Annotated in this window: 50 protein-coding genes (1 of these 50 only partly in view); 27 read left to right on the top strand and 23 right to left on the bottom strand. The window is 74.0% G+C overall.

What is annotated here, in order from left to right:
• Window positions 1–105: 105 nt before the first annotated feature.
• The 3 genes from ACIRBY_RS33075 to ACIRBY_RS33085 form a co-directional block, all read right to left on the bottom strand.
• Window positions 106–330 carry an acyl-CoA carboxylase subunit epsilon gene (locus ACIRBY_RS33075; protein ID WP_403907672.1) on the bottom strand — a complete coding sequence of 75 codons (225 nt, stop codon included), beginning with the start codon at window positions 328–330 and terminating at the stop codon, window positions 106–108.
• A 199-nt stretch (window positions 331–529) separates the two neighbouring features.
• On the bottom strand, window positions 530–2,362 hold the full coding sequence (locus ACIRBY_RS33080; protein WP_403907674.1) for a galactose oxidase-like domain-containing protein: 1,833 nt from the start codon (window positions 2,360–2,362) through the stop codon (window positions 530–532).
• 132 nt (window positions 2,363–2,494) lie between these two features.
• Window positions 2,495–3,031, bottom strand: a complete 537-nt coding sequence (locus tag ACIRBY_RS33085; protein WP_403907676.1) for a hypothetical protein — start codon at window positions 3,029–3,031, stop codon at window positions 2,495–2,497.
• Between the two features lie 291 nt (window positions 3,032–3,322).
• Between ACIRBY_RS33085 and ACIRBY_RS33090 the strand changes: the two genes are divergently transcribed.
• From ACIRBY_RS33090 to ACIRBY_RS33115, 6 genes are all read left to right on the top strand, one after another.
• Window positions 3,323–5,602, top strand: a complete 2,280-nt coding sequence (locus ACIRBY_RS33090) for a HelD family protein (protein ID WP_403907678.1) — start codon at window positions 3,323–3,325, stop codon at window positions 5,600–5,602.
• Window positions 5,603–5,684: 82 nt separating this feature from the next.
• Complete coding sequence (locus ACIRBY_RS33095; RefSeq protein ID WP_403907680.1) at window positions 5,685–6,881, top strand: cytochrome P450; 1,197 nt, start codon at window positions 5,685–5,687, stop codon at window positions 6,879–6,881.
• 109 nt (window positions 6,882–6,990) lie between these two features.
• Window positions 6,991–8,256 (top strand): VWA domain-containing protein, encoded by a 1,266-nt coding sequence (locus tag ACIRBY_RS33100; protein ID WP_403907682.1) that lies wholly within the window; start codon window positions 6,991–6,993, stop codon window positions 8,254–8,256.
• Complete coding sequence (locus tag ACIRBY_RS33105) at window positions 8,256–9,056, top strand: hypothetical protein (RefSeq protein WP_403907684.1); 801 nt, start codon at window positions 8,256–8,258, stop codon at window positions 9,054–9,056. The genes ACIRBY_RS33100 and ACIRBY_RS33105 overlap by 1 nt, the downstream gene beginning before the upstream one ends.
• A 130-nt stretch (window positions 9,057–9,186) precedes the next feature.
• Window positions 9,187–10,110 carry a MurR/RpiR family transcriptional regulator gene (locus tag ACIRBY_RS33110; protein ID WP_403907686.1) on the top strand — a complete coding sequence of 308 codons (924 nt, stop codon included), beginning with the start codon at window positions 9,187–9,189 and terminating at the stop codon, window positions 10,108–10,110.
• 325 nt (window positions 10,111–10,435) lie between these two features.
• Window positions 10,436–10,828 carry a hypothetical protein gene (locus ACIRBY_RS33115; RefSeq protein ID WP_403907897.1) on the top strand — a complete coding sequence of 131 codons (393 nt, stop codon included), beginning with the start codon at window positions 10,436–10,438 and terminating at the stop codon, window positions 10,826–10,828.
• 24 nt (window positions 10,829–10,852) lie between these two features.
• Here ACIRBY_RS33115 and ACIRBY_RS33120 read toward each other — a convergent pair whose 3' ends face one another.
• The 5 genes from ACIRBY_RS33120 to ACIRBY_RS33140 all read right to left on the bottom strand — a co-directional run bounded on the left by ACIRBY_RS33120 (window position 10,853) and on the right by ACIRBY_RS33140 (window position 16,447).
• Window positions 10,853–12,439 carry a phospholipase gene (locus tag ACIRBY_RS33120; protein ID WP_403907688.1) on the bottom strand — a complete coding sequence of 529 codons (1,587 nt, stop codon included), beginning with the start codon at window positions 12,437–12,439 and terminating at the stop codon, window positions 10,853–10,855.
• Window positions 12,440–12,677: 238 nt separating this feature from the next.
• Window positions 12,678–13,787, bottom strand: coding sequence for an aryl-sulfate sulfotransferase (locus ACIRBY_RS33125; RefSeq protein ID WP_403907690.1), 1,110 nt, complete (start codon window positions 13,785–13,787; stop codon window positions 12,678–12,680).
• A gap of 31 nt (window positions 13,788–13,818) precedes the next feature.
• The gene (locus tag ACIRBY_RS33130) at window positions 13,819–14,820 is read right to left on the bottom strand and encodes an ABC transporter substrate-binding protein (RefSeq protein ID WP_403907692.1); all 1,002 of its coding nucleotides are present in this window, start codon (window positions 14,818–14,820) and stop codon (window positions 13,819–13,821) included.
• Between the two features lie 146 nt (window positions 14,821–14,966).
• The gene (locus ACIRBY_RS33135) at window positions 14,967–15,686 is read right to left on the bottom strand and encodes an ABC transporter ATP-binding protein (RefSeq protein ID WP_403907694.1); all 720 of its coding nucleotides are present in this window, start codon (window positions 15,684–15,686) and stop codon (window positions 14,967–14,969) included.
• Window positions 15,683–16,447 carry an ABC transporter permease gene (locus tag ACIRBY_RS33140; RefSeq protein ID WP_403907696.1) on the bottom strand — a complete coding sequence of 255 codons (765 nt, stop codon included), beginning with the start codon at window positions 16,445–16,447 and terminating at the stop codon, window positions 15,683–15,685. Before ACIRBY_RS33140 ends, ACIRBY_RS33135 begins: the two co-directional genes overlap by 4 nt.
• A gap of 130 nt (window positions 16,448–16,577) precedes the next feature.
• Between ACIRBY_RS33140 and ACIRBY_RS33145 the strand changes: the two genes are divergently transcribed.
• On the top strand, window positions 16,578–17,156 hold the full coding sequence (locus ACIRBY_RS33145; protein WP_403907698.1) for a helix-turn-helix domain-containing protein: 579 nt from the start codon (window positions 16,578–16,580) through the stop codon (window positions 17,154–17,156).
• Window positions 17,157–17,208: 52 nt separating this feature from the next.
• On the opposite strand, the gene ACIRBY_RS33150 is transcribed toward ACIRBY_RS33145, so the two are convergent.
• Both ACIRBY_RS33150 and ACIRBY_RS33155 read right to left on the bottom strand, forming a co-directional pair.
• A complete protein-coding gene (locus ACIRBY_RS33150) occupies window positions 17,209–17,754 on the bottom strand; it encodes a YcxB family protein (RefSeq protein ID WP_403907700.1) in 546 nt (181 codons plus the stop codon).
• A gap of 73 nt (window positions 17,755–17,827) precedes the next feature.
• Window positions 17,828–20,548 (bottom strand): serine hydrolase, encoded by a 2,721-nt coding sequence (locus ACIRBY_RS33155; protein ID WP_403907702.1) that lies wholly within the window; start codon window positions 20,546–20,548, stop codon window positions 17,828–17,830.
• A 249-nt stretch (window positions 20,549–20,797) separates the two neighbouring features.
• On the opposite strand from ACIRBY_RS33155, the gene ACIRBY_RS33160 reads away from it, so the two are divergent.
• From ACIRBY_RS33160 to ACIRBY_RS33180, 5 genes are all read left to right on the top strand, one after another.
• Window positions 20,798–21,217 carry a GntR family transcriptional regulator gene (locus ACIRBY_RS33160; RefSeq protein ID WP_403907704.1) on the top strand — a complete coding sequence of 140 codons (420 nt, stop codon included), beginning with the start codon at window positions 20,798–20,800 and terminating at the stop codon, window positions 21,215–21,217.
• Window positions 21,214–22,209 carry an ABC transporter ATP-binding protein gene (locus tag ACIRBY_RS33165; RefSeq protein ID WP_403907706.1) on the top strand — a complete coding sequence of 332 codons (996 nt, stop codon included), beginning with the start codon at window positions 21,214–21,216 and terminating at the stop codon, window positions 22,207–22,209. Before ACIRBY_RS33160 ends, ACIRBY_RS33165 begins: the two co-directional genes overlap by 4 nt.
• Window positions 22,206–23,159 (top strand): transporter, encoded by a 954-nt coding sequence (locus ACIRBY_RS33170; protein WP_403907708.1) that lies wholly within the window; start codon window positions 22,206–22,208, stop codon window positions 23,157–23,159. The genes ACIRBY_RS33165 and ACIRBY_RS33170 overlap by 4 nt, the downstream gene beginning before the upstream one ends.
• A gap of 76 nt (window positions 23,160–23,235) precedes the next feature.
• Entirely contained in the window at window positions 23,236–24,012 is a 777-nt protein-coding gene (locus ACIRBY_RS33175; protein ID WP_403907710.1) for a class I SAM-dependent DNA methyltransferase, read from the top strand.
• A 202-nt stretch (window positions 24,013–24,214) separates the two neighbouring features.
• On the top strand, window positions 24,215–27,103 hold the full coding sequence (locus ACIRBY_RS33180; protein ID WP_403907712.1) for a TIM-barrel domain-containing protein: 2,889 nt from the start codon (window positions 24,215–24,217) through the stop codon (window positions 27,101–27,103).
• A gap of 95 nt (window positions 27,104–27,198) precedes the next feature.
• On the opposite strand, the gene ACIRBY_RS33185 is transcribed toward ACIRBY_RS33180, so the two are convergent.
• Together ACIRBY_RS33185 and ACIRBY_RS33190 are read right to left on the bottom strand one after the other, a co-directional pair.
• A complete protein-coding gene (locus tag ACIRBY_RS33185) occupies window positions 27,199–28,515 on the bottom strand; it encodes an MFS transporter (RefSeq protein WP_403907714.1) in 1,317 nt (438 codons plus the stop codon).
• Complete coding sequence (locus ACIRBY_RS33190) at window positions 28,512–29,126, bottom strand: TetR/AcrR family transcriptional regulator (protein WP_403907716.1); 615 nt, start codon at window positions 29,124–29,126, stop codon at window positions 28,512–28,514. Before ACIRBY_RS33190 ends, ACIRBY_RS33185 begins: the two co-directional genes overlap by 4 nt.
• A 97-nt stretch (window positions 29,127–29,223) precedes the next feature.
• Between ACIRBY_RS33190 and ACIRBY_RS33195 the strand changes: the two genes are divergently transcribed.
• The 3 genes from ACIRBY_RS33195 to ACIRBY_RS33205 all read left to right on the top strand — a co-directional run bounded on the left by ACIRBY_RS33195 (window position 29,224) and on the right by ACIRBY_RS33205 (window position 33,557).
• Window positions 29,224–30,138, top strand: coding sequence for an aldo/keto reductase (locus ACIRBY_RS33195; protein WP_403907718.1), 915 nt, complete (start codon window positions 29,224–29,226; stop codon window positions 30,136–30,138).
• Window positions 30,139–30,201: 63 nt separating this feature from the next.
• The gene (locus ACIRBY_RS33200; RefSeq protein ID WP_403907720.1) at window positions 30,202–32,259 is read left to right on the top strand and encodes a prolyl oligopeptidase family protein; all 2,058 of its coding nucleotides are present in this window, start codon (window positions 30,202–30,204) and stop codon (window positions 32,257–32,259) included.
• A 98-nt stretch (window positions 32,260–32,357) separates the two neighbouring features.
• Window positions 32,358–33,557 carry a PP2C family protein-serine/threonine phosphatase gene (locus tag ACIRBY_RS33205; RefSeq protein WP_403907722.1) on the top strand — a complete coding sequence of 400 codons (1,200 nt, stop codon included), beginning with the start codon at window positions 32,358–32,360 and terminating at the stop codon, window positions 33,555–33,557.
• A gap of 6 nt (window positions 33,558–33,563) precedes the next feature.
• Here the strand turns inward: ACIRBY_RS33205 and ACIRBY_RS33210 are convergent, their stop codons facing one another.
• From ACIRBY_RS33210 to ACIRBY_RS33220, 3 genes are all read right to left on the bottom strand, one after another.
• Window positions 33,564–35,672, bottom strand: a complete 2,109-nt coding sequence (locus tag ACIRBY_RS33210; protein ID WP_403907724.1) for a SpoIIE family protein phosphatase — start codon at window positions 35,670–35,672, stop codon at window positions 33,564–33,566.
• 136 nt (window positions 35,673–35,808) lie between these two features.
• A complete protein-coding gene (locus tag ACIRBY_RS33215) occupies window positions 35,809–36,306 on the bottom strand; it encodes a hypothetical protein (protein ID WP_403907726.1) in 498 nt (165 codons plus the stop codon).
• Between the two features lie 168 nt (window positions 36,307–36,474).
• Window positions 36,475–36,726: a hypothetical protein gene (locus ACIRBY_RS33220; protein WP_403907728.1), complete on the bottom strand. Its 252-nt coding sequence runs from the start codon at window positions 36,724–36,726 to the stop codon at window positions 36,475–36,477.
• A gap of 199 nt (window positions 36,727–36,925) precedes the next feature.
• Here ACIRBY_RS33220 and ACIRBY_RS33225 point away from each other — a divergent pair, with 199 nt between their 5' ends.
• Window positions 36,926–37,558: a pyridoxamine 5'-phosphate oxidase family protein gene (locus ACIRBY_RS33225; RefSeq protein WP_403907730.1), complete on the top strand. Its 633-nt coding sequence runs from the start codon at window positions 36,926–36,928 to the stop codon at window positions 37,556–37,558.
• A gap of 51 nt (window positions 37,559–37,609) precedes the next feature.
• Complete coding sequence (locus ACIRBY_RS33230; protein WP_403907732.1) at window positions 37,610–38,356, top strand: SOS response-associated peptidase; 747 nt, start codon at window positions 37,610–37,612, stop codon at window positions 38,354–38,356.
• Window positions 38,357–38,399: 43 nt separating this feature from the next.
• Here ACIRBY_RS33230 and ACIRBY_RS33235 read toward each other — a convergent pair whose 3' ends face one another.
• Both ACIRBY_RS33235 and ACIRBY_RS33240 read right to left on the bottom strand, forming a co-directional pair.
• Window positions 38,400–39,017, bottom strand: a complete 618-nt coding sequence (locus ACIRBY_RS33235) for an HAD family hydrolase (RefSeq protein ID WP_403907734.1) — start codon at window positions 39,015–39,017, stop codon at window positions 38,400–38,402.
• A 4-nt stretch (window positions 39,018–39,021) separates the two neighbouring features.
• Window positions 39,022–39,777, bottom strand: a complete 756-nt coding sequence (locus ACIRBY_RS33240; protein WP_403907736.1) for a DeoR/GlpR family DNA-binding transcription regulator — start codon at window positions 39,775–39,777, stop codon at window positions 39,022–39,024.
• Between the two features lie 72 nt (window positions 39,778–39,849).
• Here ACIRBY_RS33240 and ACIRBY_RS33245 point away from each other — a divergent pair, with 72 nt between their 5' ends.
• Both ACIRBY_RS33245 and ACIRBY_RS33250 read left to right on the top strand, forming a co-directional pair.
• Complete coding sequence (locus ACIRBY_RS33245) at window positions 39,850–41,070, top strand: MFS transporter (RefSeq protein WP_403907738.1); 1,221 nt, start codon at window positions 39,850–39,852, stop codon at window positions 41,068–41,070.
• Between the two features lie 99 nt (window positions 41,071–41,169).
• On the top strand, window positions 41,170–41,547 hold the full coding sequence (locus ACIRBY_RS33250; protein WP_403907740.1) for a hypothetical protein: 378 nt from the start codon (window positions 41,170–41,172) through the stop codon (window positions 41,545–41,547).
• Here ACIRBY_RS33250 and ACIRBY_RS33255 read toward each other — a convergent pair.
• The 5 genes from ACIRBY_RS33255 to ACIRBY_RS33275 all read right to left on the bottom strand — a co-directional run bounded on the left by ACIRBY_RS33255 (window position 41,541) and on the right by ACIRBY_RS33275 (window position 47,360).
• On the bottom strand, window positions 41,541–41,960 hold the full coding sequence (locus ACIRBY_RS33255; protein WP_403907742.1) for a GntR family transcriptional regulator: 420 nt from the start codon (window positions 41,958–41,960) through the stop codon (window positions 41,541–41,543). The two genes, ACIRBY_RS33250 and ACIRBY_RS33255, sit on opposite strands and share 7 nt — an antisense overlap.
• A 77-nt stretch (window positions 41,961–42,037) precedes the next feature.
• Window positions 42,038–43,030 (bottom strand): ABC transporter permease, encoded by a 993-nt coding sequence (locus ACIRBY_RS33260; RefSeq protein ID WP_403907744.1) that lies wholly within the window; start codon window positions 43,028–43,030, stop codon window positions 42,038–42,040.
• A complete protein-coding gene (locus ACIRBY_RS33265) occupies window positions 43,027–43,971 on the bottom strand; it encodes an ABC transporter ATP-binding protein (protein WP_403907746.1) in 945 nt (314 codons plus the stop codon). The genes ACIRBY_RS33260 and ACIRBY_RS33265 overlap by 4 nt, the downstream gene beginning before the upstream one ends.
• Before the next feature lie 103 nt (window positions 43,972–44,074).
• A complete protein-coding gene (locus ACIRBY_RS33270) occupies window positions 44,075–45,979 on the bottom strand; it encodes a helix-turn-helix domain-containing protein (RefSeq protein WP_403907748.1) in 1,905 nt (634 codons plus the stop codon).
• Window positions 45,980–45,992: 13 nt separating this feature from the next.
• Complete coding sequence (locus ACIRBY_RS33275; protein WP_403907899.1) at window positions 45,993–47,360, bottom strand: MFS transporter; 1,368 nt, start codon at window positions 47,358–47,360, stop codon at window positions 45,993–45,995.
• 281 nt (window positions 47,361–47,641) lie between these two features.
• On the opposite strand from ACIRBY_RS33275, the gene ACIRBY_RS33280 reads away from it, so the two are divergent.
• The 7 genes from ACIRBY_RS33280 to ACIRBY_RS33310 all read left to right on the top strand — a co-directional run bounded on the left by ACIRBY_RS33280 (window position 47,642) and on the right by ACIRBY_RS33310 (window position 55,099).
• Window positions 47,642–48,852, top strand: a protein-coding gene (locus ACIRBY_RS33280) for an IS3 family transposase (protein ID WP_403907750.1) whose coding sequence is annotated in 2 segments (ribosomal slippage) — window positions 47,642–47,936 and window positions 47,936–48,852 — 1,212 coding nt in all. Because the reading frame shifts where the segments join, the coding sequence is not laid out codon by codon here.
• Window positions 48,853–49,253: 401 nt separating this feature from the next.
• Window positions 49,254–49,670, top strand: coding sequence for a hypothetical protein (locus ACIRBY_RS33285; RefSeq protein ID WP_403907752.1), 417 nt, complete (start codon window positions 49,254–49,256; stop codon window positions 49,668–49,670).
• Complete coding sequence (locus tag ACIRBY_RS33290; RefSeq protein ID WP_403907754.1) at window positions 49,658–50,104, top strand: hypothetical protein; 447 nt, start codon at window positions 49,658–49,660, stop codon at window positions 50,102–50,104. Before ACIRBY_RS33285 ends, ACIRBY_RS33290 begins: the two co-directional genes overlap by 13 nt.
• A 323-nt stretch (window positions 50,105–50,427) precedes the next feature.
• Window positions 50,428–51,480, top strand: a complete 1,053-nt coding sequence (locus ACIRBY_RS33295) for a hypothetical protein (RefSeq protein WP_403907756.1) — start codon at window positions 50,428–50,430, stop codon at window positions 51,478–51,480.
• Between the two features lie 1,387 nt (window positions 51,481–52,867).
• On the top strand, window positions 52,868–53,464 hold the full coding sequence (locus ACIRBY_RS33300) for a hypothetical protein (protein WP_403907758.1): 597 nt from the start codon (window positions 52,868–52,870) through the stop codon (window positions 53,462–53,464).
• Between the two features lie 43 nt (window positions 53,465–53,507).
• Window positions 53,508–54,182, top strand: coding sequence for a hypothetical protein (locus ACIRBY_RS33305; RefSeq protein WP_403907760.1), 675 nt, complete (start codon window positions 53,508–53,510; stop codon window positions 54,180–54,182).
• 440 nt (window positions 54,183–54,622) lie between these two features.
• Window positions 54,623–55,099, top strand: a complete 477-nt coding sequence (locus ACIRBY_RS33310; protein WP_403907762.1) for a cupin domain-containing protein — start codon at window positions 54,623–54,625, stop codon at window positions 55,097–55,099.
• A 185-nt stretch (window positions 55,100–55,284) separates the two neighbouring features.
• Here the strand turns inward: ACIRBY_RS33310 and ACIRBY_RS33315 are convergent, their stop codons facing one another.
• Window positions 55,285–55,509 (bottom strand): hypothetical protein, encoded by a 225-nt coding sequence (locus ACIRBY_RS33315; protein WP_403907764.1) that lies wholly within the window; start codon window positions 55,507–55,509, stop codon window positions 55,285–55,287.
• Between the two features lie 242 nt (window positions 55,510–55,751).
• Between ACIRBY_RS33315 and ACIRBY_RS33320 the strand changes: the two genes are divergently transcribed.
• Window positions 55,752–56,241, top strand: the 5' portion of a protein-coding gene (locus ACIRBY_RS33320; protein ID WP_403907766.1) for a DUF6215 domain-containing protein. Its footprint extends 203 nt past the window's final position; the window shows 490 of its 693 coding nt (coding positions 1–490); the start codon lies at window positions 55,752–55,754; its stop codon lies beyond the right edge, outside the window.

The raw sequence follows: 56,241 nt of genomic DNA on the forward strand, positions 1-56,241 counted from the left end.
AGCGCGAGCGCGTGACCTGCCGCAGGCAAACACCGCAATCTGAAACAGGCGACGCCTCACGTGGCGACCCACGGACTCAAAACCAGATCACTAGGGGGGTCCGGCTCAGCGGCAGGCCCAGCACCCCGCCCAGCATCCGTGGCCCCCGGGCCGCGGATGCGGGCGGCGGTGCGCCCGGGCATGACCCCGGGCGGGCCCGGGGGAGGCGGGCGGGCGGCCGGTGCGGCCCGCGAGGCAGGCCACCACCACCGTGATCGCGGCCAGTTCCTCGGGGCGGGCGGCGCCCCGATGGACCCGCAGCAGGCTGGATATCGCGTCTTCGCTTCGCATCGTCACGGCCTCTCAGCAGGAGGTCTCCCCCTCGCCCGACCGGGCCCGCCGGGCCGTCGGGCCCGACCGCCGGGCCGTCGGGCCCGACGCTGACGACGCTACGGGGCCGTCCGTGGGCGTGTCGCGCGGGGGAGCGGTCGTCCACGGCCGTCCGGGTGACGGCGCCGGCGAACTGCGGGCCGCCGGGGGCGGGGCGGGCCTACCGGTGGCCCAGCTTCACCCACTTGGCGGTGCTGGGCACTCCCCGCCCGTCCAGGAGGAACAGCATGTAGTAGCCGGGCGGGGCGTCCGCCGCGCCCGGCGGGGTGCGCAGGGTGAGCGCGTCGCCCCGTACGGCGGTGACGGCGAGCTCCAGGTGCCGCTGGCTGGTGTTGACCGCGTGGGTGACCGTCGTCGGCGCCAGCAGGACGGCCCGCCGGACGGCGGCGGCGGTGCGGCTGCGGACCTCGAAGAGGGCGTCGTGGGCGAGTTCGCCCGCCGGTACCCGGTCCAGGGCGGGCCGGGTGCCGCCCTGGTGGAGGTAGGCGGGTTCGTAGATCTCGATGCTGCCGTCCATCGCGTCCCGGATGTCGGGGTCGTTGGCGATCTGCTGGAGTTCGTCGCCGGTCACCATCACCCGGCCGTCCGGCATCACCAGGGCGTTGGAGTGGTAGCCGCGGGGCAGCCGCTGGGCCGGGCCGAGCCGCCAGTGGCCGCGGGCGTCGCGCAGCTCCGTCTGCCGGTACTTGAGGTCGGCCTGCGGGTTGAACGGGCCGTGGCCGTAGTCGCGGGTGCTCAGGGCGCCGTTGACGGTGAGCAGGGTGGCGTCCGGCAGGATCAGGGTGTCGTCCTGGGTGCGGCCGAAGGCCCGGGGCTCCTCGGTGGTCCACCGCCGGCCCGACAGCCGGTAGGTGTTCGGGTCGTGCGGGTCGCCGCCCAGGACCAGGACCGAGTCCGGTCCGCGCAGCCCCGCCGGGAGCGGTACGGCCGACCCGTAGCCCCGGAAGTCCGCCGGGCGCCGGGGCAGGACGGCCCGGGTCTCCTTCACGGGGTCGAACAGCCACTGCTGGTCGGCGTCGCGTCCCAGCCCGTAGATCATGCCGTCGCGCAGTGAGAAGAGGTGCGGGTAGTCGTTGCGGAACGGGGCGTCGGCCCGGAACCGCTCCACGGCCATGCCCGCGGGAATGTCGAACGTCCGCCACGGTACGGGCAGTCCCTTGGCGGGGAAGCGCTCCACCACGGGGGTGGGGGTGCCCGTGCCGCGCTCGGACTGGCCGGACATGATCGTCTGGCGGCCGTCGGCCCCGGTGACCACGGAGGGGTACCAGCGCCCCACGGACATGTCCCGGTTGCGGAACCAGGTCTCGGTCCACGGGTCGAACACGAAGGACAGCTTCGCCCCGCTGCCGCCCTTGCCGCCGGCGTTGCCGCCGAAGACCGCCAGCATCCCGTTGGGCAGGAAGGCGTGCCCGGCGCAGAAGAACGGCGCGGGGCGCGGGACGTACGTGCCGTCCGGCATCAGCACGGTCGGCGGCCGGACCTCCTTGAAGGCCCGCGCCCCCGTGCCCCGGGCGGGGTCCCAGAGGAAGGCCCGGCCCGCGTTGGTCGGGCCGATGCGGTCGGTGGGCCCGGTCTCCTTGGTGGGGTTGACCTCGACCCGTTCGAAGGAGAACAGCAGCACCTTGCCGGTGGGCAGCTGGGCGAGGTGGACCCCGAAGTCGGGGGAGGGGAAGTACTCCGCGAACCGGCCGTCGCGGGCCGCGCCGAACGCCTTGTTGGCCGCGGCCTGGGACTTCGTCAGCGCGGCCAGGCTCGCGGTGCGGGTGGACTGCGGGTACTCGGCGGCGCCCGCGGCGGCGCCGCGCCGCTCGGCGTGGGCCCGGGCGTGGTCGGCGCCGATGGCGGCCGCCTCGGCGTCGGCGTGCTCGTGCTCCCCGTCGGTCCCGTGGGCCCGGGCGGCCGGCGCGCAGAGGAGGGAGCTCGCGGCCAGGGCGGCGGCCAGCAGGGCCGTCAGGGCGGCGGACGCGGCGGACCGGTGGGCTGTTCGGGGCATGCGGCGCGCTCCTCGGTGGGCGACGGCCGGGGCGGGAGGGCCGGCCGGGCGGGAGGGGTCGGGAGGGGTCGGGAGGCTCGCCATGTTAGAAGATCAGGTGCATATCGCCTCATATGACGCGGACCCACTGCCTCATACGGGTGGCCCGGCCTGGCCCGCGGCGCGGTGGCGCCGGCGGTAGGAGAGGGCCGCGGCCCCCAGCAGCGGCCCCCAGGCGGTGAGCGGCAGGTAGAGGAAGCCGACGAGGAGGGCCCCGCGGGCCGTCATGTCCTCGTGGGGCAGCAGCCACCACAGGGTGAACGGCGTCCACAGCAGGGTCAGCGCCACGGCGCCGGCCCCGGCGGCGGCCGCCACCCGGCGAGGCGCCGGCCGGCGCCCGCCCACCAGCGGCACCCACCGCGGGAGCACCTCCCCCCAGGGGCGCACCAGTCCCAGGGTCAGCAACGCCAGCAGCTCGCTCGCCGCGCTCAGCAGCACCACGTACACCCGGCCCCAGCCGGGTATCCCGGCCGCCGCGTAGCCGGCTTCGGTGTACCCGGCCAGGAACCCGGCCGCGAGGAACAGCCGCCAGATCCCGGTCGGCAGGGTGAGCAGGGCGGTGGCGTGGGCGGCGCGTACGGCCCAGCGGGGCGCGGCCGGAACGCCCCGGCCGGGGTGGGATGCGGTCATGTGCACCAGCCTGCCGGGCGGCGTCCGCGCCGGCGTCGCCCCGCGGGACGGTCCGTGCGGCCCCCCGGGCAGGAGCCCGCGCGCCCTTCCTCCCCCGCGCGGGGGAGCGGCCGCCCTCCGCCCGGAAGCCCGCGCGGAGGACCCCCGGGCCGGCCTGCGGAGATACGGAAAACGCCCCGGACGAATTGACGTCCGGGGCGTGCGTCTGCGTATATTCGATGATTCACGCCTAGAATGAAAAGAAGGCGTGAGGAAGCTTTGCAGGGACATCGTATCGCGCAGGGAGCGAAATTGTCAAACAAGGAATTCCAGAGCGAGCAGCAATTCATCGACATGCTCTACGCGCGCCTCGAGGACCTGCGGGACAAGGCCGAACGCGCCGTCAAGGGCGCCCTCGCCGAGAACGGCAACGGATTCCAGGCGCGGCTGGAACGCGATGTCATGGTCGCCGAGCAGTCCGGACTGCTTTCCACCCTGAACGCCTCCGAACACGGCCTCTGTTTCGGCCGCCTGGAGTTCTCCGACGGCCGTGACCACCACATCGGCCGCATCGGAATCAGACGCGACGACGCCGAGCGCACCCCGCTCGTCCTCGACTGGCGCGCCGACGTGGCCCGGCCCTTCTACCTCGCGACCGGCCACGTCCCGATGGGCCTGCGCCGCCGGCGGCACATCACCACCCGGGGCCGCGAGGTCACCGCCCTGCACGACGAGATCCTCGACCTCACCGACCCCGAGCGCACCGGCCACGAGGGCGCCGACGCCGACGCCGTGCTGCTCGCCGCCCTCGACGCCGCCCGCACCGGCCGCATGCACGACATCGTGCGGACCATCCAGGCCGAGCAGGACCGCGTCATCCGCTCCCCCCACCAGGGGGTCCTGGTCGTCGAGGGCGGCCCCGGCACCGGGAAGACCGCCGTCGCCCTGCACCGCGCCGCCTACCTCCTCTACGCCCAGCGCGAGCTCCTCGGCAAACGCGGCGTGCTGATCGTCGGCCCCAACCCCGCGTTCCTCGGCTACATCGGGGAGGTGCTGCCCTCCCTCGGCGAGACCGGGGTGCTCCTGGCCGCGCCCGGCGACCTGTTCCCCGGGATCCGCGCCACCGCGACCGACCGCCCCGGGGCCGCCGAGGTCAAGGGCCGCGCCGCCATGGCCGAGGTGCTCGCCCGGGTGGTCGCCGACCGGCAGACCCTGCCCGAGGGCGTCCCCGCCGGCAGCGGCGAGGACAACGACCTGGTCCCCGAGCCCGCCCTGGAGATCGACCACGACGACTACGGGACCCTGCTGCTGGACCGCACCATGGCCCACGCCGCCCGCGACCGGGCCCGCACCACCGGCCTGCCCCACAACCTGGCCCGCCCCTACTTCGCCTTCTCCGTCATCGACGCCCTCACCGGGCAGCTCGCCGACCGGCTCGGCGCCGACCCCTACGGCGGCCCCAACCTGCTCGGCCCCGACGACATCGCCCAGCTCGGCAAGGAGATCGCCACCAGCGCCGACGTGCACGCCGCCATCGACACCCTCTGGCCGCACCTGACCCCCCGGCAGCTGGTCTCCGAGTTCCTCGCCGACCCCACCCACCTCTGCGACGAGGACGCCGCGCTGATCCGGCGCCCCGCCGACGGCGCGGACGGCTGGACCCCCGCCGACGTCCCGCTGCTCGACGAGGCCGCCGAGCTCCTCGGCGTCGACGACAGCGCCGAACGCGCCGCCGCCGAACGCGACCGGCTGGAGCGCGTCGCCTACGCCCAGGGCGTCCTGGACCTGTCCCTGGGTTCGGAGTCCTACGAGTTCGAGGACACGGAGAAGGAGTACCTCGCCGCCCACGACGTCATCGACGCCGAGCGGATGGCCGAGCGGCACGAGGAGGCCGACCACCGCACCACGGCCGAACGCGCCGCCGCCGACCGGACCTGGGCCTTCGGGCACGTCATCGTCGACGAGGCCCAGGAGCTGTCCGAGATGGCCTGGCGGCTGCTGATGCGCCGCTGCCCCACCCGCTCCATGACCCTCGTCGGCGACCCGGCGCAGACCGGCGACGAGGCGGGCTGCGGCTCCTGGAAGCGGATCCTCGACCCCTACGTGGGCGACCGCTTCGAGCGCGTCCGGCTCGGCGTCAACTACCGCACGCCCGCCGAGATCATGGAGGTGGCCGCCGCCGTGCTGCGCGCCCACCACCCCGGCTTCGAACCGCCCCGTTCCGTGCGCTCCACCGGCGCCCGGCCCTGGGTGCGCTCCACCGGCGACCTGGCGGCGGCCGTCGCCGAGGGCGTGCGCGAGGGCGCCCCCGCCGAGGGGCGGCTCGCCGTCATCGCCCCGCGCCGCCTGCACCCGGCGCTGGCCGCCGCCCTGCCCGGCGTACGGGCCGGGGAGCAGCCGGACCTCACCCGGCCCGTCGTCCTGCTGGACCCGCGCCAGGCCAAGGGGCTGGAGTTCGACACCGTGATCGTGGCCGAGCCCGCGGAGTTCGCGCCGAGCGACCTCTACGTCGCCCTCACCCGTGCCACCCAGCACCTGGGCGTCGTCCACACCGGCCGCCTCCCCGCCGGGCTCGCGAACCGGGAGGGCTGACCGCCGAGGACCGGCCACTCCCGCGGGTGAGTGGCCGGATTCGCGTGGGCGTGGCGAGAGTTGGCCGTCGTAGTGTGGCGAGATGCCCGTATCCGACATCGTTCCCCTCAGTCCGGACTTCGACGCGGACCCCCACTCCTTCTTCGCGAAGCTGCGCGCGGCGGGGCCGGTCCACCTGGTCAGCGACCCGAACACCCGCCTGTCCGCGCCGTACTGGCTCGTCGTCGGCTACGAGGAGGCCCGCGCCGCGCTGACGCACCCGGGCCTGCGCAAGGACTGGCACGCCACCGACATGTTCCCGGAGTTCGAGCCCACCGCCGCCAACGAGAACATGCTCGAATCCGACCCGCCCCACCACACCCGGCTGCGCCGGCTGGTGGCCCGGGAGTTCACCGCCCGCCGGGTGGAGGCGATGCGGCCGCGCGTGCAGCAGATCACCGACGAACTGCTGGACGCGATGGCCGCCCGCCCCGAACGGTCGGCCGACCTGATCCGGGACCTCGCCTTCCCGCTCCCGATGACGGTCATCTGCGAACTGCTCGGCGTCCCCGACCTCGACCGCGAGCGGTTCCGGGAGTGGTCCAACGAGGTCGTCGCCCCCAGGCCCGGATCCCTGGACAACACGGCCCAACGGCAGCTCAGCGCCTACCTCGTGGAACTGGTCGCGGCCAAGGCCCAGTCCCCGGGCGACGACCTGCTCAGCGCGCTCATCCGCACCCGTGACGAGGACGGCGACTCGCTCTCCCCCGACGAACTGATCGGCATGGCCTTCCTGCTGCTGATCGCCGGGCACGAGACCACCGTCAACCTCATCGCCAACGGCGTACGGGCCCTGCTCGCGCACCCCGACCAGCTGGCCGCCCTCCGCGCCGACTTCGACGGGCTGCTGGGCGGGGCCGTGGAGGAGATGCTCCGCTACGACGGCCCCGTGCAGAACTCCACCTTCCGCTACACCGGCGAGGAGGTGGAGATCGGCGGCACGGTCATCCCGGCCGGCCAGGTCGTCCTGGTGTCGCTCGCCGGGGCCGACCGCGACCCCGAACGCTTCGCCGAGCCCGACGTGTTCGACATCCGCCGCCCCTCCGGCGGCCACCTCGCCTTCGGGCACGGCCTGCACTTCTGCATCGGCGCCCCCCTCGCCCGCATGGAGGGCCGCATCGCCGTCCGCGGCCTGCTGGAACGCTTCCCGGACCTGGCGACGGACCCGGCCGGCGGCCCGCCGGAGTGGCTCCCGGGGGTCCTGATGCACGGGGTGAGCCGGCTCCCCGTCCGCTGGTAGCCGCTCCGACGCCGGCCCGCACCGGCCCGGCCCCGCGGCCCGGCCGGTGCGGACACCGGTCACCGGGAACGGTTTGGACTGCCCAGCCGATCCTCAATACGATCCGGCGATGATCACAAGAAATCGGCTGGCGGCCGGGGCCTGCGGCCTGTTCGTCGCCTTGACCGCGGGGCTCTTCCCGCAGACCGCCGCCGCTGCCGACGGCCCGGCGAAGGAACCGCCCAAGGTCGAGCTCGTGCTCGACGTCAGCGGCTCCATGCGCGCCAACGACATCGACGGCCAGTCCCGCATGGCCGCGGCCAAGCAGGCCTTCAACGAGGTCCTGGACGCGGTACCCGACGAAGTCCGCCTGGGCATAAGGACCCTGGGCGCCACCTACCCGGGCGAGGACCGGGCGCTGGGCTGCAAGGACACCAAGCAGCTCTACCCCGTCGGCACGGTCGACCGCACCGAGGCCAAGACCGCCGTCGCCACCCTCGCCCCGACCGGCTGGACGCCCATCGGCCCCGCCCTCCAGGCGGCCGCCCAGGACCTGGACGGGGGCAACGCCACCCGCCGGATCGTGCTCATCACCGACGGCGAGGACACCTGCGCCCCGCTCGACCCCTGCGAAGTGGCCCGCGACATCGCCGCCAAGGGCATCCACCTCGTCGTGGACACCCTCGGACTCGTCCCCGACGCCAAGACCCGGGCCCAGCTGACCTGCATCGCGGAGGCCACCGGAGGCACCTACACCTCCGTGGCGCACACCGCCGAACTCTCCGGCAGGGTCAGACAACTCGTCCACCGGGCCGCCGACCCCGTCGCCACCCCGGTGGCCGCCGAGGGCGCCAAGAGCTGCGAGGCCGCCCCGGCCCTCACGTCCGGCCTCTACAGCGACCGCGAGTCCTTCGGCGAGCACCGCTGGTACAAGGTCGACGTCCGCCCGGGCCAGGAGCTGCGCGCCTCGGTCAGCATCGGCGCCGACCGGGCCGTCAACAACGACTACGGGATCCTGCTGCGCGCGACCACCGCGCACGGGCGGGAGATCGTCCGCGGCTCCGAGGCCGGGGACGGCCGTACCGACGTGATCTCCACCGGCCTGCGCTACCCGAAGGCCGAGGCGGACGGGGACGAGGACGCGAAGCCGGAGACCGTCTGCCTCCAGGTCAGCAACTCCTTCTCCGCCGGACCGGCCGTCAAGACCGCCCCCGGTATGCCCGTCGAGCTCACCGTCGACCTGGTCGACGGCCCGGACGAGGGCTCCGACGTGGCCTCCTTCGGCCTCGGCCGCGGCTGGTGGCTGATCGGCCTGCTGGTCCTCACCGGCCTGCTGGCCGGCCTGGTCTGGGGCTGGATCTCGCGCTGGCGCATCTCCGTCTGGAGGACCAACTGATGCGTACCGTACGCACCCTCACCGCGGCCCTGCTCGCCGGCGCGGCCCTGCTCGCCCCGGCGGCCGCCGCCGTCGCGGCCCCGAGCCCGGTCCCCAGCGCGGGCGGGGGCACCGGCAAGGACGGCTCCGCGCCCACCGAGGCCGGCACGGGCTTCCGCACCGCGGCCCTGTTCCGGCCGGGCCAGAAGGCCACCGCCTCGGCGTCCACCGGCGACTACCTGTACTGGGCGGTGCCCGCCGACACCGGCCAGCGGCTCACCGTGCGCGCCGCGGTCACCCTCCCCGAGTCCGCCGCCCGGCACGGCGCGCAGACCTGGCAGCTCGACCTGTACGACGGCCTGCGCCGCAGGCAGCCCTGCACGTACGGCAACCAGCACGTGTCGGTCGCCAAGGAAGCTCCCACCGTGGAGCTCTCCTGCACGCTGCGGACGGTCCGCTCCGGGGCCGAGACGTGGTCGAACGACCCGTTGCCGGGCAGCTACTACGTCCGGCTGACCGTCGTCGGGGTCCCCGAGGACGACCACGGCCTGCCCTTCAAGGCGCAGGTCGAGGCCGACGTCAAGGAGGCGGGCGGGGCGCGGGCGGTGGACGCGGTCCTGGGCCAGCCGCTGGTCCCGGGCATCGAGAGCGCCTCCGAGCAGCAGCGCGAGGCGCGCGCGCCGGAGGGCGGCTGGTCCGGCGGCTGGTGGTCCGACCGCTGGCTGTGGACCGCCGCGGGCGGGGTGCTCGCGGCCCTGGCGGGCCTCTACGGGTACTCCCTGACCAGGGGTTCGGGCCGCCCGGCGCGACCGCGGGGCTGAGCGCGCGCCGCACCGGTACGGGGTACCGGTGCGGCGCACCCGCGCGGTGCCCCGTACCGTGCCGGACGATCATCCGGCCACGGAGCGTGGGCTATGTTGGGGGGAGAGTGACGTGAGAAGGAGGCCGCCGGTGTCATCGGGGCAGCAGGCACGCGCGCAGGCGGCCGCGATCACGCCCAGCCAGAGTCCGCCGCAGGAGCAGGAGAGGCCGCCGGCCGACCGGCTCCTGGCGCTCTTCGACGGCCGCCGGCTCTCCCCGGGCCAGCGGCGGATCGCCCAGTACCTGGTCGACCACCTCACCGAGGCCGCGTTCCTGTCCATCACCGAACTCGCGGAGCGGGTCGGGGTGAGCCAGCCCTCGGTGACCCGGTTCGCGGCCTCCCTCGGGTTCAGCGGCTATCCGGCCCTGCGCGAGGTGCTCCAGCCGATGGCGCTGAGCGCGGTGGCCGGCGGCACCCCCGACACGCGGGAGCAGATCCGTCACAACGAGCTCCAGGCCGCCGTCGACGCCGAGATCGAGAACCTGGAGAGCGTGCGGCGCCTGCTCGCCGACACCAACCAGGTGCTCGGCATCGGCCGCGAGCTGGCCCGCTCCGTCCCGCTGACCGTGCTGGGCCTGCGGATCTCCGTCTCCCTCGCCGAGTACTTCGCGTACGCGGCCCGCCGCATCCACCCCGACGTGCGCCTGGTGACCCGGGGCGGCAGCGTGGCCTACGACGCCCTGCTCCAGTCGCGGGCGGCGGGCGGCAGCTGGGTGCTGGCCTTCGCGATGCCCCGGCACGCCAACGAGACCCTGGCCGCGCTGCGGGCGGCCCGCAGCACCGGGCTGAGCGTGGTCCTGATCACGGACCCGACGGTGGGCCCGCTGGTGGAGGAGGCCGACGTGGTGCTCACGGCCGGCACCGGATCGCGGCTGGTCTTCGACTCCTACGCGGCCCCCGGCATGCTCTCCGCGGCCCTGCTCCAGGCGATGGCGGACGCGGACCCCGAGCGGACCCAGGCGCGCCTCGAACAGTACGAGCAGGCCGCCGACCAGCACGGTTTCTTCCTGTAGGGGTGGTTTTCACCTGGTGTGAACCGGAGATATTCACACCTGGGGTATGCATGAAATTTTTCATACCCTTGCTTACTCGACGGTATATATGTTTACTGACGCAGGCGCTCCGGATCCCTCAGACGCCAAGGCGGACGTTCCCCGCGTCCACCTCGAACGGACACCCAGTACGCCGATCCTCCTCACGGCGGGACCGGGTGTCGGGTCAGGGCCTACGGATCCCCCGGAGGAGCGCCCCGGCGGCCTCGGTCAACCCCTGGACCGAGGCCGCCCCCCTTCAAGAAGTCTCTCGATCAGAGTTCCACACCCCTCGGAAGTGACGAGAATGCTCCAGACGGCCACCCTCACGCGCAGCCCGGACTGGCCCCTCCAGGTCAAGGCCCCCGGCACGCACGACTGGGAGCGCACCGCCACCCGGTGGCTGCGGGACCTGCTCCCGGCCCGCTACGGCAGCTACCTGACGCTGACCCGTCACCACGCCCTGCTCGCCCGGCACGTCCAGCTCCAGCTCCAGCACGAGATGCGCGCGGTCCGCGTGGCCCTGCAGACCAGCCGGGCCGAGCTGCCGACGATGGGCGTCGCCGAGACGGTGATCGAGAACACGATCAGGATGTACGCCATCGAACTCGAACAGCTCAGCCGGCTGGCGCGGGGTGCGCGGCTGGTCTCCGAGGCGCTCCTGGGGGCGGCCGCCACCCCGGGCCAGCGCAGGCGCTGACCCGGGGCGACGGGGGGCGGGCCGTCAGGCCTGGCAGAGGCCGCGCGCGTAGTCGTACGTCGCGGTCGCCTGCGCGTACTTCCACTGCGGCGCCAGCAGCGAGTCGGCCAGCTGGCGCGCGGCGGACGGGCTCTCGACGACGTAGCCGAAGTCCTGGAGCCAGGACGGGTACAGGTTCTTCGAGCCGATGTAGAAGGCCGCGTCGTCCACCGAGACCAGCTTGTGGTGCTGGGCGTAGGGCTTGCCGTCGGCCCAGGTCGGAGCGTCCGAGGCCCGGGCGGTCGCCAGCTGGAGGTTCTGGCACATCGCGGCCTTCGACTTGCGCTCGTCGCCGGTCAGCACCGTCAGGCGGCCGCGCAGCGCGTCGCTCACCTCGTTCAGGGACTTGATCTGCGAGTAGCCGCCGCTGCCGACCGCGCCGCGGTTGGCCGGGTCGCTGACGACGATGCGGACCTTGACCCCGGCCGCCAGCTTCGCGGCGAGGGTGTCGTAGAGGCGGACGTCGTAGCGGGGCAGCGGCGGGCAGGTCGCGTGGACGTCCTGCTGGGAGATCTCGACGTGGTCCTTCGCGCTCGCGACCAGCGCGCGCAGGGCGCTCTCCTCCGGGTTGACCGTGTCGTAGTCCCGGTCGGCGTTGGTGTAGTCGTGCACCCCGATGCCGCACTTGGTGTCGGACGCCGTCGGCAGGACGGGGTTGAACGCCGAGGCCGGGTCGCTCTGGCGGATGCCCACGCCGAGGCCGCCGACCGCGAGGGCCGGGACGTCGCCGCCGCCGGCCGGGGCGGCGGGCCGGGGCAGGGTCGGCAGGCAGCCGGCGTTGTCGGAGGAGGCGAACCAGACGCTGGCCCAGCTGCCCTTGTTGCGGCAGGTCCAGTCCCACAGGGTGTCGAGGTAGCGGCCGGCGGAGCCCGCCGCCGGACCCGACAGCGCAAGGTCGACGTCGTTCACCGGGTGCGCGGTGTCGAGGTAGTCGTCCTTCCAGCTGTTGATGCCGCCGGTGATCACCGTGCCGCCGTCGACCACCACCAGCTTGGAGTGGTTCCAGGAGAAGCCGGTCTTCGAGGTCGTCATCGAGGCCACGTTGAGGGTGACGTTCGCCGCGGCCGGGCCCAGCTTGGCGACCAGCTCGTCGCGGTAGGAGGACGGGATCACGTTGGCGTGGTAGACCGGCGCGGCGCCGACCAGGACGCGCACCTGGAGGCGGTTGCCCTGGCGCACCGACTCCTTCAGGCCGGCCACGATCGCGTCCTGGAAGGCCCCGTTGGGGAACGGCGCCAGCGTGGATATGTCCACGCTCTGCCGGGCCTTCGAGATGTCCTCGCGCATCTTGTCGAGCAGCCGGCGCGAGCCCGGGCGGTCCGAGCAGGAGGGGTCGCCCCAGCAGCCGGGCGTCTGGAGCAGCCAGTCGGAGCCGCCCGGCGCCGAGGCGCCGAGGCGGTTGCCCGAGGTGCGCTCCCAGACCGAGCCCTCAAGCCCGGGGGAGACCTGGCGCACGGCCTGCTCGACGGAGTCCAGGTGCGGGGTGGGGGAGTCGGCGAAGGCCGGGGCGGCGGGGAGCAGGGCGAAGGAGAGCGCGAGCGAGAGGGCCGTCGTGCGGACGGTGCGTGCCAATGTGGTTCCTTGCAGATGGGGGTGGCTCGGGCCGGGCGGCACCGGGAGGGAGCCGTGCTCCGGCCTTGATCAACTCGCGCAAGTTACCAGCCCGTAAGGTGCCGTTCATCCAGGCTGGTCGGCTTCCGGCCACGCCCCCGGGCCGCCGTCCGCTCCCCGCGGGGCGGTTCGCCGTCGACCGACGGGACCCGGGTGGCCGAATCCCGTCAGTGGAATGCCATCCTCCGCTGTGGGGCGGTCAGAGCCAGGGGATCTGCGCGGCCGCGTAGCGGTAGGCGCGGAACACCGAGTTCTGCGCGCCGCGCGAGGACTCCAGGCCCGTGCCCTCACGGAAGGAACCGAACTCCGGGACGACGAACTCCCAGACCACGTCCCCTTCCGGGGTCACCTCGAAGAGCCTGCCGAAGGAGCCCTCCGCGATGAAGGTGTTCCCGTTGGGCAGCCGCTGCGCGCTGGACATGTACGGGCTGTAGAAGTTCTGCGGCGGGTTGTCCTCGTACGACCAGACCTCCTTGCCGGTGGCCGGATCCAGCTCCAGCACCCGTGAGTACGGCACCGAGGTCGTGTCCCGATACGTCCCGTTGTCGAACACGAGGATGGTGCCGCCCGGCAGTTCGTGCGGGTGGTGCTGCTGGGCCAGCACGTCCGGGCCGAACCTCCAGCGCACCGAACCGTCGGCGCGGTCCACGGCCACGGTCGTCGAGGCGCTGCGGAAGCCCACCACGACGCCGCCGTCGGCGAGTTCGTTGACGGTGTTGGCCATCGGCCAGTGCTCGCGGGCGAAGTGCCGGCCCAGCGGGACCTCCTCGGGGTCCAGGTGCTCGATCGCCGCCCAGCGCCACACCACCTCGCCCTCCCAGGTCATCTCGTACACCACGTCCCCGTAGACGATCCCGCCCGGCGCCTCGGAGCCGGGGATGCCGCCGCGGACGCGGGCGGCGTCGGCCGGGTCCAGGGGCTCGACGGTGGTGAGGAGCAGGTTGCCGTTGCGCAGGACGGAGGCGTCGTGGTGGTGGAAGGGGTGGCGGACCTCGCGCAGCACCGTCGAGTCCGGGGCCAGCTCCTGGAGGATCCCGCCGTGGTAGACGTCCCAGATGGGGAAGAGGGTCGGGCCCGAGGTGTCCTTGGCCGCGTAGAAGAGGTTCCCGTTCGGGAGCAGCTGGGCCTGGCGGCCGGGCGGGTGCGGGGAGTCCCAGGTGTGGGCGGACCTGCCCTCGATGTCCACGAGGTGGATCCGGCCCTCGCCGGCGATCGGGGTGTAGAGGGTGTAGCCGCCGTAGCTGCGCCCGGGGTCGTGGGCGCGCAGGCCGGTGCCCCGGCGGCGGAGGGTGTTCTGGTCGACGGTCATGGGGTGTTCCTTCTTTCCTCGTGCTCGGGCGTCAGTCGGTGAGGGTGACGGCGGAGGGGTCCGCCGCCCTGAGCGGGTCGGGGCGCAGCCGCTCGCGCAGGGCCTGCCGGTCGGCGGGGCCCGGGAGGGACTGGGCGGCCTTGGCCCAGGCGGCCTCGTCGGCCAGCTGCGCCAGGAGTTCGGGGGACAGGGTCGGGCCGTACGCGTAGCGGGGCTGGAAGGCCTCGACGTAGCCGGGCTGGAGCGCCCCCTTGGACTGGGCGACCACGGCCCGGCGGGCGGCGGCCGGATCGGCCTCGCCGGCCTGCCGCGCGCGCAGCACCGTACGCAGGACGGCGCTGGCCGCCGCGTCGTCCGCGGAGGGGCCGGCGACGAGCAGGGTGCGGGCGGTGTAGCCGGAGAAGGGGAGTTCGGCGTAGTGGTCGCCGAGGGCCGTGCGGGCGGCCTCGTAGAAGCTGGGGAAGGTCACCCCGGCGTCGACGTCACCGCGGGCGAGGGCGGCGGTGACCTGGTTCGGGGCCAGGTTGACCACCGTCACGTCGGCGGCCGTCAGCTGGGCGGAGGCGAGCATCCGGCCGAGCGCGTACTCGACGTTCGTGCCCTGCGGGACCCCGACCCGGTGGCCCTTGAGCGCGGCGAAGCCGGTGACGCCGCGGTCGGTGCGGGTGAGCAGCCGCCAGTCGGAGAACCGGGACAGCTCCGCGACGATCCGCACGTCCCGCCCGCCCAGCGCCGCCGTCACGGCGGGCAGGTCGCCGACGACCCCGAACTGCGCCTGTCCGCCGAGCACGGCGTTCAGCGCGTCGCGCCCGGTCGGCAGGGTGGTCACGGTGGCGTCGACCCCGTCGGAGGACCACAGCCCCCGCTCCTGCGCGAGGTACACGGGCGCCCCGCCGAGCTGATCGCTCCCGGCGATGGTGACGCGGTGGCGCCCGCCGGGGCTCCCGCCGCCGTCACCGCTCCCGCAGGCCGTGGCCGACAGGGACAGCAGGGCGGCGAGCAGCACGGCGACGGCCGCGCGGGGTCTGCGCATGGGGTGGGGTCCTTTCGGGTGGGGAGGGGGGAGGGGACTGCGAGGTACGGGCGCCGACGGGGCGCTGCCCGGCCGGGGCGGGGCCGTACGGCGGCCCGCACCGTGCGGGGCGCTCCGGTGCGAAGCCGTGGGACGGGCCGGGGTGGTCAGGGGGTGGCCAGGTGCCCGGCGATCAGGGCCCGCAGGGACGGGTCCGGGGGGCCCGGCGGGACCGGGTGGTCGGCCAGGACGCGCCCCGGGGATCCGCCCAGGACCACCACCCGCTCCGCCAGGGCGAGGGCCTCGTCGATGTCGTGCGTCACGAACAGCACCGTCGTGCCGCGGCGCTGCCACAGCTCCCGCAGCAGCTCCTGCATCCGGCCGCGCGTCAGCGCGTCCAGCGCCCCGAACGGCTCGTCCATCAGCAGGACCTCCGGCCGCGCGGCCAGCGCCCGGGCCAGCGCCACCCGCTGCTGCATGCCGCCCGACAGCTCGGCCGGGTACTTGCGCGCCCCGTCCGCGAGGCCGACCTCCTCCAGTGCGGCCAGCGCCCGCTCGCGGCGCTCCGGGCGCGGCAGTCCGAACCGCTTCAGCGCGAACTCGACGTTGCCCAGGGCCGTCCGCCACGGGAAGAGCGCGTAGTGCTGGAAGACCACTCCCCGTTCGGGCCCCGGCTCCCGCACCGGCGCCGACCCGGCCGTCACCCGCCCCGCCGTCGGCCGTACGAAGCCGGCCACCGCGCCCAGCACCGTGGACTTCCCGCAGCCGCTGGGCCCCAGCAGCGCGGTGAACGACCCGGCCGGCAGCACCAGGTCCGTCGGCTCCAGCACCGCGGCGCCCGCCCCGTACCCCGCCGACAGCCCCTCCAGCCGCACCTCCAGGCTCATGACGCGCTCCAGTGCACGAAGCGGCGCCCCACGGCGGCCAGGACCAGATCGGCGGCCACTCCGAGCAGCCCGAGGACGATCAGCCCCGCGAACATCCGGTCCACCCGCAGGAACTGGCCGTCCACCTGGAGCCGGTACGCCAGCCCGCTGTCCGCGCCGCCCAGTTCGGCGGCGACCAGCGCCAGCAGCGCCACCGAGGCGCCGTAGCGCAGCGCGGCCAGCAGCGCGGGCGCGGCGGCGGGCAGCAGCACCTCGGTGAACCGGCGGTGCAGCGGCGCCCCCAGGCACCGGGCCGCCCGCAGGTGCGAGGCCGGCACGCGCGAGACCCCGTCGTGGACGTAGAGCCAGACCGCGAGGGCGACGGCGTACGCGATCAGCAGGCGCTTGGCGCTCTCGCCGATCCCGAACCAGGCGGTCGCCAGCGGTACGAGCGCGATGGCCGGGATGGGGCGGAGGAAGGACACCACCGGGGTGACGGCCGCCGACAGCCGCGGCAGGTACCCGGTCGCGAACCCGAGCGCGCCGCCCACGGCCGCCCCCAGCGCGAAGCCCTGGCCGGCGCGGGCCAGGCTCGCGGCGAGGTCGGCGGCCAGGACGCCGCTGCGGGCGCTGCCGGCCAGCGCGGCCGCCGTGGCGGCCGGTCCGGGCAGCAGTCCCGGCGCCACCGCGCCCGACCAGGCCGCCAGCGACCAGAGCACGAGCACGGCGGCGGCCGCGCCCAGGGCGGGGCCGGCCCGGCCGGGGGATGGGGTGGCTTGCACGGGAGCACTCCTCGGGGTCGTTCATAAGTGAGGTCAATAATTGACCACGCTTATGAACGGCCTGTTGCAGCAGTGCGAAACCTCCGGCGGCCGCCCGGGCGCCCGAAACCGATGGGGTACGTTCACCAGCGTGTCCCGACCCCGAACCGAACCCACGCCCGAAGCGATCGAGGTGGGCCAGGCCATCCGCGACTGCCGTACGGCGCGCCGTGTCTCCATGGCCGTCCTGGCGACCCGCTCCGGGCTGTCGCAGCCCTTCCTGAGCCAGCTGGAGCGCGGCCTGGCCACCCCCAGCCTCAGCTCGATCTACCGCATCGCCGAGGCCCTCGACGTGGCTCCCGGCACCTTCCTGCGGCCCCCGGAGCGGCCCGGCGTGATCAGCCACCAGAGCGACCCCCAGGTCATCCGGGTCTCGGAGGCCGCGGGCCAGGTGGCCCAGGTCCTCATCCCGGGCGGCCGCAGCGGCCTGATGGAGGCGTACGAGCACCACTTCGAGCCGGGGCAGGGCGAGCGCGGCTGGTTCGAGCACCCGGGCGAGGACTTCCTCTACGTCCTGGAGGGCGAGATCGCCCTGGAGGTCCGCGGCGAGCCGCCCCTGACCCTCCGCGCGGGCCAGAGCGCCCACCACCGCGGCGACGTCCCCCACCGCTGCGGCCTGCCCGCCGGCGCCGGCCCGGCCCGCACCCTGCTGGTCATCGCGAACCCGTAGGCGGCCGCCGCGGGGGCCGGGGCCGCCCGCGCGGCCCCGCGCGGCGCACCCGTCAGGCGCGCCGCAGCCGCGAGTCGAGCAGGGCGCCGACCAGTTCGACCTGGCCGGGGGCGGTCATCAGCCGCTTGGGCAGGACGAAGAAGCAGGTCTTGAAGCCGCTCCTGCTCACGACGGCGTAGATGTCGGGCGTCTCGTGGTACCGCAGGAGCTGCTCCCAGGGCACGCGCGCCTGCTCGGCCCCGGCCCGGAGGACCGCGATGCCGCTGCCGTCGACGACGCACTCCTTCTCCTCCTGGGCCCCGTCGGCCTTGAGCGCGCGGGCGAGGATCCGACGGGGCGCCAGCACGCCGAACACCAGCGCGTACACGGCGGCCCCGGCCACGAAGACGAAGTCCACGGAGCCGCCGTCGGGGGTGATGCGCACTCCCAGCAGCGGGATGACGAGCGCCCCGGCGACGGCGGGCAGCCGCACGCGCCGGAACACCCCCGCCGCCCTGAGCGCGTCGCGGATCTCGTTCTTCTCCGGTCTGCCCCTGAAGCGCAGGACTTCGCCCGGGGCGGGGGCGTCCGGGCGCAGGGCTATCTCGTGATCGTTCACAGGTGCGGAGCATAGCGTTCCGCCAGCGTGGACCGGCCCGCGCGGGCGCACGGGCCGGGTCTCGCGGGGGGCGTCAGGAGAGACGGGTCACCCGGGTGCCGAACGAGGGCTCCGTGAGCTCCGTGCCCACCGCCACCGGGACGGTCTTCGCGCCCGGACCGTCGCCCACGGTCAGCACGCCCACCTTCGTGCCCGCCTCGGCCTCGTGCGGAACGGGCTTCCCGCCGACGGTGCCGAGGGTGAGCCGCAGCTTCTGGCCCGGGACGCCGATCACCGAGAGGTCCTGCGCCGCCACGAGCGGGGTCCGGCCGCCGAGGCCGTCGGAGACGTGGCCGACCGTCTGGCCCTTGTGGATCACGGGGGTGGCGGCGAGGGCCTTGCGGACGGCCGCGTTGATCGGTCGGGTGTTGTCGAGCACCAGGTTCAGACTGCCCAGGGCCTGCGGATCCGGGCCGTCCACGCGCTGTTCCATCAGCGCGCCGAGGATCAGCGGGGTCTCATTGCCGATCTGCTTGTCCGCGGCCCACACCAGGGTGCCGCCGGCTGCGGTGCTGGACCCCGTCTTGATCCCCTTGTTGCCCAGGCTCTTGTCCCCGAGCAGCTTGTTGCTGTTGTCGAGCGGCTCGACGACTCCCTTGATCGTCTTGTTCTGGGTCGCCACGATCGTGCGGAACATCTCGTCCTGCATCGCCGCCTCGGCGAGCTTGAGCTGGTCGACGGCGGTGCTGACGGTGGTGGCGTTCAGGCCGCTGGGATCGGTGTACGTGGTGTCCCGCATGCCGAGTTCCCGCGCGGCCGCGTTCATCTTCGCGACGAAGGCCGCCTCGCCGCCGCTTCCGCCGTCCCAACGGGCCAGCAGGCGGGCGATGTTGTTCGCGGACGGAAGCATCACCATCTCGAGCATTTCCCGCTGGCTGAAGTTCTGCCCGGCTTTGAGGTACTTGATCCGGGACTCGTCTCCGGAAGCGCTCTCGGCGGCCGCCTGTGCGTCGATCTCGATCTGGGGCCCCTGTTCGCCCTTGCGCAGCGGGTGGTTCTTGAGGATGACGTACGCCGTCATCGCCTTCGCCACGCTGGCCGTCGGCGTCGGCTTCTGCTCGCCGAAGGTGGCGACGTCGCCGGAGCCCGCGATGCGGACGGCGCCCTGGCCCTTGGCCGGCCAGGGGATGGACAGCGTGCCGTCCAGGGTGAGCGAGTCCTGCGCGGCGACCAGCTGAGCGGCCGGCAGCGGGCGCAGCATCTGGCCGCCGGCGACCGCTGCGCCGAGCAGCAGCACGATGGGGGCCCACACCTTGACGCGGCGCGTGAGGGTGCGGCGCGGGGTCTCCGGCGGGGGAGCGGTGTTGGTGAGCTCGGCGAGCAGGTCGAGGGGCGGACGCGGGGTCTCGCGGGTGGGTTCGAGGACCGGCGGCGCGGGAGTGCGGGCCGGGGCGGGCGCGGGCTTCGGCGCGGGGGCGTGGGGGTCCTTGAGCGCGACGAACTCGCTGGTGCGCTCGGGGTCGTGGGCCGGCGCCGCTGCCGGGCGGGCGGTCGCCGCGCCGCCCTTCGGGTCCCGCCGGGCGGGCGTCCCGTCGTCGGCCGGCTTCCGGTCGCCGGTACCGGCGGCCTTCGGCCGGCCGGCCGCCTTCGGCGCGTCCGCCTCGACCTCGGCAGCCGGGAGGGGGACCTCGGCCGTCGGATGGTCCCCGGATCCCGCGTCCGTCCCGTCGTCCTCGGATTCCTCCCGGGCCTCGTCCCGGGACGCGGGTACGCCGGAGGGATCGGCGTCGTCCGGGGCTTCCTCGCCGGCCGTGGGTCCGTCGTCCTGCTGCGGCTCGTCGCCGCCCTTCGCCCAGGAGGGGCGCCGCTCGGCAGCGCCGGCCCCGTCGGCGGCCGCCGGCTTCGTGGCCCCCCTGCCCGTGACCGCGGTCGCCGCACCGTCGCCGGAACGTTTCTGCGCAGCGTTGTCGTCGGCGGGCCGACCCCAGGCCGAGGCGCGGGGGTCGGCGGCGGTACGGGCCGGGGCCCCGTCCGTATCGGGCCGCCCGTCCCGCTTCGCCCAGGAGGGGCGGCGCGCGGGTGCGGGGTCCGTGCCCTGCCGGTCCGGCTCGGCCGCGCCCTTCCCGTCGCGAGCGCCGGACCGCGGGGCGGGGGACTCGTCCGCCGCGGCGCCCTCCGCGTCAGCGGGTCCGGGCGCGCCGGGGGTTTCGCCGTCGGAGGCATCCGCGTCGTCCCGCTCCGGCTCGGCCGGGGTTTCGGGGGCGGGGGCGTCGGGCCGGGCGGGCCGGTCCTCCTCCGTCCGGGCGCGGGTCCGCGCCGGCTCCGTGTCGGTGGCTTCCGGCTCGGCCGGGGCCTCGGGGTCGGAGGTGTCGGGCCGGGAACCCTTCGCCCCGTTCCCGTCCCCGTTCCCGTCCCCGTCCCCGTTCCCGTCCGTGGACCGGGGTTCGGCCGGGGCGTCCCCGTCGGCGGCGTCCGTGTGCGTCGAGCCGGGCTCGTCCCGTACGGTGCGGACCTCGTCGGAGGTGGTGTCGGCGCCCGGTTCGTCCTGGGACTCCCGTGCCGCCGCGGTGCCCTCGGCCGGGGCGGCGGTCGACGCCTCGGCCTTCCGGTCGCCGCCGGTCGCCCGCTCGTCCTCGGAGGCGGTGCCCGACTCCGCCTCCGCTCCCGCCGGCTCCCGCCCGTCGGTGTCGGCCCGCTCGCGCCCGGCCGGGCCATCGGCCCGTTCACGCCCGGCCAGGGCGGCGGCCCGTTCGCGCCCGGTCAGGGCGAGGGTGTCGCCCGTTCCGCCGCCGTCCGCCACCGATTCCGCCTTCATCCACGCCCACCTTGCTGTTCGCACCCGGCTCCGCCGGTCTCGCCGTCATGTCGGCGCGGGCGTTTCCGGCCCGCTGATCACCTAGATGTCCGACCCGGCCGCTGCGTTCCGTGCCGGGCGGGCTGTGACCGTTCGGTCATACTCCGCAGCCGTCCGCCACCGCCGTGCTCCGCCACCGGGTTTGACGATCACTCATGTTCTCTGCACTATTCCACTAACACGTTAGTGGAATAGTGCAGGAAGGGGAACATGGAGTTCCGCGTGGACCGGCGCAGCGGCGTCGCCACCTATCTGCAACTCGTCACCCAGGTCAAACAGGCCCTGCGCCTGGGCGTGCTGGAGCCGGGCGACCGCCTGCCGACGGCCCGTGAGGTGGTCGCGGCCACCGCGATCAACCCCAACACCGTCCTCAAGGCGTACCGGGAACTGGAGCGCGAGGGCCTCGTCGAACCCCGCCCCGGCGCGGGCACGTTCGTACGGCGCTCGCTCTCCCACCCCCAGGCGGCGGCGGACTCGCCGCTGCGCACCGCGCTCGCCGACTGGATGGCCCGGGCCCGCGAGGCCGGGCTGGGCCGCGAGGACGTCACGGCGCTCATCGCGGCCGTCGTGGACGAAAGCTTCAACCCCTCCGGGCCCGGGCCCGGACCGTCGAGAGAGGACACGGCGTGAGCGATCCCCAGCACGCCCCGGACCACATACCGGGAGGGACGCCCGCGTCCGCCCCCGCCCTGCGCGCGGCCGGACTCGGGCGGGAGTTCCCCGGCCGGCGGGCCCTGAGGGCCTGCGACGTCGAGCTGCCCCCGGGCCGGGTGACCGCGCTCGTCGGCCCCAACGGCGCCGGCAAGAGCACCCTGCTCCAGCTCGCGGCCGGCCTGCTCCGCCCCACCAGCGGGTACCTCAGGGTCTTCGGCCACGCCCCCGGCACCGCCGAGGCCCGCCGCCGCACCGCCTTCCTCGCCCAGGAGAAGCCGCTCCACGCCCGCTTCACCGTCGCCGAGACCCTCCGCCTCGGCCGCGAGCTGAACCCCGGACAGTGGGACGCCGCCGCCGCCGAACGCCTCGTGCGCAGTGGGGACGTCCCCCTCACCGCGCGGATCGGCTCGCTCTCCGGCGGCAGCCGCACCCGGGTGGCCCTGGCCCTGGTCCTCGGCAAGCGCGCCGACCTGCTGCTCCTCGACGAGCCGCTCGCCGACCTCGACCCGCTCGCCCGCCACGAGGTCATGGGCCTGCTGATGGCCGAGGCGGCCGAGCGCGGTACGGGCATCGTGATGTCCACGCACGTACTCGCCGAACTGGAGGACGTCTGCGACCACGTCGTGCTCCTCCAGGGCGGGGCCGTCCGGCTGGCCGGCGACATCCAGGAGCTGCGCGAGACGCACACCCGGCTCACCGGCCGCGCCGACCCGATGGAGCGCGACGGCCTGCCCCGCGCGTTCGACCGGAGCGCCGTCGTGCACTCCGCCGTCGGCGGCCGGCAGGTCACCGTCCTCGTCCGCAACGCCCCCGCCGGCCCGTCCCCCGCCTCCGAAGGAGCCGGGACGCCCCCGGGTACCGACGGGCACTGGATCGCCGAAACCCCCTCCCTGGAAACCCTGTTGCTGGCACACCTGCGCACCCCGAAGCCCGACGCCGACGCCCCCGCGAAGGAGGCCGCCGCATGAAGGGCGTGATCTGGCTGGCCTGGCGCCAGCAGCGGACGATGATCCTCACCGGCGCCGCCCTGCTGGCGGCCTGCACGGCCTGGGTCGCCTACCGGCGCTCCGAGATGACGAGGCTGATCGACCAGTACGGCTGGACCCCCTGCCCGGGCTGGAACGGAGGCTGCGAGAGCCTCGCCACCTTCCAGATCCTGGAGGGGAACACCACCGCGATCCGCGTCCTGGGCACCGCCGGCCTCCTCCTGCCCGCCCTCGTCGGCGTGTTCTGGGGGGCTCCGCTCATCGGACGCGAGCTGGAGACCGGCACCTTCAAACTGGCCCTGACCCAGGGCGTCGGCCCCCGCCGCTGGTTCGCGGCGCGCTTCGGCCTCGCCGCGCTGTGCGCCGTGCTCGCCTCGGTGGTCGTCGCCGCCCTCGTGGCCTGGTGGTGGCTGCCCATCGCCAACACCCTCGACGGCCTGTACTGGCACGACGCCCCCGTCTACAACGCCACCGGCCCGGCCCCCGTCGCCTGCGCCCTGTTCGGCCTCGCCGCCGGGACCCTGGCGGGCCTGCTGATCCCCCGGGTGCTGCCCGCCATGGGCGCGGCGCTCGCGGCCATCGGCACGGCCATGGTGTTCACGACGTACTTCCGCCGGAGCTGGATCGACCCGGAGACCCGGATCACCCCCGGCACGACCCCCAAGCGGCTGATCGGCAGCGGCTGGTCCACGGGCCAGTACGGCTACCTCACCCCCGACGGCCGCGAGCACTCCATCGACACCGTCTGCCAGGCCTCCGGCGAGGAACTCCGCCGGTGCATGGCGGAGCACGGATTCGTCGCCCGCTACCACAAGGTCTTCCCCAGCGGCGACTTCTGGGCCTTCCAGTGGATCGACTCCGCCCTCTACCTCGGGGCCGCCGCCGCACTCGTGGCCCTGACCCTGCTCGTCCTGCGCCGCCGCACCGCCTGACCGCCGGACGGACCGCACCCCGCACACCCCACGAGCCGCACGCACCCTACGACCGAGCACCCCAGGGGGAACCCTCATGGCCACCAAGAAGAACCTCACCGCCGACCGCGCCGGCCTCGGCCACAAGGTCCGCTACGCACTGGGCAATCCGACCCGCATCGCCCCGTACGTCCGCCGCGCCGCCCGCGACGGCTGGCTGCGCTTCAAGCACCCCGACCACGTCGGCTACTACCGCGCCGTCATGGCCTCCGACACCGCCCGCAACCCGGAGGCCGCCGTCGGCAGCCGGACGCACGACCGCTGGCTGGCCCTGGGCAAGATGCAGTTCGACTACCTCGCGGGCCACGGCCTCGCCCCGCGCCACCGCATGCTCGACATCGGCTGCGGCAACCTCCGGGCGGGCTGGCGGTTCATCGAACACCTCGAAGCGGGCCACTACTACGGCATCGACATCTCGCCGGACATCCTCATGGCGGCCAAGCGGACCCTGGCCGGGCGGGGGCTCCAGGACAAGGTGCCCTACCTCACGATCACGCAGGACCTCACCCTGGACTTCCTGCCCGACCGGCACTTCGACGTGGTCCACGCGCACAGCGTGTTCTCCCACTCGCCGATCGGGATCATCGACGAGTGCCTCGCCCACGTGGAGCGCGTGCTCGCGCCCGGCGGCTGGTTCGACTTCACCTTCGACCGTACCGAGGGCACCGAACACCAGGTGCTGCGCGAGGACTTCTACTACCGCACCGAGACCCTCGTCGACCTCGCGGCCGCGCACGGGCTGAAGGCCCGGTTCATGGACGACTGGGAGACCCTCGGCCACGGCCAGTCCAAGATCCGCGTCACCGCCGGCTGACCGGCCCGGGGTGCTGCCCTGTCCGGGGGAGGGGCAAACGCCGATTCCCGGACAGGGCGCCCGCCGCAGCGGAATTGCTCGAAGCTGCGTGCGCGCGCATCATTTCGAGCAAGTTCCTTCACCAACTCGGCCGGGGTCGCTATCTTTCCGGGTGCATGCCAAAGCGGTTGTCCGCCTTCCGGACCGCACGAGGAGCTGCCCCATGAGTCAGACGCCTCCGCCGAGCACGACGAGACCGACCACGAGGCACGAGCGCCCCCGCACCCGGCACCACCCCCCGCACCCCCGGCCCCCGGTCCGCCGCCGCCTCGCGGCCCTCCTCGCCGGCACCCTCGCCGTCGCGGGCCTCGCGGCCGCCGGCCCGGCCACCGCCCGGGCGGCCGCCGCCCCGGCGGCCCCGTCCACCACCGCGGGCTCGGCCACCGCCCTGTCCCAGTCGGGCGCCACCTTCACGGTGAGCACCACCAGCGGCGCCAAGGCCCGGGTGACCGTCGCCCGCGCCGACATCTTCCGGCTCCGGCTGTCCCCCGACGGCTCCTTCACCGACGACCCGGCCGGCTCCGACCTCGCCGTCACCACCGACTTCGGCCCGGTGGCCGCGCGGTACACCGACGCGGGCACGTACTACCGGATCACCACCGGCTCCCTCTCCATCCGGGTCAACAAGTCGCCCCTGATGTTCTCCGTCTACCGCGCCGACGACTCCACCCCCGTCTGGCAGGAGACCCAGCCCACGAAATGGGGCGGTGGCAGGACCACCCAGACCCTGGCCCGGGGCGCCGACGAGCAGTTCTACGGCACCGGCCTGCGCCTGGGCGAATGGGCGCTGCGCGGGAAGACCGTGCCCGTGGCCGTCGACAACAAGTGGCGCGAGAACGACAACGCGAGCCCCGCCCCCTTCTACATGTCCACCAACGACTACGGCGTCATGCGCAACACCTGGGCCCCCGGCTCGTACGCCTTCAACGCCCCCACCACCCTCACCCACGACGAGAACCGCTTCGACGCCTGGTACTTCACGGGCGACTCCCTCAAGTCCGTCCTCGACGCGTACACCGACGTCAGCGGCAAACCCTTCCTGGCGCCGATGTGGGGCATGGAACTCGGCAACGCCGACTGCTTCAACGCCTCCAACCCCGCCTACCAGGGCGACCACAACCGCTTGCGCCACCAGACCACCCCGGACGTGGTCGGCTACGCCGCCGACGCCCGCGCCGCCGACATGCCCTCGGGCTGGTTCCTGCCCAACGACGGCTACGGCTGCGGCTACACCGCGCCCCTGAAGTCCACCGTCGACGCCCTCAAGGCGAAGGGCTTCCAGACCGGCCTGTGGACCTCCACCGGCCTCGGCTCCATCGCCGACGAGGTGGGCACGGCCGGCTCGCGCGGGGTCAAGACCGACGTGGCCTGGATCGGCGGCGGCTACAAGACCGCCTTCCAGGGCGTACAGCAGGCCGTCGACGGCATCGAGAAGAACTCCGACGCCCGCCGCTACGTCTGGACCGTCGACGGCTGGGCCGGCACCCAGCGCAACGCCGTCGTCTGGACCGGGGACACCTACGGCACCTGGGACGACATGCGCTGGCACGTCCCCGCCATCGCCGGAGCCGGCCTCTCCGGCCTCAACTACGCCTCCGGGGACGTCGACGGCATCTTCGGCGGCAGCCCCAAGACGTACGCCCGCGACCTCCAGTGGAAGGCCTTCACCCCCGCCTTCATGACCATGTCGGGCTGGGGCGCCGCCAACCCGTCGGCCGGCTACCAGGACAAGCAGCCCTGGCGCTTCGCCGAACCGTACCTCTCCGTCAACCGCAAGTACCTCCAGCTCAAGATGCGGTTGATGCCGTACCTGTACACGATGAGCCGCGTCGCCCACGACACCGGCGTCCCGAGCACGCGGGCGATGGTCCTGGAGTACCCCGACGACCCGGTGGCCCGCGGCAACCTCACCAGCGGCCAGTTCATGGCCGGGGACTCCTTCCTCGTCGCGCCCGTCGTCTCCGACACCTCCGTCCGCGACGGCATCTACCTGCCCGCCGGCACCTGGACGGACTACTGGACGGGGAAGACGTACGCCGGCCCCGGCTGGCTGAACGGCTACCAGGCCCCCCTCGACACCCTGCCCCTCTTCGTCAAGGGCGGTGCCGTCGTCCCGATGTGGCCGCAGATGAACTACACGGGGGAGAAGCCCCTCTCCACCCTCACCTACGACATCCACCCGCGCGGCACGTCCTCCTTCAGCCTCTACGAGGACGACGGCCGCACCCGCGCCTACGCCTCCGGCGCCTACGCCCGCCAGCGCGTCGACGTCACCGCCCCGGAGAGCGGCTCCGGCACGGTCACCGTCTCCGTCGGCGCCCCCACCGGCAGCTACGCCGGACAGCAGGCCGCCCGCGGCTACGAGCTCACCCTCCACCTGGCCGCCGCCCCCGCCGCCCTCACCGCGGACGGCACGGCCCTGAGCCGCCTCGCGGACAAGGGCGCCTACGACTCCGCCGCCACCGGCTGGTTCTTCGACCCGGACGACCGGGGCGGCGTCCTGTGGGTCAAGACCGGGACGAAGACGGGCGCCTTCAGCGTCACCGCCACCGGCACCGCCGTCCCGGCGGCCGACCCCGTCCCCGTCACCTCCTCCCCCGTCCCCTCCTCCGGCTGGAGCCTGGTCTCCGCCGACAGCCAGGAGACCGCCGCCGAGAACGGAGCCGCCGCCAACGCCTTCGACGGCGACCCGGCCACCTTCTGGCACACCGCCTGGTCCTCGAACAAGCCGGCCGCCCTGCCGCACGAGATCCGGATCGACCTCGGCGCCCGCTACACCGTCGACGGCCTCGGCTACCTGCCCCGCCAGGACGGCGGCGTCAACGGCCGGATCGGCGGCTACGAGGTCTACGTCTCCGACACGACCGGCGACTGGGGCACTCCGGCCGCCACCGGCACCTTCGCCGACACCGCCGCCGCCAAAACCGTCGCCCTGGCCCCCCGCACGGGCCGCTACCTGCGGCTACGGGCCCTGACCGAGGCGGGCGGCCGCGGCCCCTGGACCAGCGCCGCGGAAATCACCCTCACCGGCCGCCCCGCCCCCACCCCCTGACCCCACCGCCCCGGCCCGGCCCCCGCCGGGCCGGGGCACCCACGGCCCGAAGCCGCGCCCCCCGCACACCGTCCGGCCAGGGCAACGGGGCCGGTCTACCGCGTCGTAGCCGCGTGCCCCGGCAGCAGGCAGGCCGCCGCCAGGCCCAGCCCCGCCAGTGCCGCCAGCGCCGCCAACGGCGGCCCGGCCTGCGCGGACCCCGCCGCCCCGGCGCCCGCCGCGACCGCGATCCCCAGCGTGGGCCCCACGTTCATCGCCGTCTGCTTCAGCCCGCCCACCACACCCGCGTACCCCGGCGGCGCATCGCCCACCACCGTCCCGGTGGCCGTCACCATCACCGCCGCGAAACCGGCCCCGAGCACCCCGAAGGCCACCCCGCCGCCCGCGTCGAGCCCCGCGATGCCGAGCACCACCAGCCCCGTCCCGGCGAGCGCCGTCCGCCGGGCCCCGTACCGGCGCAGCGCCTTCACCGCCACCGGGGCCCCGGCGACCATCAGCGCGGTCAGCGGCAGCACCCGCACCCCGGTCTCCAGCGGCCCGAGCCCCCGTACGTCCTGGAGCAGGAACGTCGAGGTGAACAGCGCCCCGAACATCCCGGCGGAGACCGCCAGCAGCAGTGCCATCGAGGCGGCCACCGGCCGCGACCGGGCCACCGCCGCCGGCACCAGCGGCTGCCGCGCCCGCCGCTCACCCCGCGCGAACACCACCCCGAGCCCCGCCGCCGCCGCGAACCCCAGCAGCGTCCGCGGCGCCGTCCACCCGGCGGCCGGTACGCCGGCCAGCGCGTACACCGCCACCGCCAGCGCGGCCGCGAGCAGCGCGGGACCGGCGATGCCCAGCCGAGCGGGACCCGAGCGCCCGGGCACGGGGACCCGTACGGCCGACGTGAGCGCGGCGATGACCGCGGCGGCCGGGACGTTCAGCACGAACACCACCCGCCAGCCCAGCTGCGCCACCAGGACTCCGCCCAGCAGCGGCCCCGCCGCCGCGGCCACCCCGATGGCCGCGGTCCGCACCGCCACCGCCCGCCCCAGCAGCTCCGGCGGATGCGTCAGCCGCAGCAGGGCGAGCGTGGCGGGCTGCAAGAGCGCCCCGAACAGCCCCTGGACGGCGCGCAGGCCGATCACCCAGCCGACCCCGGGCGCCAGCGCGATGCCCGCCGAGGCCGCGGCGAAGCCGAGCACGCCGACGAGCAGCAGCCGGGTGTGCCCGTACCGGTCCCCGAGGCGTCCGGCGACGACGAGGAAGGCGGCGACGGCGAGCAGGTAGGCGGTGCTGGTCCACTGCACCTCGGCCACGCCCGCCGCGAACTCCCGGCGCAGCGAGGGCTGCACCACCGCCAGCACCGTGCCGTCCAGGGCGACGAGCATGGCCCCGGCGACGCTCGCCGTCAGCGCGAGCCGCCGCCTCATCGCGGCCCCTCGGGGAGATGGGCGTCGAGGGCCGCCCCCACCAGGCGCTCGACGCCCACCGCGCCGGGGCCGTCCTCCAGGGCCAGCGGCAGACTGCCCCAGGCCCACAACTGCGCGACCCCGTGCAGGTTCGCCCACAGCGCGGCCGCCGTGACCTCGGGCTCCGCCGCACCGCACCGGGAGACGAGCGCGGTCAGCAGCTCGAACAGCGGCCGCGTCGACTCCCGCAGCCGGGGCCCGGCCGACGACGGTTCCCGGCCGGTGCCGTCCAGCAGGTCGTGGCGGAACATCAGCTCGAACATGCCGCGCCGCTCCAGCGCGTAGCCCGTGTACGCCAGCCCCAGGGCCCGCACCTGCTCCCGAGGACGCGACACCGGCGCGAGGGCGAGGACGAACCGGGCGGCGAGGTCCTCGAACCCGCGCCGGGCGATGGCCGACAGCAGGGACCGGTGCGTGGGGAAGTACCGCCGCGGCGCCCCGTGCGAGACCCCGGCCCGCCGGGCGATCTCCCGCAGTCCGAGCGCGCCGGTCCCCTCGGCCAGCACCAGTTCCACCCCGACGTCGACGAGCCTCTCGCGCAGCGGGGCCCCCGATTCCTCAGACGATTCCACGGCCACTGTCTACCAGCCGGTAGTAGACAGTGTCTACTCCGCTTCCGGCCCGCGAAATCGCTGGTGCGCGGTGCGCCGAGCGGGAGATCATCCCCGGATGACCACAGAAACGATCACCGCGGCCGCCTCGGGCACCTGGACCCTGGGGGACATGACGGTCAACCGCATCGGCTTCGGGGCGATGCGCATACCCCAGGACGGCCCGGCCCTCCAGGCCGACTCCGTGCCCGGCGACCGCGCGCGGGCGACGGCCGTGCTGCGCCGCGCCGTCGAACTCGGCGTGAACCACATCGACACCGCCGCCTTCTACTTCTCCCCGCTGCGCTCCGCCAACGAGCTGATCAACAGCGCCCTGGGCGGCCGCTACCCCGACGACCTGGTCATCGCCACCAAGGTCGGCCCCCGCCGGGACTCCTGCGGTGAGTGGGCCGCGCACGCCCGCACCCCGCGGGAGCTGCGCGGCCAGGTCGAGGAGAACCTCCGCCAGCTCGGCCGCGACCACCTCGACCTGGTGAACCTGCGCGTCCTCGGCACCGACTCGGTCGCCGACCGCTTCGGCGCGCTCGCCGAACTCCGCGACGCCGGGCTGATCCGCCACCTCGGCGTCTCCAACGTCACCCCCGAGCAGCTCGCGCAGGCCCGGGCGATCGCCCCGGTCGTCTGCGTGCAGAACATGTACGGCATCGGCGTACGCCCCGAGCAGGACGAGTTCGTCCGCTTCTGCGGAGAGCAGGGCATCGCCTTCGTGCCCTTCTACTCGATCGCCGCCGCCGGGCGCGAGCACGGCGCCGGCGCCGCGGAGAGCGAGGAGCTGGCGGCCGTCGCCCGGGCCCACGGGGCGAGCACCGCACAGGTCCGCCTCGCCTGGACCCTGCACCGCGGCCCCCACGTCCTGGCCATCCCCGGCACCGGCAACCCCCGCCACCTCGACGCCAACGTGGCCGCGGGCGCCCTGCGCCTGACCGGGGACGACCTGGCCCGCCTGGACGCCCTCCACCACGCCCAGGCCTGATCCCTCCCCGGGGCGGGCGGGCGCCGGCCCGTCCTCCCCGGCGGCGTCCGGCACAATCGGCGGATGAGCGATGAAGCCCCCCGCCACCCCGCGCCCGGATCCCCCGACGACCCCTACCTCTGGCTGGAGGACGTGACCGGCGAGGCCGCCCTCTCCTGGGTGCGGGAGCGCAACGCGGAGACGGTCGCCGCACTGACCGCCGACCCCGCGTTCAAGGTCCTGGAGCGCGAGGTGCGCGAGGTCCTCGACGACGACGGCCGGATCCCCTACGTCGTCCGGCGCGGCCCCCACCTGTACAACTTCTGGCAGGACGCCGACCGCCTGCGCGGCATCTGGCGCCGCACCGGTCTGGAGGAGTACCGCACCGACCACCCGGACTGGGAGACCGTCCTCGACCTGGACGCGCTCGCCGGGGCGGAGGGCGAGAAGTGGGCCTGGGCCGGCAGCAGCGTCCTGGCCCCCGGCCACCGCCACGCCCTCGTCATGCTCTCGCGGGACGGCGCCGACGCCTGCGTGGTGCGCGAGTTCGACCTGCAGACGCTGGAGTTCGTCGAGGACGGCTTCACCGTCGGGGAGGCCAAGACCCGGGTCGGGTGGATCGACCCCGACCACCTCTGGATCGGCACCGACTTCGGCCCCGGCACCCTGTCGCCCTCCGGCTACCCCCTCCAGGTCCGCCGCTGGCGCCGCGGCACCCCGCTGCACGAGGCCGAGCTCGTCTACGAGGGCCGCCCCACGGACCTCTCCGCCTCCGGCTGGCGCGACCACACCCCGGGCTTCGAACGGGACTTCGCCGCCCGCAGCATCGACTTCTGGAACCAGGAGCTGTTCCTCCTCCCCGCGGACCCCGCCGCCCCGCCGGAGAAGATCGACGTACCGGACGACGCCGTCACCGACGTCCACCGCGAGTGGCTCCTGGTCAACCCCCGCTCGCCCTGGCTCGGACACCCCGCCGGCAGCCTCCTCGCCTTCGGCTTCGACGCCTACCGGGCGGGGGACAGGAGCCCGCAGGTCCTGTTCACCCCGGACGAGCGCACCGCCCTCGCCGGCCACAGCTGGACGCGCAACCACCTCATCCTGCGCACCCGCGCCGACGTCTCCTCCCGCCTGGAGCTCCTCACCCCCGGACCCGACGGCTGGACCCGGGCGCCCCTGGGCGGCGTACCACCCCTGTCGACGGCCACCGTGACCTGCACCGACCCGGACGAGAGCGACGAGTACCTCCTCGACGTCACCGGCTACCTCCAGCCCTCCACCCTCTACCGCGGCGAGGCCGGGACCGACGGCGGCGAGGTCCTCAAGCAGGCCCCCGCCCTCTTCGACACCGCCGGACTCACCGTGAGCCGGTACTTCGCCACCTCGCCCGACGGCACCCGCGTGCCCTACTTCGTCATCGGCCCCGAGGACCGCCCCGGCCCCGGCCCCGCCCTGCTCTACGGGTACGGCGGCTTCGAGATCTCGATGGTCCCCCACTACAGCGCCGTCACCGGCCGCGCCTGGCTCGCGCGCGGCGGCACGTACGTCGTCGCCGGGATCCGGGGCGGACGCGAGTACGGGCCCGCCTGGCACCAGGCCGCCCTCGGCGCGAACCGGGTCCGGGCCTACGAGGACTTCGCCGCCGTCGCCCGCGACCTCACCGCCCGGGGCATCACCACCCCCGCCCAGCTCGGGATCGAGGGCGGCAGCAACGGCGGCCTGCTCATGGGCGCGATGCTCACCCGCGAGCCCGAGCTCTTCGGCGCGGTCGTCGCCCACGTCCCCCTCCTCGACATGCTCCGCTTCCACAAGCTCCTCGCCGGAGCCAGCTGGACCGCCGAGTACGGCGACCCCGACGACCCCGCGGACCGGCCCCACCTCGAAGCACTCTCCCCCTACCACCGGATCCGCACCGACGGCCCCCCGTACCCGCCGCTGCTCCTGCTCACCTCCACCCGCGACGACCGCGTCCACCCCGGACACGCCCGCAAGATGGCCGCCCGGCTGCGGGAGGCCGGACACCCCGTCCTCTTCCACGAACACCTCGGCGGCGGCCACGCCGGAGCCACCGACCACCAGCAGACCGCCTTCAACGAGGCACTCGTGCACACCTTCCTCCGGGAGCGCCTGACCCCGCCGCGGTGACCGCCCGGCGCGCTGCCCCGCCCGCCGAGCCCGGCCTGGTGGAATGGACCGGCCGCGGCCCGCACCGGGCCGCGGCCGGGCGCGGGAGCGGAGGACACGTGTCGGAACGCGACGGCCACCCCGCCGGCCGGGCTCCGTACCGGGTGCCGTCGCCGGCCGAGACCCTGGAGGCGATCGGCACGGGCGACGACGAGGCGGCCACCTGCCGGGAACTGGCCGCGCTCCTCCTGGGCACCCTGTGCGACGCGGCGGCCGTCGACCTGACCGCCGGGGGCCGCACCGAGCGCGCTGCCGCGGCGGGAGACGTCCGCCTGCTCCGCGCCCCCGTCCGGGTGCCGTCCGGACGGCCCGCCGTCCGCGCGGTCGACGAGGGCCACCCCCTGCGCAGCTGGGCCCTCGGCCCGCACGGCGCCCCGGTGCACGGCCTGTCCACGGCGCTGGCCCGGCACGGCACCTCGTACGGGACCCTCCTCGTGGTGCGCACCGGCGCCGCCTTCACCGACGGCGAGGCCGCCGCCGTGCACTTCGCCGCGCGCGTCGCGGCCGTGCACCTGCGCCACGCCCGCCGGCTCGCCGACACCGAGCGCGTCGCGCTCGACCTCCAGCGGGCCCTCGTCGCCGACCCCGGCCGGCCCCACCCGAACCTGCTGATCGCCGGCCGCTACCTGCCGGCCGGCACCAGCGCCCTGGTCGGCGGGGACTGGTTCGAGACCGTCCGGCTGCACTTCGGACGGACCCTGCTGGTGGTCGGCGACGTGATGGGCCACGGCCTGGACGCCGCCGTGGACATGAACGCCTACCGCTCCACGCTGCGCGAGGTGGCCGCCACCGAGCTCGCCCCGCACCGGGTGCTGCGCCAGCTCGACGCCCTCGTCGCCGACGACGCGGCCCGCCGCCCCGCCACCTGCCTGCTCGTCCGCGTCGACCCGGCGCGCGGCACGGCCCTCTTCGCGAGCGCCGGCCACCTGCCGCCCGCGGTGTTCGCCGCCGACGGCACCGGCCGGCTGCTGGACGTACCGGTCGGCCCCCCGCTGGGCACGGGCCTGGGCGGGTACGAGTCCGTGGCGCACCCCTTCGCGGAGCAGGAGACGCTGCTCCTCTACACCGACGGGCTCGTCGAGCGGCGCGGCGAGGACATCGACGCCTCCCTGGCCCGGCTGACGGCTCTGCGCCTGCCGCCCTGCGCCGGGGCGGCCGAGGCGGCGGACGCGGTCGTGGCGGGCCTCGACGCCCGCCACGCCGAGGACGACGTCGCCGTCCTCGCGGCCCGCATCCGCGTCCGGCCGGCGCACCCGTGAGCCGGTCTACGCGTGGGCGCGGGCGATGAGCAGGGCGACGTCGTCGTGGGTGTCGGGGCGGCGCAGGGCGGACAGCAGCAGGTCGCAGGTCTCCTCGATGGGGCGGTGCGGGCCCGCCAGCAGGTCGGTCAGGGTCAGCAGCCGGGTGTCGATGTCCTGGTCGCGGGTCTCGACCAGCCCGTCGGTGTACAGGACCAGCTCGTCGCCCTCGTCGAGGGTGAAGGCGGTGGTGTGGAAGGGGATCCCGCCGACGCCCAGGGGCACGGCCGTCGGCAGCTGGAGCAGCCTCGGATGCCGCCCGCTGCGCAGGTGCACGGGCGGCAGGTGGCCGGCCGTGGCGATGTGGCACAGCCGCGCGTGCGGGTCGTAGACGGCGTAGACGCAGGTGGCCATGGCCTCGCCGAGGTCGGCGGTCGCGGCGTCGAGGTGGGTGAGGACCGTCGCGGGATCGAGGCCGAGGCGGCCCAGGGCCCGGGCCGTGGCGCGCAGCTGTCCCATGGTCGCGGCGGCGTTGATGCCGCTGCCCATCACGTCGCCGACGACCAGCGCGGTCCGGTCGCCGGTGAGCGGGATGACGTCGAACCAGTCGCCGCCGGTCTCGTCGGCCGCCCAGGCCGGCTGGTAGCGGTAGGCGATGTCCAGTCCGGGGGCGTCCGGGGGGTGCTGCGGCAGCAGGTGGCGCTGGAGGGCGAGGGCGGCGTGGCGCTGGCGCTGGTACCAGCGGGCGTTGTCGATGGACACCGCGGCGTGGGCGGCGAGTTCGGAGGCGAGCAGGACGTCGTCCTGGCCGAACGGCGCGGGGTTGCGGGCCCGCTTGAGGTCGAGGGTGCCCAGCACCTGGCTGCGGGCGATCAGCGGGACCGCGAGGTACGAGTGGACCCCCGCCTCGCCCAGCAGCCGGGCGGCCTCCTCGTCGCGGGCGATCCGCGGCAGGTCCTCCGGCGTGACGTGCGGTACGAGGACGGGCCGGGCGGTCCGGGCGCAGCGGGTCACCAGCCGGTCGGTGCGGTACAGCGACACGTCCCCGACGGGGTCGGCGGCGTCCTCGGCGGGGGTGCGGTAGCCGGCCTTCACCGCCAGCGCCCGGAAGCGTACGGCCCCCTCGTCCGGTCCGTCGCCCGGCCGGCCGCCGGTCAGCACGGTGTCGAGGACATCGACGGCGGCGATGTCGGCGATCTCCGGCACGGCCACGTCGGCCAGCTCCCGGGCGGTGATGTCCAGGTCGAGGGTGGTGCCGATGCGCACCGAGGCGTCCGCGATGAGCGACAGGCGGCGCCGCGCGTGGGCGGCCGAGACGGCGGCCCGGTGCTGCTCGGTGACGTCCACGACCGACACGGCGACGCCGATGACCCGGGAGGACTGGTCCTCCAGCCGGTAGATCGACACCAGCCAGGCGCGCTCGCCGGAGTCCTCGGAGATCCGGCCGGTGGTGAAGTTGTCCAGGACCGGCACGCCCGTCTCCATGACCTCGTGCATCCGGGCCTCGACCGCGGGCGCGTCCAGGAAGGGCAGTATGTCGCCGATGCGCTGTCCGATGTGCCGTTCGGACGGCACCCCGTTGATCCGTTCCAGGGCCGGGTTGACCAGGACGTAGCGCAGGTCGACGTCGAGCACGGCCAGGCCGATGGGGGACTGGTCGACCATCCGGAGGGAGAGCGCCAGGTCGCGCTCGACCCGGCGCAGGGTGGCCTGCTCGGAGGCGAGCCCGAGCGCGTACGTCCCGCCGTGGTCCGCCTGGAGCCGCATGTTGCGGAACTCGACGAGGACCGTGTGCCCGTCGCGGTGCCGTATCGGGAAGGACCCCGCCCAGGCGCCCTCGCCCTCCATCACCCGGGCGAACAGGCCGAGGACCTCTTCGCGGTCGTCCTCCTCCACCAGCAGCGTGGCCGCGTACCGGCCCAGCGCCTCCTCGGCCGGGTAGCCGAACAGGGAGGCGGCCTGCGGGCTCCACAGGCGGATGCGGCCCTCGGCGTCCAGCACGACCGCGGCCACCCCGAGGACGTCCAGGAGGCCGCCCGCCGAGGGGGTCCCGGCCGGCGGGGACGGGGCGGGCCGGGCGGCAAGGGGCTCCTCCCCCGGGCCGTCGGCCGGCGGAGCGGGCTGCGCATCGGCCATCACCGGCCTCCTCACCCGGACGGTGCTCCTTCCATGCTGGGCCCCCGCATCCGGCCCGGCGACCCGGCGGGGGCCATCGGGGCCGCCGGTGAGGGGCCGGGGCACCGCCGCGCCGCGCGGTGTCCCGGCCGGCCGGTCAGTGGAAGAGCATGGAGGCGCCCCCGGCCGCCGTGGTGACGGAGCCCGGGCACAGGAAGCTGCCCGAGACCTTGGTGGCGGTGAAGGCGCGGTTGACGTACTTCCTGGTGCTCCCGTCGCGGTCCCACACGAGGTTGGAGGCCTTGTAGCGGCAGGAGACGAAGCTCTGCTGCCCGGTGATGTCGATCAGGTCGGTCCGGGCGGTGGCGGCCGCGTCGTCGAAGGTGAAGGCCGGGTTGTTGTTGAGGGTGGCGGTGATCCCGCCGTTGCAGGCGAGGTTGCCGCCGGGCTTGTTGATGCTGGTGCGGTCGACGGTGAGGGCACTGGGGGGATTGGCGCTGGTACGGGCGTTGGTCCAGGTGCAGGTGTTGCCCGAGACCACGATGACGCCGTCGGCCTGCTGGCCGGCGGCGGGGGCCAGGGCTGCGGCGCTCGTGACACTGCCGACGGTGGCCGCGAGGGCCAGGGCCGCTACGGCGAGTTTCGCGCGGTGCATCATGTCGCTCCTCCGTGACACGTCCTTGTGGGGGTGTGGTGCGAGGGCGGTACCGAGTGCGCCAGGGAGCGTCCCACAGGGTTCCCGAGAAGTCATGAGTGATGTCATGCCCGTGTCAATCATGGCCGGAATGCGGCGGCCCCCGGGGGCGGGGCCGCGGCGCGGGGGTCAGGGGACGTCGGTGTCCGCCGGCTCGGCCTCGTAGGCGTGCGGCGCGTCGCCCTGCCACTCGATCAGGGGCGGCGCGCCGCCGAGGACCACCTCGTCCGGGTCCGGCACCTCGGCGCGGCGCAGGAACTCGATGACGTCGGGGTCCGAATGCGCGACGCCCAGGACCGTCTCGCGGCCTCCGGCGCGCAGGCTCACCCGGCGGCCGCCCGACGGGGAGACGCGGTGGACGACGATCGGCGCGTGCTCCATCCCTCCACCCTGGATCCGCCGCGGGGCGACCGCATCCGGACACGGCGCCGCCGGTCCGCCCCGGACGGGGGCCGGTGGCCGCTCCCCGGGGGACGTCCGGCATGACGCCGCGAGGAGTGATCATGGGATAGTCGCAGTGCCGCGCCGATCGTCCGGCGCGCAGATCCGGCCGAGCGGTCCGAGCAGGGGGAGACAGGCAGTGGGGACGACGGGAGCCGTGGAGATCACCTCCGAGGCCGAACTGAGGGAACTGCTCGGCCCGGTGGAGCCGGTGGCCGCCGCGAAGGGGCGGCCGTCCCTGCACGAGCACCACCGGCAGTGGATCGCCCGGTCCCCGCTCTGCCTGATCGGCACCTCGGCCGCCGACGGCAGCTGCGACGTCTCCCCGAAGGGGGACCCGCCCGGCTTCGCCAAGGTCCTCGACGACACCACCCTCGTGATCCCGGACCGCCCCGGCAACCGCCGCGCCGACAGCTACCGCAACATCCTGGCCAACCCGCGGGTCGGCCTGCTCTTCCTGGTCCCCGGCCGGGGCGACACCCTCCGCGTCAACGGCCGCGCCCGGCTGCTGCGCGACGCGCCGTTCTTCGACGCGATGACGGTCAAGGGCCACCGGCCCTCGATCGCCCTCCTCGTCGAGACCGAGGAGATCTACTTCCACTGCTCCCGGGCCTTCCTGCGCTCCGGGCTGTGGCGCGCGGAGACCTGGGACCCCGACGCGGCGCCCTCCCGCGCGAGGATCTCCAAGAGCCTGGAGAAGACCGACCGGCCCCTGGAGGAACTGGAGCGCTACTACGGCCCCCAGTACGCCCGGAACGACCTGTACGCCTGACACCGGCCACGGGCCCGTGCCCGGGCCGGGGCCGCGTGGCAGGCTGGAGCCATGTGCGGCCGCTACGTCTCCACCCGCAGCCCCGAAGACCTGACGGGCCTCTTCGGCGCCACCCCGCCCGGCCCGGACCTGGTCCTCCCGCCGAGCTGGAACGTCGCCCCGACCGACCCGGTCTGGGCCGTGCTGGAGCGCGCCGACCGCGAGAGCGGGCTCCTGGAGCGGCGGCTGCGGCCCCTGCGCTGGGGGCTGGTGCCCTCCTGGTCGAAGACCGCGGACGGCGGCGCCCGGATGATCAACGCCCGGGTCGAGACGGTGGGGGAGAAGCCCGCCTACCGCCGGGCCTTCGCCAAACGCCGCTGCCTGCTGCCCGCCGACGGCTTCTACGAGTGGGAGGCCGTCGCGGCCACGGCGACCGCGAAGGCCTACAAGCAGCCGTACTTCATCAGCCCGCAGGACGGCGCGGTGATGGCCATGGCGGGCCTGTACGAGTTCTGGCGCGACCCCTCCGTCGCCGACCCGGACGACCCGGCCGCCTGGTGGGCGACCTGCACCGTCATCACCACCGAGGCCACCGACGCGGCCGGCCGCGTCCACCCCCGCATGCCCCTGGCCCTCGCCCCGGCCCACTACGACGCCTGGCTGGACCCCGCGCACGAGGACCCGGCCTCCCTGCGCGCCCTCCTCACCACCCCGGCCGACGGCCTCCTGGCCGCCCGCGCGGTCAGCACGGCGGTCAACAGCGTCCGCAACAACGGCCCCCACCTCCTCGCCGACGCCGCCGCGCCGCCGGGCGCGTAGCCGTTCCGGGCGCCGGGTGGCGCCGGGTGGCGCCGTGCGGGCGTCAGTCCAGGCCGAGTACCCCGCGCAGGGTGGACGCCGAGGTGAAGACGTGGCCGTGCAGGCCGAGGGCGCGGGCGGCGCGGACGTTCTCCGCCCGGTCGTCGACGAACAGGACGTCGTCCCCCGCGACGCCGAGCTCCCGCAGGCACCACGCGTAGGCGGCCGGCTCGGGCTTGGCGCGGCCGATGCGGCAGGACAGGGCGCGCACCCGGAAGTGCGCGAGCCAGGGGTGGTGGCGCTCGTAGTGGGCGGCCAGCTCCTCCGGGATGTTCGACAGCAGGGCGAGCGTGCGCCTGGACGCGGCCAGTTCCCCGATCAGCGCCACCATCTCCTCGTCCACCGCGCTCCAGCTCGCGACGTCGGCCTCGACGAGCGCGGCCGTCCGGGCCGCGTCGAAGCGGGTGCCGAGGGCGTCGGCGACCAGGCCCCAGTAGCCGGGGCCGGTCACCCGCCCGGCGTCGTAGGGCGGCCTCAGGGACCAGTAGGCCTCCCAGAACGGCACCTCGGGCACGGCGGCCGTCCCGACGAGCCGGGCCTTCCCCGCCGGGGACTGCACCCGGGCGATGACGCCGAACAGGTCGAAGAGCAGGGTCCCGGGGATCCCGTCCGTCCCGCTCATCCCCTCACACCTTCCGTACGGTCACGCCGGCGGCAGCCAGCGCGTCGGTCGCGTCCTGAGGGGCCCCCTCGTCGGTGACGACGGCGTGCAGCGCGGAGGCCGGCAGGACATGGGCCAGGGCGGTGCGCGAGAGCTTCTGCGACTCGGTGACCGCGACGACCCGGCGGGCCGAGGCGATCGCCGCCCGCTTGACGGCGGCGTCGGCCAGGTCGTAGGCGGTGAGCCCGTCGGCCGCCGTCAGGCCGCAGCAGCCGATGACCGCCGTGTCGAAGCGCAGCGCGGCGAGGGAGGCTTCCGTCAGCGGACCGGTCAGGGCCAGCTCGCCGCGGCGCGGCGCCCCGCCGGGCAGCAGCAGCGTCAGCCGGGGCGCGTCGGCCAGGGCGTTGGCGGCGTGCAGCGACAGCGGCATCACCGTCATCCTGCGCGGGTGCAGCGCGCGGGCCACCTCCAGGCAGGTGGTCCCGCTGTCCAGGACCACCGACTCCCCGTCCGCCAGCAGCGCGGCGACCTCGGCGGCGAGGCGCCGCTTCACCTCCAGGCCGTCGCGGGCGCGCAGCGGGAAGGGGGTCTCCTCGCCGCGCAGCAGCAGACTGCGGGCCCCGCCCCGGTAGCGCTCCAGCACGCCCTGTTCGGCCAGGGCCTCCAGGTCGCGGCGGATCGTCATCTCGGAGGCGCCGGTGAGCTCCGCGAGCTCGGCGACGCTACGGCTGCCACGGGCGCGCACGGCGTCGGTGATCTGCCTCAGGCGGTCTGCACTCATCCTCCGATTGAACATTTGATGTGTTTGAAAAGCAAGTTTCGAACATCAAGTGTGTTTGTTATGTTCGAAACCATGGAGATCGGGAAAGTCGAGAAAGTCGGCGGAGCCGCACCGGCGGCCGCACTCAGAAGGGCGCGAGGGGCCACCACCGCCTGCTTCGCCCTCAACGGATTCGTCATGGGGATGTGGATCGTCCACATCCCCGCGGTGGAACGGCGCACCGGCGTCGGGCACGCCCTGCTGGGCTGGCTCCTGCTGCTCCTCGGCGCCGGGGCCTTCGCCGGGATGCGGCTCGCCGGCCCGCTCACCGACCGCTTCGGCGCCCGCCTCGTCGTCCCCGCCGGCGCGGGGCTGTGCAGCGCCGCGGTGGTCCTGCCCGCCCTGGCCGGCGACGCCCCGGCCCTGGGCGGGGCGCTGCTGCTGCTCGGCTTCGGCAACGGCTGCCTGGACGTCGCCATGAACACCCACGCCGTCCAGGTCGAACGCGGCTACGGGCGGCCCGTCATGTCCGCCTTCCACGCCGTGTTCTCCGTCGGCGGCGTGCTCGCCGCCCTGGCCGGCGCCCTCGCGCTCGGCGCCGGCCTGCCGGCCGCCGCCACCCTGGGCGCCACCGCCCTCGCCGGAGTCCTCCTCGCGCTCCTCCTCGCCCCCGCCCTCCTGCCGAAGGGGCCCGCGGCCGAGCCGGCGGCCGCCGCCCGGACCCGCCGCCGTACGCCGCCGCGCATCCGCACGCTCGCCGTCCTCGCCTTCCTCCTGATGCTCTGCGAGGGCGTCGCCAACGACTGGAGCGTGCTCCACCTGCGGGACTCCTTCGACGCGGCTCCGGCCACCGCCGCGCTCGCCTACGGGGCCTTCGCCACCGCCATGACCGCCGGCCGCCTCCTCGCCGACCGCATCGCCGCGCGGATCGGCCCCGTCGCCGTCCTGCGCCGCGGCGCCGCGCTCGCCGGGAGCGGGCTGGCCCTGGCCGTCGCCGCGCCCGCCGTCCCCGTGGCCCTCGCCGGCTGGACCCTCTTCGGCGCCGGCCTCTCCGGCTGCGTCCCGCAGCTGTTCAGCGCCGCCGGCCACGCCGACCCGGACGCCGCCGGGGCCAACGTCTCCCGCGTCGCGGGACTCGGCTACCTCGGCATGCTCGCGGGTCCGGCGGTCATCGGTCCGCTCACCCGCCTCGTGCCGCTCGGTCCGGCCCTCCTGCTGCCCGTGGCCTGCTGCGCCTTCGCGGCCCTGGCGGCGCCCGCCCTCCGCCCGGCCCCCATCCCGAACGCCTGTATGTCAGGCAATAGTTCGACTTGAGAGTCGTTTCCGCGAAAGTCCGACAATCATGTGGCCGGTATGGGAGGGTGCTGCACGCGGCGGCGCACCATCGAGCGCAGCCGTCACCGGGGAGGTCACATGCGTGGATCACTGCTGCGTAAGTCCCGTGCCGTACTGGCGGGCTCGCTCATGGCGCTGGGGGTCGTCGGCCTCAGCGCCGGCCCGGCCAGCGCCTGGTCGGGCGGGAACGTCTGGGTCAACTTCGGCAGCTGGAACTGTCCGGCCGGCGGGTCGGTCGTCGGCGTCTACTGGGCCGTCGACACCTACTCGAGCGGGCCGGCCGGCGGGGACTGGGGCGACAACGTCATCTACCCGCGCGTGCGCGTCGGTTCCGGCTCGTTCAACACCCTGAGCTACCAGACGATGTGCAAGAAGTGGGGCTGGTACACCTACCGCGGCGTGGTGTCCCAGCGCACCCTGACCCCGTACAAGTCGGGCCTGAGCTACACCTACTGACGCGGGGCGGCGGCTGCGGGGGGCGGCTCGGCGGGCGGGTAGTTCTCGCCGAGCACGGTGTCGAACAGGGTGCTCACGTCGCGGGCGGTGAGACCCTGTTCGCGCGCCTCCCGCATCCACTCCCCGAGCCGGGTCCGCAGGGGGGACTCCGGTGCGGTCTGCGGGCTGGCCAGGGAGCGGGTGATGAACGTGCCGGAACCCTGGCGCACCTCCACCAGGCCGGAGCGCTCCAGCTCCCGGTAGGCCTTGAGGGTGGTGTTGGGGTTGACCTTCGTGGTGGCGGCGACCTGTGCCGCGGTGGGCAGCTTGTCCCCCTCGGTCAGCGCCCCCATGCGCAGTGCCTGTTCCACCTGCCGGACGATCTGGAGGTAGGCGGGCAGGCCGCTGCGGCGCTCGATGCGAAACACGACCACCGTGCCGCCTCCTTGATCATCGGGGATTCCGGTCCAGCCTAGGGGGTGTCCGGGCGCCGTTCAGCGCCCGCTCCGGCTCACAGGGCGCCCTTGCGGGTCCACCCCAGGAACACCCCCACGAGGACCGCGGCGAGCCCCAGCAGGATCCCGGCGGCGGTCCACTGCATGCCCGCCATCTGGTCATCGCCGAAGTACTCCCAGACCGTGTTGACGATCCCGCGCGCCGCCCGGCAGCTGTCGGGCGCGGCGTCGTGCACGCAGGTGCTCCATCCGTAGAGCCGTCCGGAGGCGGTTCCGACCCACTGGTCCACCTGCACGTACTCCCACATCCTCTGCGGCGGCGGCCCGCCGAGCGGGGTGACGATCCGGCGCGGCGTGGCGAGCCCGTCCTTGAGGACGTCGCCCGCGAAGAGGGCGACGCCCGAGACGACGAAGGTGAGGGTCATGGCCGGCACGGCCCGGCGCAGCAGCGCCCCGATGGCGATGCCGAGCGAGGTGGTGAACAGGGCCGTCGCCACCAGGACGGGACCGCTGGAGCCGAACAGCCCGCCGTTCAGCCAGTCGAAGGCCGCGAGCGGCCCGGCCGACCGCCACCACCAGCCGTACAGCAGGCTCAGGATCCCCGTCGTCAGCGCCGTCAGCGCCAGCGCGAAGCACAGCTTCCAGCGCAGCCAGCGGCCCCGGGTGACGGACTGCGTGGTGACGAGCCGGGCGGTCCCCTGCTCGCGGTCGGTGGAGATGAGCGGGGCGCCGAGGAAGACACCGAACAACAGCGGCAGGAACCCCAGGGCGTTGCCGAAGGAGTTCAGCTCCTCGGCATTCCGCTTGCGGACGACCGGGTCGATGGTGTCGCCCGGCAGGGCGGGCCAGTGGGCGGCGTCCAGGACGTCCAGCATCACGGCGCGCCGGTAGAGCATCCAGGCCGAGGCGAGGACGGTCACGGCGACGCAGAGCACCAGCGCCGTGCGGTGCTGGCGGGCCAGGAGCCAGGCGAGGCCGCGCAGCCGGCGCGGGCGGCCGGGCGCGGCGGCCGGGCGGGTCGCGGCCGGGGCGGGGGAGGACGTGGTCATGCGGAGGCCTCCTTGCTGTGGCGGGGGACGGCGGTGGGGGAGAGCAGCGCGGGCGCGTCCGGGGAGCGGAGGTAGGCGAGCAGCACCTCCTCCGTGCTCGGCTCCGACAGCTGCCACGCGGGGTCCAGCGGCCCCTCGCGCCGCACGAGGGCGGAGAAGTGGCGCCCGGAGGTGCGTACTTCGACGACGGTGTGGGCGTTCAGGGCGGCGGGCGGGCCGTCGTCCGCCGCCACCCCGCTCACCAGGGTGTGCATGGGCACCAGCTCGTCGGTCTCGCCCGCCATCCGCATGCGGCCGCCGTCGAGGACCAGGACGTAGTCGCACATGTCCTCGATCTCGGTCAGCAGGTGGGAGGACATCAGCACGGTCGTCCCGTGCCGGGCGGCCTCCGAGAGCAGCAGCGAGCCCAGGTCCTCCCGGGCGACCGGGTCGAGGTCGGCCATCGGCTCGTCCAGCAGGAGCAGTTCGGGCCGCTTGCCGAAGGCCAGCGCGAACGCCACCCGGGTCCGCTGGCCGCCCGACAGGTCCCCGGTCCGCGCCCGGAGCGGAACCTGCCCGGAGAGGACGATGCGCTCGGCCGCCTCCTGGTCCCAGCCCGGGTTGAGCTCCTGGCCCATCCGCAGGTGCTCCGCGACGGTGAACCGCTTGAACAGCGGCTTGTCCTGCCCGAGGTAGGCCCACCGGGCCATGGCGGCCGGCTCGGTGACGGGCGCCCCGAACACCCGCACCTCACCGGCCGAGGGCTCCACAAGGCCGGCCGCCAGGGCCAGCAGGGTGCTCTTGCCGGCCCCGTTGGGCCCCACCAGGGCGGCGACCCGGCCCGCCGGGATCCGGAAGGAACAGTCCTTCAGCGCCCAGTCGCGCCGGTACCTCCGGCCCAGTCCGCGGGCCTCGAGGGCCCAGCGGGTGCCTGCCGCGGCGGATGCGGTCGTATCGCGCACGGCTCCCCCTTTCCGTGAATCCACTAGGGAACTAATGGAATCATGGAGTCATGGTGCGGCCCTGTCAAACAGCGGCCGGGCCGCCGCGTGTCGTGCCGGGAGCTCAGGAGGACGCGGGCCCCGCGGGCCGCGGGACGGACACCTGGTGCAGGCGCAGGGCGAGTTGGAGCTCCAGGGCGCGGTCGGGCGACTGCCAGTCGGGGCCGAGGAGGCGGCCGATGCGCTCCAGGCGCTGCACCACGGTGTTCACGTGGACGTGCAGCGCCTCCTTGGCCCGGGCCTGGCTCATGCCCGAGGCGAAGTAGACCCGCAGCGTGTGGAGCAGGTCGCTGCCGCGCCGGGCGTCGTAGTCCAGCACCGGCCCGAGCGCCGCCCGGACGTACCCCGACAGGTCCGGCCGGTCGCCCAGGAGGACGCCGAGGAACCCGAGCTCGGAGAGGGTGCTGCCGTCACCGGCCCGGCCCAGCGCGCACAGCGTCGTCAGGCAGCGCAGGGCCTCCGCGTGGGCGGCGGGCAGCGCCGCGGGGCCGTCCTGCGCGTGTGCCGCGCCCACCGTCACCGGGGCGCCCACGGCCCGGCCCAGCGCCGCCGCCAGCCCGGCGGCGTCCGAGCCCGGGGTCTGCGAAGGGGCCAGCAGTACGGCGTGGTCGTGGTGCACCCCCGCCAGGCCCCGGCGCTCCCGGGCCTGGTGCGCGGCGGCCGCGAGCAGCCGGGGGCGCGGGGCGGCGTCGCTGTGCAGGACGAACAGGGCGTGCGGGCGGGCCAGGTCGACCCCCAGCCGCCGGGCGCGCTCGGCCAGCCCGGCCGGATCACCGGACGGGCCGAGGAGGTCGCCGAGCAGCTCCCCGCGGATCCGGTCCTCGGTCTGCGCGACCGACCGCCGCAGGAGCAGCAGCAGGGCGGTGACCATCGCGGCCCGTTCGAACAGCCGCCGCCCGGCCTCGTCCAGCCCGGGCCGGCCGGTCAGCGTGACGCTGCCCAGGAGCTCGGGACCGGCCAGTACGGCGCACACCCAGGCCCCGCCCTCCGCGACCGCCCGCCCGCTGGTCCGGGAGGCGGTCACGGCGCGGGCCGGCGGCGCCGCGGGACGGGTCCGCGAGCGGGCCAGCTCCGTCCCGTCGGCGTCGTGGACGAGGGTGCCCCCGTCGAGGAGCGCGCCGATGGCGGCGGCCACCTCGCCGAGGTCCCCGCCGCGCAGGACCAGGCCCGTGAGCCGGTCGTGCGCCTCCTCCGCCCGGCGCAGCGCGTCGCTGCTCTCCTGGATGGTGCGGGAGGCGACGCCCAGTTCGGCCAGCGCCCGGCGGGTCTCCTCCAGCAGCCGGGCCCCGTCGATGGCGATGGCGGCGTGGTCGGCGAGCGAGGACAGCAGCGCCACCTCCCGCGGGCTGAACTCGCGCGGGCTGCGCTCGGCGGCGAACAGGACCCCGATCACCTTCGCGCCCAGGCGCAGCGGCACCCCCAGGATGGCGTGCAGGTCCTCCTCGCCGACCGCGCTGTCGATGGCGCCGGTGTGCCGGAAGCGGGGGTCGCGCTGGTAGTCGCCGGTGGCGTACGGGCGGGCGGTCTGCGCGACCAGCCCGCCGAGCCCCTCGCCCATGCCGAGCCGCAGCTGCTGGAACGCCGCCGAGACCGAGCCGTCGGTGACCCGCATGAAGGTGTCGCCGGCGGCCTCGTCGTTGAGGGAGAGGTAGGTGACGTCGGTGTGCAGCAGCTGTTTGGCCCGGTGGGTGATGGCCCGCAGCACCGCGTCGAGGTCCCGCAGCGCCGCGAGGTCGCCCGCCGTGTCGAACAGCGCGGTCAGCTCCGCCTCGCGCGTCCGGTGCTGGGCCAGCGTCCGGTGGACCTCCAGGGCCACCCCGGTGGCCTCCTCCAGGGCGGCCAGCTCGGCGGCGCAGGCGCCCGCCGCGCGCGCGGACGCCGCCGGCCGGGAGAACTCCTCGGCCGGCGCGCCCTGGGCCAGCAGCCCGAGCAGCTCCCGCAGCCCCGCCTCGCTCACGCCGCCGAGCATACGGGCCCGCCGCTCAACGCCCGCCGGAGGAGCCCGCGGTGGCCGCCGGAACGGCCCCGCGGGACCCGGTGAGGCTGCGGCCCCTGGTCTCACGGGCGGCCACCGCGGCGATCGTCGTGACCAGAGCCGCCGCGCACAGGTAGACGGACACCGGGACGGACGACCCGTAGGACTTGAGCAGCTCGACGGCGACGATCGGCGCCAGCGCCCCGCCGAGGAGCGAGGCGAGCTGGGAGCCCATCGAGGCGCCGGAGTACCGCACCCGGGTGTCGAACATCTCCGAGATGAACGCCGCCTGCGGCCCGTACATCGCCCCGTGCAGCAGCAGCCCGGCCGTGACGGCGGCGGCGATCACGGCGAAGGACCGCGAGTCGAGCAGGGCGAAGAAGGCGAACGCCCACACGGCCATCCCGACCGACCCCACCAGGGTCACCGCCCGCCGCCCGATCCGGTCCGACAGCGCCCCCCACAGCGGGATGGTCACGAAGTGCACGGCCGAGCCGATCAGCACGGCGTTGAGGGCGTCCGACTTGGGCAGGTGGAGGTGGACGGTGACGTACACGAGCAGGAAGGCGGTGAGCACGTAGTACGAGACGTTCTCCCCGAGCCGCACGCCGATGGCGGTCACGACATCGCGCCCGTGGGACCGGAACACCTCGACCACCGGTGTCGGCCGCCGCCGCCCCGCGGCCTCCTCGGCCTCGGCCCGGGCCCGCGCCTCCAGGAACGCCGGCGACTCGGACACCGAGACCCGGATCCACAGCCCCACCACGACCAGCACCCCGGACAGCAGGAACGGAACCCGCCACCCCCAGACGAGGAACGCCTCGTCCGACTGCACGGCGGCCAGCAGCGCCAGCACCCCGGTGGCCAGCAGGTTCCCGCCGGGCGCCCCGGCCTGCGGCCACGAGGCCCAGAACCCGCGGCTGCGGTCGTCCCCGTGCTCGGCGACGAGCAGCACGGCCCCGCCCCACTCCCCGCCCAGCGCGAACCCCTGCACCAGCCGCAGCACGGTCAGCAGCACGGGCGCGGCCCCGCCGATGCTCGCATGGGTGGGCAGCAGCCCGATGGCGAAGGTGGCCCCGCCCATCATGAGCAGGCTCACCACCAGCAGCCTCTTGCGCCCGATCCGGTCGCCGAAGTGCCCGAACACGACCCCGCCGAGCGGCCGCGCGGCGAACCCGACGGCATAGGTCAGGAACGCCAGCAGGGTTCCCACGAGGGGGTCGCTGGCGGGGAAGAACAGCGTGTTGAAGACGAGGGCTGCGGCGGAGCCGTAGAGGAAGAAGTCGTACCACTCGATGGTGGTCCCGACGAGACTGGCGGCGACGATCCTGCGTATGCCGGACGGGCTCGTTCTGCTCGCTGCGGGGGAGACCATGTGCACCACTTCCAGGGGGTCTGCGGGGACGTCGGGTGTCGCCACAACGTAGAAGTCCCCAGGTCAGCGGCATATGTGGCGGACCATCACATTCGCAGGCCCGGTTGTGTGCCGCATCACCACACGACCGCAGCTGACTCATTCTCGCCCCCTGAGGAAACCCCTCCGCATAGTGCCGGATTTGCAGAATTCCGCACGTTTTGGAGGAGCGGTGCTGACTCCCGTGCTGGTTCGGTGCTGACCAAAAGCCCACGTCATCCCACCAGGAGAACGGAGTCCCCGTGGGGATGAAGCATTACCCCGCCGAGTTCAAGGCGGACGCGGTCGCGTTGTACCGGTCGCGTCCGGGAGCGACGATCAGGTCGGTCGCGGCTGATCTCGGGGTGAACACCGAGACGTTGCGGAACTGGATCCGGGCCGCTGACGAGCGCCGCCCCGGCGCTCATTCCGCGCCGTCGGCTGCTGCGCAGGCAGGCGGTGACGGTGTTCAGGCGGAGCTGGCCGCAGCCCGGAAGCGGATCCGGGAGCTGGAGGAGGAACGCGACACTCTCCGCAAGGCGGCCCGGTATTTCGCGACGGAGACGCGCTGGTGAACCGCTGCCAGTTCGTTGAAGATCACCAGCGCCGTCACGGCGTGAAGCGGCTCTGCGACATCCTCGGCCTGGCCCGGTCGAGCTTCTCCTACTGGCGCCGCACCGCGGCCGCGCGGGCGGCCCGGCAGGCCGTCGAGGCCGGGCTCGCGGCCCGGATACGCAAGGTCCACAAGGAATCCGACGGCACCTACGGCGCCCCCGGAATCACCGCCGAGCTCCGCGATGAGGGCGGCCCGGCGGTCAACCACAAGCGGGTCGCGAGGATCATGCGGACCATCGGGCTCGAGGGAGTTCGTCTGCGCCGCCGGCACCGCACCACCGTCGCGGACCAGGCGGCGCCGAAGGCGCCGGATCTGATCGGCCGTGACTTCACCGCGGCCGCGGTGAACACGAAGTACGTCGGCGACATCACATACCTGCCGGTCAGCGGCGCGAATCCGCTCTATCTCGCGACCGTCATCGACCTCGCCTCACGTCGGCTGGCCGGGTGGGCGATCGCCGACCACATGCGAACCGAGCTCGTCATCGACGCTTTGGCGGCAGCCGAGCGGACCCGCGGGAGCCTGGCCGGAGCGGTGATGCACACCGACCACGGGTCGCCATACACGAGTAGGGCCTTCGCCGAAACCTGCAGGTCAGCCGGGGTCCGGCAGAGCATGGGCGCGGTCGGGTCCAGCGCGGACAACGCTGCCGCCGAGTCGTTCAACGCGGCCTTCAAAAGGGAGACGCTCAAGGGCCGCAAAGGCTGGTCGAACGAGCGCGAGGCCAGGCTCGACGCCTTCCGCTGGCTGACCCGATACAACACCCGACGCCGGCACTCCCGCCTCGGCCAACGATCTCCGATCGCCTACGAGAACGACTTCCAAGTAGCAGCAACTACCCTGGTCCAAGCCGCATAGACGTGTTCAAAATCCGGGGTCAAGGCCCCAACTGGCCGGCCGGGCGAACTGGTGGCTGCCGCACTGGGCGCGCCGCCGCGGCTACCGGTCCGGACGCGGCAGCGATGCGGTCGAGGACCGGGGCCTCCACGGCGAGCTGCGCCGCCAGAACGCTGGTGAAGCCGGTTCGGCGCAGGGTTGGTGAGGTGTGGGCGGTTGTGGATTCCAGGAGCGGAGTCCAGCGGCTGCGGTGCACCGACCTGTACGTCGACGTGGCCATCTCGCGTGGGCGGCCGAATGCGCGCACCACCCCGCCGGCTGCGGCCGAAGCATTCGGGTGAATAACGTGCGGCCCATGTACGCATCGGCGAGGGGGCCGGGATCCTTGGCGGATGATCACTGCTCCTTTACAGAGGGCGGCCGTGCTGGTGGCTGTCGTGGCGCTGCTGGGAGCCGCTCCGGCCGGCGCCCCGCTCGAGTCCTGGGACACGACGGAGAGGTGCGTGCAGACGGATTGGGACAGCCGCCGCATCCCCACGCGGACGGGAAACTCCGAGCTCGGCCGGCAGCACTTCTCCCGGCCGCACGGCATCACGAGCTGCAGGCTGATCAACGCTGCCCTCAACGGCAAGCCCGACAAACTGTCCGACCAGCAGCGCAACCTCGAATACTGGGGATCGGCCATCAAGAACGGCCGCCAGGTCGACTTCGTGGTCAAGGTCCGCTACGCCAAGACCACGGACGACGGCAGGTACGAAGCACCCGGGGCGAAGGGGAAGGTCGGAGTCATCACGGCCTACTGCCGGGGGATGCAGAAATGTCCGTCATGGGTCAACTGACCTGCTCCGAGGACTGCCTCGCCCGCGCCCAGCGTGCTGTCTCCGCGGCCCTCTGGCACTACACGGATGCTCCCATTGCCAGGCCGTACTACGTCCGCGGCTGTGTTCCCGAGCCGCAGGACCCGGCAGTGATCGTCGCGCTGTGGACCGGCCCGAGCGCACGGGAGAAGAGGAACTTGTTCCTACGCGTTCCGCTGGTGTCGGGCGGACTGCCCGTACCGCCGTGGCGCGTGGTTGCGGGGCTGATGCGGCTCGGCCGGGGTACGCACCTGTTCGGCTCTGTCGGGCAGCGCTTCGACGGCAAGCCTGTCCTCGACGGTAGCGCTCTGGTGGAAGGCGGGGGCCGGTCCTGCCTGTGTGACGGTTTCCCGGAACCTGAAGGACCGCGGGGCTTCTACTTCGAGCGCCCCGGCGAAGCGAGGCGCTACTCATGAGCGGCGGCAGGGGGTGAGATCGCACCCCCTGTGCGGGCTGATGGTGGCTTGGGACGACAATGCGGGCGGGCGGCGCTGACCGGCGAACCTAGCGGCGGCTGAGGGCGGTAGCGGATCAGTGCTCGATGGGGAAGCGGCAGTCGGAACGATGCCGCTGCGCGCGAGGGTGACCCTCGATGCCTGCATGGGCTGCATGACTGCGGGGTACAGCGCGGTTCGTCCAGGGAGCCACGCTCGCATCGGAGGCGTTCGCGAGCCGTATCGCCCTGCTGCAGAGCGCACGGGTCGATCAGGGGTGGCAGCCCCTGGACCCCGAGCCGGCGGTGCTGTCATCCGTTCCCGACGTCCTGGCGGCCGAGCTCATCGCAGAGGTCGACCGCGACACCTCGCACGCCTTCCTGGAGCACGTGCTGCCCCACCCCCGACTCAGCGAAGCCCAGCGCAGTCACAGCATGACCATCGTCGTCCGGGTGGCCGCAACCCAGCCCGATGTCGAGCGCAGTGCGCAGGCCGCCATTGCTGCCCACGCCCGGCAGCTCCTGCCCCTCGCCACCAACACGCTCGCCAGCCAGACGACCCCTGACGCCGCCCGAGCCTGGATCACCGGACTCCAAGACGCCCTCACCACCCAGGGCCCGCAGGCCGGCGCTGACGCCGACACCCGCGCCTGGGCTGAGCAGGCCCTTGATGCGGCGCTGGCAGACCTGGATGCCGACGCGGACACGGCACCCGTGAGCGATCGATCGGATCCCGTCGGTTCCGCACCGGACGGCACTGACCAGCAAGCCCTTCGCCCCACTCGAAATTCGCGAGGCCGACCGGCGAACGACGACGACATTTGGCCGTATGGCCTTCCCAAGCGCTGGCGGTGGGCAGCGACCGGTGGGCTCTCCGTCATGGGGATGCTGCAGCTGACGTTCATCGCCTGGATCGGCAGCTCCGCCTTCTACACGTCCGGCGAGTTCAGCAACATGGCTACGTTGCCGCTCCCTCCGCTGCTCGTACTGTCCCATCTCGCCGTTGCGTACCTCCACGGCATCCGCCGTATCCACCACCGCTGGAACATCCTCGCTGCGTGGCTACCTCTCTTGACAGCGTGGGTGGCAACGCTGGCCTGTGGCATTTTCTTCACCGTCTCTCGCGGGGGCGCCACCGATTTCGCGACGTGGGTGTTCTGGGGCGGCTACACCGTGCCGGGTCTGTGTCTGCTCGCGCTTGCCCTGCGAGGGTGGCTCGGCGCCGTTGCCGTTCCCCCGCGGCCTGTCCCTGCCCTGGGTCTGCCCACACGGATTCTGTTGGGCCTGCTGCACCGGATCGATCCGCTGGATCCGCCGTCGGACACGGCATCTACCACTGAGCCGAGCCGTCCTGTCTGAAGATCCAGTACGACCGGCTCGATGAAGTCCGCAGCCTGGGAGGGAGCTGGCTGCTGGTTCGGTGCTGACTCCCGTGTCTCAGGGAGGGGAAACATACAGGTCATAGCTCCGACCGGATGAGTTGTCGTACCACTCGATGGTGGTCCCGACGAGACTGGCGGCGACGACTCTTCTGATGTTCCCGGGGCGGGCTGACGGTGCGGCAGAGGCGGCCATGGATACCACTTCCGGAGGGGGACGGGGACGTTTCCGTGTCGCCACACCATAGGAACGCCCAGGTCAGGGGCACATGATGCCCACAACCACACTTCATGCCTCGCGGGTGTGCACCTCAGCCATGCGGCTCGCGGAGTACACCTGAAGGTCCTTCGCGGGGGTGCGTTCCAACCCCTGTCAAGAATGCCGACTTTGACGCATTTTGACGCTACGGTGCGGACTCGGTGCTGACGACGCAGCGTTGAACTCCGGCATTCGGTGCGGATCGGTCCGCAGCCTTGTCGCTCAAGGGCGACCGTGAGCAGGCCACCGTGAGAACTGGGGCGCTGCACCGGGCCGTGGACCTGCTGTGGGCGGCCAAAGACCTCTCCGAGTCCGGAGCGAACTCCAAGAAGTACGAGCCCGTCGCCTTGGCCCTGCGCGACGCGTCCCGAGCCGCCGAGGCCCCGGGTGCCGAGGGCCGAGCGCGTGCCACCCTGCGGTCCGATGGAATCGACGTCGGCGAGGCAAGCGCCCTTAGCAACCTCTCGCGTATCCGCGTCAACGCGGGTCATCTCGACAGCGCCTTCGAACTCGCCCAACGGAGCATCGACATCTACGACCGAATGGGCCTGACCCTGCGCCCAATTGCTCGTGCCGGAGTCGCTCGCCTGGCACAACGTCCACGCCGACGGCGACCCGGTCGCCGCAGGAGCCGGCCTTGCACATGTGGTGACGGCCGGATCCCTAGCGGACAACCGGGTCAACAATGGCTTCGCCGCCCCACATGACGCCGTGGGGTACCTCGCGCAGGCTTCCTTGGCCGATACGGTAGGGGGACTCACTGCCTCTTGAGGTCCGGCCCGTGGCATCTGAGCCGACGATACGGCCCAGGTCGAGACGTGGGGCCCGGTACCTTGACCTTCAGTGCGGGCGGCTCCGCCGTCGAGATGCTGCTCCGCGTCGGCCTGCTCATTCCGCGGGCCCGGCCACGGCGGTTGCGGAGAGGGGCAGCCGGTCTGTATCGGGGCTGCGAGAGGTGGATAGGGAGTCCGGCCGCTACGTGCAGACCAAGTGCGCCTGCTGCACCCGGATCGCCGCCAACTCTCGCCGCAGGGAGAGCGCAGCCGTATGGGTGAGGTGGGTACCCAATCCTCTGATGACGACTGTGAGGGCGGGTACCAGCTGTGATGTGCTCGAGAACCTGATGCGGCGTGGTCAGCCCGTTCTCATGGCGGCTTGTCTGTCGGTCCTGCCTGTCGCCCCGGGGACGGTGTCGGCTGCCGGACGCGATGCCTCGGATGAGCTGTACACCTACTCCAACGAGGAGTACGTCAAACGCTTCGGCGAGCAGCCCGCTCAGGCGGCCGGCGTGAGGATGCCCTCTGATCCGTCAGCGCCGGTAGTGGGGGCCGTGCTCGATCCTCAGCAGCCCTGGCACAAAGTCAACTCGTCCGTGCGGGACTGGGGCGGCCACGACATCCCGACCCGCCACGGCACCGCCGCTTTCGGATGGCAGCATGCCTCCGCCAAGCACCACATGCGCAGCGAGAAGGCGATCGATGCCCCTTATCACGGGAGGGCAGACAAGGTCTTAGGCAACCGTGCGGAGTACTGGGGCGTCATCGCCACCAACAGCGGCCAGGTGCGCATGAACACCGTCGGCGTCGCCGAGCGCGGCGATCGGGGGCCCGGAGGTGAGAGGACCCCTGACGGGCGCCCGCTGGGGACGGTGACCGCGTACTGCGTGGGTCAGACCGTCTGCCCCGACTGGGTCAACGACCTGTGAAGATCACCACTGGCGACTGGACGAGATCGGCGAGAGCGCATCCATGGACGACCACTTCACCCAGGCCCTTCTGGTGCTGCGCCGATTCATCGGCGTCCCACTCCCGGCCACCGACTGGCGCATCCGCGCGCTGGTACGGCCAGACGGGGAGCGCATCCGCATCCGTCTCGCCGACACCGCCGGGCAGAACGTCCTAGTGGACCTGCCCACCAGCTTCGGCCGTGAGCGCGGCAGCTGGTGGTACGTCGGTGCTTTGCGCCGTACGGCCGGCGGACTCGCCGCGGGAACAGTGCCTGTTGCCGCCGAACGGCAGGGGGTTCCGTACGTCGACGTGGCCGAGTTGGTCGGATCGGTCGTCCCCGAAGCGGCCGAGGTCACTCTGGACGACGGCATCGACTACCTCGTCGCCGACCTTGCCGGGGACCCCCTCTGGCACGATGCGACGCCTTCCGTCGCCCCCGAGCTCTACGTCCTGACGGGCTTCGACCACCACACCCCCGGCGTGGTCCGCGTCTACCTCGACCATGAGGGCCGCACCATCGGCGTCGATCTGCCCCTTTGCGATGACGGAACGCTGCGCCCGGTTCAGTGGTGGGTCTCCGCAAAGCTCGTCGCCCTGCTGCACCCGGAGGAGCCCACGACCCTGGCGGTCCACCAGAACCACTCCGCCCAAGACCCCCTCTGCGAAGCCGTCTACGACCTGACCGACTGGGCCTGAGCCGTCTGCGGACCGCCGCATGAGCACGGTGAGTGAAAGCGATCGGGGTCGGAGCCCGCACCCGACGGGTGCTCGGCCTGGTGCGCCCGCAGTTCCCTTCGGTGTCGCCACACCATAGGAACGCCCGAGTCAGCGGCACATGGTGCCACAACCACACTTCCCGACCCGTGGATGTGCGCCTCAGCCATACCGCTCGTCGAACGCCGGTAATCGGGGGGCCGCGAGGTGACGACCGGGCCGGACCTGCCCGCCCGGACCGTCGTCTCCTGCCCGGCCCTCGCCCGGCTGGGCGGCGGCGGCGCGCCCCCGAGCCCATGCCCGTGTCCCCGGCTCGAGTGTCACTGGCGTCGGGCCACAACAACCCGCTGAGTCTGGAAGGGTTGGTCCGGCGCAGAACCTGCGCCCGCACGCGTACCACCTCCGTCGACCGGGAGAGCAGCATGACCATCAAGGACATCGGGCCCGAACCTCAGAGCTTCGACCTCGAGCAGGCGACGCTGGAGAACACCGACTACCGCTCGGTGGCCTGGTCCGGGAAGTACCTCCAGCTGACCCTCATGTCGATCCCGGTGGGCGAGGACATCGGCCTGGAGGCGCACCCGGAGACCGACCAGTTCCTCCGGCTCGACGCGGGCCGCGGCCGCGTCCAGATGGGCAGCTCGAAGGACCGCCTCGACTTCGACCAGGAGGTCGAGGACGGCTGGGCGGTCTTCGTACCCGCCGGCACGTGGCACAACGTCACCAATATCGGTGATGAGCCCATGCAGCTCTACGCCGTCTACGCCCCGGTCCACCACGCCCCGGACAAGATCCACGCAACTTTCGCCGATGCGGAACGCGACGAGGAATCGGGCAACGACGAGCCCCCGTCCTGGTCGGTCCAGCCCACCCGCCACCCCGCGGACAAGCACGCCTGACCCACCGGCCGGCCGGGAACACGAACAAGCCCCAGGCCGCCGACCTGGGGCTTCGGGGCGAGAGGGCCGGTGGCGCGCGCCCCTGTTCCGGCCGCCGGTTCCGAACCGTTCTCCGACGACTCGTCATTCCCCGTCGGCGGCGTGGTGGGGCGCACGGTGTGATCGTGCGCCCCACCAGGCGGGGATCAGTCGGCGCGGCCTGCGACGTGGCCGCGGCGCAGCGGGATGCGGACGATGGCCGTCACCGGTACGCGCGCCCACCGCCCGCGGCGGGAGCGGCGCGGCGGCGGGCCGTAGGGCGACTGCCAGGCCGGCCGGTCGACGGCACTGCGGCCGCCGTCGTTCCGGTGCCGTCCGGCCGGACGCAGGTGGTGGTGGAAGGCGGGTACGACGACCCGGGGCATGGACACAGATGCACCGTTTCCAGTGTGAGGACCGCAGCAGAAAGGGGCACGCCGCACGGGTGCGACGCGCGACGGATCAGCGCTCGGTGTGTCTCACCTGGTGTACAACGGCTCGTCCTTGCCGGAGGGATTGCGGGCTGGAACAGCCTAAGGATGCCGAGGAGGGCGGTTCCACCGGTTTTTCGCAGGTGTCGATCTTGACGGGTTAGGATCCCGGCACGTCGTGGGGCGGGGAACGGCAGGGGGACATGGGCGAGGACATCGACGCCGCGAACAAGGGCGGCCGCGCGTGGGGGCAGGCGGTCGCGGCCCTGGTGCTGGTGCCGGTGCTGGCGCTGGGCCTGTGGTGGTGGGGGGAGGGCGAAGGGAACTACGACCGGCGGAAGCCGCCCACGTGTGCGGACGCGGACGCCGCGAACACGCCCGGGCACGTGTCCGGCCGGGAACTGTGCGAGGCCCTGTACCGTCCCGGACTCGACGCCCTGCTGGGCATACCGGGCCGGGAGGTGCGGACGGTGAGCGGAGGCAGTAGTTCGTTCCGGCCCGGCGGCACGGGCGAGGCCGTCGTCACGCCGACCGCCAGGGTGGAGTTCGAGGGGTACACCGTGACGCTGGACGCCAGCTACGGCGCCCTCCCCGTGGGCCGCACCGCCCGGCTGATGGGAGACACCGTGCCGGGACGCACCGTTCTGGGCCGCCCGGCGGCCCTGTACTCGGACCGGACCCTTCAGATCCGGT

This window comes from Streptomyces sp. NPDC096136 (genome assembly GCF_044763325.1).
Taxonomy (GTDB): Bacteria; Actinomycetota; Actinomycetes; order Streptomycetales; family Streptomycetaceae; genus Streptomyces.

What these genes read in the sequence shown, in the direction of transcription:
- ACIRBY_RS33075 (WP_403907672.1), bottom strand. Translation starts at nt 330, where the DNA reads ATGCGAAGCGAAGACGCGATATCCAGCCTGCTGCGGGTCCATCGGGGC.
- ACIRBY_RS33080 (WP_403907674.1), bottom strand. Translation starts at nt 2,362, where the DNA reads ATGCCCCGAACAGCCCACCGGTCCGCCGCGTCCGCCGCCCTGACGGCC.
- ACIRBY_RS33085 (WP_403907676.1), bottom strand. Translation starts at nt 3,031, where the DNA reads ATGACCGCATCCCACCCCGGCCGGGGCGTTCCGGCCGCGCCCCGCTGG.
- ACIRBY_RS33095 (WP_403907680.1), top strand. Translation starts at nt 5,685, where the DNA reads ATGCCCGTATCCGACATCGTTCCCCTCAGTCCGGACTTCGACGCGGAC.
- ACIRBY_RS33100 (WP_403907682.1), top strand. Translation starts at nt 6,991, where the DNA reads ATGATCACAAGAAATCGGCTGGCGGCCGGGGCCTGCGGCCTGTTCGTC.
- ACIRBY_RS33105 (WP_403907684.1), top strand. Translation starts at nt 8,256, where the DNA reads ATGCGTACCGTACGCACCCTCACCGCGGCCCTGCTCGCCGGCGCGGCC.
- ACIRBY_RS33115 (WP_403907897.1), top strand. Translation starts at nt 10,436, where the DNA reads ATGCTCCAGACGGCCACCCTCACGCGCAGCCCGGACTGGCCCCTCCAG.
- ACIRBY_RS33125 (WP_403907690.1), bottom strand. Translation starts at nt 13,787, where the DNA reads ATGACCGTCGACCAGAACACCCTCCGCCGCCGGGGCACCGGCCTGCGC.
- ACIRBY_RS33130 (WP_403907692.1), bottom strand. Translation starts at nt 14,820, where the DNA reads ATGCGCAGACCCCGCGCGGCCGTCGCCGTGCTGCTCGCCGCCCTGCTG.
- ACIRBY_RS33135 (WP_403907694.1), bottom strand. Translation starts at nt 15,686, where the DNA reads ATGAGCCTGGAGGTGCGGCTGGAGGGGCTGTCGGCGGGGTACGGGGCG.
- ACIRBY_RS33155 (WP_403907702.1), bottom strand. Translation starts at nt 20,548, where the DNA reads ATGAAGGCGGAATCGGTGGCGGACGGCGGCGGAACGGGCGACACCCTC.
- ACIRBY_RS33160 (WP_403907704.1), top strand. Translation starts at nt 20,798, where the DNA reads ATGGAGTTCCGCGTGGACCGGCGCAGCGGCGTCGCCACCTATCTGCAA.
- ACIRBY_RS33170 (WP_403907708.1), top strand. Translation starts at nt 22,206, where the DNA reads ATGAAGGGCGTGATCTGGCTGGCCTGGCGCCAGCAGCGGACGATGATC.
- ACIRBY_RS33175 (WP_403907710.1), top strand. Translation starts at nt 23,236, where the DNA reads ATGGCCACCAAGAAGAACCTCACCGCCGACCGCGCCGGCCTCGGCCAC.
- ACIRBY_RS33180 (WP_403907712.1), top strand. Translation starts at nt 24,215, where the DNA reads ATGAGTCAGACGCCTCCGCCGAGCACGACGAGACCGACCACGAGGCAC.
- ACIRBY_RS33185 (WP_403907714.1), bottom strand. Translation starts at nt 28,515, where the DNA reads ATGAGGCGGCGGCTCGCGCTGACGGCGAGCGTCGCCGGGGCCATGCTC.
- ACIRBY_RS33195 (WP_403907718.1), top strand. Translation starts at nt 29,224, where the DNA reads ATGACCACAGAAACGATCACCGCGGCCGCCTCGGGCACCTGGACCCTG.
- ACIRBY_RS33200 (WP_403907720.1), top strand. Translation starts at nt 30,202, where the DNA reads ATGAGCGATGAAGCCCCCCGCCACCCCGCGCCCGGATCCCCCGACGAC.
- ACIRBY_RS33210 (WP_403907724.1), bottom strand. Translation starts at nt 35,672, where the DNA reads ATGGCCGATGCGCAGCCCGCTCCGCCGGCCGACGGCCCGGGGGAGGAG.
- ACIRBY_RS33215 (WP_403907726.1), bottom strand. Translation starts at nt 36,306, where the DNA reads ATGCACCGCGCGAAACTCGCCGTAGCGGCCCTGGCCCTCGCGGCCACC.
- ACIRBY_RS33220 (WP_403907728.1), bottom strand. Translation starts at nt 36,726, where the DNA reads ATGGAGCACGCGCCGATCGTCGTCCACCGCGTCTCCCCGTCGGGCGGC.
- ACIRBY_RS33230 (WP_403907732.1), top strand. Translation starts at nt 37,610, where the DNA reads ATGTGCGGCCGCTACGTCTCCACCCGCAGCCCCGAAGACCTGACGGGC.
- ACIRBY_RS33235 (WP_403907734.1), bottom strand. Translation starts at nt 39,017, where the DNA reads ATGAGCGGGACGGACGGGATCCCCGGGACCCTGCTCTTCGACCTGTTC.
- ACIRBY_RS33240 (WP_403907736.1), bottom strand. Translation starts at nt 39,777, where the DNA reads ATGAGTGCAGACCGCCTGAGGCAGATCACCGACGCCGTGCGCGCCCGT.
- ACIRBY_RS33245 (WP_403907738.1), top strand. Translation starts at nt 39,850, where the DNA reads ATGGAGATCGGGAAAGTCGAGAAAGTCGGCGGAGCCGCACCGGCGGCC.
- ACIRBY_RS33250 (WP_403907740.1), top strand. Translation starts at nt 41,170, where the DNA reads ATGCGTGGATCACTGCTGCGTAAGTCCCGTGCCGTACTGGCGGGCTCG.
- ACIRBY_RS33260 (WP_403907744.1), bottom strand. Translation starts at nt 43,030, where the DNA reads ATGACCACGTCCTCCCCCGCCCCGGCCGCGACCCGCCCGGCCGCCGCG.
- ACIRBY_RS33270 (WP_403907748.1), bottom strand. Translation starts at nt 45,979, where the DNA reads ATGCTCGGCGGCGTGAGCGAGGCGGGGCTGCGGGAGCTGCTCGGGCTG.
- ACIRBY_RS33275 (WP_403907899.1), bottom strand. Translation starts at nt 47,360, where the DNA reads ATGGTCTCCCCCGCAGCGAGCAGAACGAGCCCGTCCGGCATACGCAGG.
- ACIRBY_RS33290 (WP_403907754.1), top strand. Translation starts at nt 49,658, where the DNA reads ATGGGTCAACTGACCTGCTCCGAGGACTGCCTCGCCCGCGCCCAGCGT.
- ACIRBY_RS33305 (WP_403907760.1), top strand. Translation starts at nt 53,508, where the DNA reads ATGGACGACCACTTCACCCAGGCCCTTCTGGTGCTGCGCCGATTCATC.
- ACIRBY_RS33310 (WP_403907762.1), top strand. Translation starts at nt 54,623, where the DNA reads ATGACCATCAAGGACATCGGGCCCGAACCTCAGAGCTTCGACCTCGAG.